Source organism: Caproiciproducens sp., from assembly GCF_053840905.1.
Genome location: NZ_JBNLXQ010000008.1, coordinates 57672 through 115342 on the forward strand (window position 1 = coordinate 57672; position 57671 = coordinate 115342).

Annotated in this window: 53 protein-coding genes and 1 tRNA gene (2 of these 54 cut by a window edge); 27 read left to right on the forward strand and 27 right to left on the reverse strand. The window is 50.1% G+C overall.

The window, feature by feature from the left end; genetic code table 11:
• The 11 genes from ACQGQ5_RS09860 to ACQGQ5_RS09910 all read left to right on the forward strand — a co-directional run.
• Positions 1-1348: the 3' portion of an ABC transporter permease gene (locus tag ACQGQ5_RS09860; RefSeq protein ID WP_455736343.1), read on the forward strand. The gene continues 971 nt to the left of window position 1, outside the view; 1348 of the gene's 2319 nt are visible here — the last part of the coding sequence; its start codon lies beyond the left edge, outside the window; it ends in the stop codon at positions 1346-1348.
• A gap of 25 nt (positions 1349-1373) precedes the next feature.
• Positions 1374-2525, forward strand: coding sequence for an HlyD family secretion protein (locus ACQGQ5_RS09865; RefSeq protein ID WP_455736344.1), 1152 nt, complete (start codon positions 1374-1376; stop codon positions 2523-2525).
• Positions 2526-2599: 74 nt separating this feature from the next.
• The gene (locus tag ACQGQ5_RS09870; protein WP_444642351.1) at positions 2600-3766 is read left to right on the forward strand and encodes a hypothetical protein; all 1167 of its coding nucleotides are present in this window, start codon (positions 2600-2602) and stop codon (positions 3764-3766) included.
• A 136-nt stretch (positions 3767-3902) separates the two neighbouring features.
• Positions 3903-5783 carry a heavy metal translocating P-type ATPase gene (locus tag ACQGQ5_RS09875; protein WP_326975365.1) on the forward strand — a complete coding sequence of 627 codons (1881 nt, stop codon included), beginning with the start codon at positions 3903-3905 and terminating at the stop codon, positions 5781-5783.
• A gap of 126 nt (positions 5784-5909) precedes the next feature.
• A complete protein-coding gene (locus tag ACQGQ5_RS09880; RefSeq protein WP_195464749.1) occupies positions 5910-6125 on the forward strand; it encodes a heavy-metal-associated domain-containing protein in 216 nt (71 codons plus the stop codon).
• A 25-nt stretch (positions 6126-6150) separates the two neighbouring features.
• Complete coding sequence (locus tag ACQGQ5_RS09885) at positions 6151-6447, forward strand: hypothetical protein (RefSeq protein WP_195464747.1); 297 nt, start codon at positions 6151-6153, stop codon at positions 6445-6447.
• Positions 6448-6486: 39 nt separating this feature from the next.
• On the forward strand, positions 6487-7146 hold the full coding sequence (locus tag ACQGQ5_RS09890) for a Crp/Fnr family transcriptional regulator (protein WP_195464745.1): 660 nt from the start codon (positions 6487-6489) through the stop codon (positions 7144-7146).
• A 180-nt stretch (positions 7147-7326) separates the two neighbouring features.
• Positions 7327-7641, forward strand: a complete 315-nt coding sequence (locus ACQGQ5_RS09895; RefSeq protein WP_266161638.1) for a hypothetical protein — start codon at positions 7327-7329, stop codon at positions 7639-7641.
• Between the two features lie 699 nt (positions 7642-8340).
• Complete coding sequence (locus ACQGQ5_RS09900; RefSeq protein WP_195464742.1) at positions 8341-8766, forward strand: sigma-70 family RNA polymerase sigma factor; 426 nt, start codon at positions 8341-8343, stop codon at positions 8764-8766.
• Positions 8767-9295: 529 nt separating this feature from the next.
• Positions 9296-9493, forward strand: a complete 198-nt coding sequence (locus tag ACQGQ5_RS09905; protein ID WP_326975363.1) for a hypothetical protein — start codon at positions 9296-9298, stop codon at positions 9491-9493.
• A gap of 97 nt (positions 9494-9590) precedes the next feature.
• Positions 9591-11300 (forward strand): recombinase family protein, encoded by a 1710-nt coding sequence (locus ACQGQ5_RS09910; protein WP_326975362.1) that lies wholly within the window; start codon positions 9591-9593, stop codon positions 11298-11300.
• 58 nt (positions 11301-11358) lie between these two features.
• On the opposite strand, the gene ACQGQ5_RS09915 is transcribed toward ACQGQ5_RS09910, so the two are convergent.
• From ACQGQ5_RS09915 to ACQGQ5_RS09940, 6 genes are all read right to left on the reverse strand, one after another.
• Positions 11359-11435: transfer RNA gene (locus ACQGQ5_RS09915), tRNA-Met, on the reverse strand.
• Between the two features lie 527 nt (positions 11436-11962).
• Entirely contained in the window at positions 11963-13693 is a 1731-nt protein-coding gene (locus tag ACQGQ5_RS09920) for a methyl-accepting chemotaxis protein (protein ID WP_455736420.1), read from the reverse strand.
• A gap of 121 nt (positions 13694-13814) precedes the next feature.
• The gene (locus ACQGQ5_RS09925; RefSeq protein ID WP_455736345.1) at positions 13815-14843 is read right to left on the reverse strand and encodes a sugar ABC transporter substrate-binding protein; all 1029 of its coding nucleotides are present in this window, start codon (positions 14841-14843) and stop codon (positions 13815-13817) included.
• Between the two features lie 53 nt (positions 14844-14896).
• Complete coding sequence (locus ACQGQ5_RS09930; protein ID WP_455736421.1) at positions 14897-15838, reverse strand: ABC transporter permease; 942 nt, start codon at positions 15836-15838, stop codon at positions 14897-14899.
• A gap of 56 nt (positions 15839-15894) precedes the next feature.
• On the reverse strand, positions 15895-17397 hold the full coding sequence (locus ACQGQ5_RS09935; protein ID WP_455736346.1) for a sugar ABC transporter ATP-binding protein: 1503 nt from the start codon (positions 17395-17397) through the stop codon (positions 15895-15897).
• A gap of 59 nt (positions 17398-17456) precedes the next feature.
• The gene (locus ACQGQ5_RS09940; RefSeq protein WP_455736347.1) at positions 17457-18563 is read right to left on the reverse strand and encodes a M24 family metallopeptidase; all 1107 of its coding nucleotides are present in this window, start codon (positions 18561-18563) and stop codon (positions 17457-17459) included.
• 370 nt (positions 18564-18933) lie between these two features.
• Between ACQGQ5_RS09940 and ACQGQ5_RS09945 the strand changes: the two genes are divergently transcribed.
• From ACQGQ5_RS09945 to ACQGQ5_RS09975, 7 genes are all read left to right on the forward strand, one after another.
• On the forward strand, positions 18934-19557 hold the full coding sequence (locus ACQGQ5_RS09945; protein WP_275713505.1) for a KpsF/GutQ family sugar-phosphate isomerase: 624 nt from the start codon (positions 18934-18936) through the stop codon (positions 19555-19557).
• 22 nt (positions 19558-19579) lie between these two features.
• Positions 19580-20635 (forward strand): alcohol dehydrogenase catalytic domain-containing protein, encoded by a 1056-nt coding sequence (locus tag ACQGQ5_RS09950; RefSeq protein WP_455736348.1) that lies wholly within the window; start codon positions 19580-19582, stop codon positions 20633-20635.
• Positions 20636-20668: 33 nt separating this feature from the next.
• Positions 20669-21967 carry an NAD(P)H-dependent oxidoreductase gene (locus ACQGQ5_RS09955; RefSeq protein ID WP_275713501.1) on the forward strand — a complete coding sequence of 433 codons (1299 nt, stop codon included), beginning with the start codon at positions 20669-20671 and terminating at the stop codon, positions 21965-21967.
• 36 nt (positions 21968-22003) lie between these two features.
• On the forward strand, positions 22004-23419 hold the full coding sequence (locus ACQGQ5_RS09960; RefSeq protein WP_455736349.1) for an L-fucose/L-arabinose isomerase family protein: 1416 nt from the start codon (positions 22004-22006) through the stop codon (positions 23417-23419).
• 52 nt (positions 23420-23471) lie between these two features.
• The gene (locus ACQGQ5_RS09965; RefSeq protein ID WP_455736350.1) at positions 23472-24983 is read left to right on the forward strand and encodes an FGGY-family carbohydrate kinase; all 1512 of its coding nucleotides are present in this window, start codon (positions 23472-23474) and stop codon (positions 24981-24983) included.
• Between the two features lie 4 nt (positions 24984-24987).
• Positions 24988-25872, forward strand: a complete 885-nt coding sequence (locus ACQGQ5_RS09970; protein ID WP_455736351.1) for a MurR/RpiR family transcriptional regulator — start codon at positions 24988-24990, stop codon at positions 25870-25872.
• 427 nt (positions 25873-26299) lie between these two features.
• A complete protein-coding gene (locus ACQGQ5_RS09975) occupies positions 26300-28279 on the forward strand; it encodes a sensor histidine kinase (protein ID WP_455736352.1) in 1980 nt (659 codons plus the stop codon).
• Here ACQGQ5_RS09975 and ACQGQ5_RS09980 read toward each other — a convergent pair.
• From ACQGQ5_RS09980 to ACQGQ5_RS10000, 5 genes are all read right to left on the reverse strand, one after another.
• Positions 28260-28946, reverse strand: a complete 687-nt coding sequence (locus tag ACQGQ5_RS09980; protein ID WP_455736353.1) for a response regulator transcription factor — start codon at positions 28944-28946, stop codon at positions 28260-28262. The two genes, ACQGQ5_RS09975 and ACQGQ5_RS09980, sit on opposite strands and share 20 nt — an antisense overlap.
• Positions 28947-29220: 274 nt before the next feature.
• Positions 29221-30510 carry an acetyl-CoA hydrolase/transferase family protein gene (locus tag ACQGQ5_RS09985; protein ID WP_455736354.1) on the reverse strand — a complete coding sequence of 430 codons (1290 nt, stop codon included), beginning with the start codon at positions 30508-30510 and terminating at the stop codon, positions 29221-29223.
• Between the two features lie 17 nt (positions 30511-30527).
• Positions 30528-30797, reverse strand: a complete 270-nt coding sequence (locus ACQGQ5_RS09990; protein ID WP_455736355.1) for a hypothetical protein — start codon at positions 30795-30797, stop codon at positions 30528-30530.
• Positions 30794-31099 (reverse strand): NifU family protein, encoded by a 306-nt coding sequence (locus ACQGQ5_RS09995; protein ID WP_455736356.1) that lies wholly within the window; start codon positions 31097-31099, stop codon positions 30794-30796. Before ACQGQ5_RS09995 ends, ACQGQ5_RS09990 begins: the two co-directional genes overlap by 4 nt.
• Positions 31100-31128: 29 nt before the next feature.
• A complete protein-coding gene (locus ACQGQ5_RS10000) occupies positions 31129-32580 on the reverse strand; it encodes a 4-hydroxyphenylacetate 3-hydroxylase family protein (RefSeq protein ID WP_455736357.1) in 1452 nt (483 codons plus the stop codon).
• 143 nt (positions 32581-32723) lie between these two features.
• Between ACQGQ5_RS10000 and ACQGQ5_RS10005 the strand changes: the two genes are divergently transcribed.
• Positions 32724-33068, forward strand: coding sequence for a hypothetical protein (locus ACQGQ5_RS10005; protein ID WP_455736358.1), 345 nt, complete (start codon positions 32724-32726; stop codon positions 33066-33068).
• A 106-nt stretch (positions 33069-33174) separates the two neighbouring features.
• Here the strand turns inward: ACQGQ5_RS10005 and ACQGQ5_RS10010 are convergent, their stop codons facing one another.
• The 6 genes from ACQGQ5_RS10010 to ACQGQ5_RS10035 form a co-directional block, all read right to left on the reverse strand.
• On the reverse strand, positions 33175-34593 hold the full coding sequence (locus ACQGQ5_RS10010; protein WP_455736359.1) for an FAD-binding oxidoreductase: 1419 nt from the start codon (positions 34591-34593) through the stop codon (positions 33175-33177).
• A gap of 21 nt (positions 34594-34614) precedes the next feature.
• Positions 34615-34980: a DUF1667 domain-containing protein gene (locus ACQGQ5_RS10015; RefSeq protein WP_455736360.1), complete on the reverse strand. Its 366-nt coding sequence runs from the start codon at positions 34978-34980 to the stop codon at positions 34615-34617.
• A complete protein-coding gene (locus ACQGQ5_RS10020) occupies positions 34973-36238 on the reverse strand; it encodes an NAD(P)/FAD-dependent oxidoreductase (protein WP_455736361.1) in 1266 nt (421 codons plus the stop codon). The genes ACQGQ5_RS10015 and ACQGQ5_RS10020 overlap by 8 nt, the downstream gene beginning before the upstream one ends.
• On the reverse strand, positions 36226-37971 hold the full coding sequence (locus ACQGQ5_RS10025; protein WP_455736362.1) for an FAD-dependent oxidoreductase: 1746 nt from the start codon (positions 37969-37971) through the stop codon (positions 36226-36228). Before ACQGQ5_RS10025 ends, ACQGQ5_RS10020 begins: the two co-directional genes overlap by 13 nt.
• A gap of 56 nt (positions 37972-38027) precedes the next feature.
• Positions 38028-39266, reverse strand: coding sequence for an MFS transporter (locus ACQGQ5_RS10030; protein ID WP_455736363.1), 1239 nt, complete (start codon positions 39264-39266; stop codon positions 38028-38030).
• 72 nt (positions 39267-39338) lie between these two features.
• The gene (locus tag ACQGQ5_RS10035; protein ID WP_455736364.1) at positions 39339-40829 is read right to left on the reverse strand and encodes an FGGY family carbohydrate kinase; all 1491 of its coding nucleotides are present in this window, start codon (positions 40827-40829) and stop codon (positions 39339-39341) included.
• Between the two features lie 663 nt (positions 40830-41492).
• Here ACQGQ5_RS10035 and yhfZ point away from each other — a divergent pair.
• The gene (gene yhfZ / locus ACQGQ5_RS10040; RefSeq protein WP_455736365.1) at positions 41493-42416 is read left to right on the forward strand and encodes a GntR family transcriptional regulator YhfZ; all 924 of its coding nucleotides are present in this window, start codon (positions 41493-41495) and stop codon (positions 42414-42416) included.
• Between the two features lie 221 nt (positions 42417-42637).
• Here the strand turns inward: yhfZ and ACQGQ5_RS10045 are convergent, their stop codons facing one another.
• From ACQGQ5_RS10045 to ACQGQ5_RS10080, 8 genes are all read right to left on the reverse strand, one after another.
• Positions 42638-43525, reverse strand: a complete 888-nt coding sequence (locus tag ACQGQ5_RS10045) for a YitT family protein (RefSeq protein WP_455736366.1) — start codon at positions 43523-43525, stop codon at positions 42638-42640.
• A gap of 133 nt (positions 43526-43658) precedes the next feature.
• Positions 43659-43919 (reverse strand): HPr family phosphocarrier protein, encoded by a 261-nt coding sequence (locus tag ACQGQ5_RS10050; protein ID WP_455736367.1) that lies wholly within the window; start codon positions 43917-43919, stop codon positions 43659-43661.
• A gap of 67 nt (positions 43920-43986) precedes the next feature.
• Entirely contained in the window at positions 43987-44619 is a 633-nt protein-coding gene (locus ACQGQ5_RS10055) for a hypothetical protein (protein ID WP_455736368.1), read from the reverse strand.
• Between the two features lie 15 nt (positions 44620-44634).
• Complete coding sequence (locus ACQGQ5_RS10060; RefSeq protein WP_455736369.1) at positions 44635-45441, reverse strand: BtpA/SgcQ family protein; 807 nt, start codon at positions 45439-45441, stop codon at positions 44635-44637.
• A gap of 17 nt (positions 45442-45458) precedes the next feature.
• Positions 45459-45905, reverse strand: a complete 447-nt coding sequence (locus ACQGQ5_RS10065) for a PTS sugar transporter subunit IIA (RefSeq protein WP_455736370.1) — start codon at positions 45903-45905, stop codon at positions 45459-45461.
• Positions 45906-45951: 46 nt separating this feature from the next.
• A complete protein-coding gene (locus ACQGQ5_RS10070) occupies positions 45952-46395 on the reverse strand; it encodes a hypothetical protein (RefSeq protein ID WP_455736371.1) in 444 nt (147 codons plus the stop codon).
• A 32-nt stretch (positions 46396-46427) separates the two neighbouring features.
• Complete coding sequence (locus ACQGQ5_RS10075; protein WP_455736372.1) at positions 46428-47717, reverse strand: PTS transporter subunit IIC; 1290 nt, start codon at positions 47715-47717, stop codon at positions 46428-46430.
• 45 nt (positions 47718-47762) lie between these two features.
• Positions 47763-48059, reverse strand: a complete 297-nt coding sequence (locus ACQGQ5_RS10080; protein ID WP_455736373.1) for a PTS sugar transporter subunit IIB — start codon at positions 48057-48059, stop codon at positions 47763-47765.
• A gap of 197 nt (positions 48060-48256) precedes the next feature.
• Here ACQGQ5_RS10080 and ACQGQ5_RS10085 point away from each other — a divergent pair, with 197 nt between their 5' ends.
• Positions 48257-50248: a BglG family transcription antiterminator gene (locus tag ACQGQ5_RS10085; RefSeq protein ID WP_455736374.1), complete on the forward strand. Its 1992-nt coding sequence runs from the start codon at positions 48257-48259 to the stop codon at positions 50246-50248.
• Position 50249: 1 nt separating this feature from the next.
• Here ACQGQ5_RS10085 and ACQGQ5_RS10090 read toward each other — a convergent pair whose 3' ends face one another.
• Complete coding sequence (locus ACQGQ5_RS10090; protein ID WP_455736375.1) at positions 50250-50402, reverse strand: hypothetical protein; 153 nt, start codon at positions 50400-50402, stop codon at positions 50250-50252.
• Between the two features lie 281 nt (positions 50403-50683).
• Here ACQGQ5_RS10090 and ACQGQ5_RS10095 point away from each other — a divergent pair, with 281 nt between their 5' ends.
• From ACQGQ5_RS10095 to ACQGQ5_RS10120, 6 genes are all read left to right on the forward strand, one after another.
• On the forward strand, positions 50684-51496 hold the full coding sequence (locus ACQGQ5_RS10095) for a 6-phosphogluconolactonase (RefSeq protein WP_455736376.1): 813 nt from the start codon (positions 50684-50686) through the stop codon (positions 51494-51496).
• Positions 51497-51588: 92 nt separating this feature from the next.
• Positions 51589-54315 carry a sigma 54-interacting transcriptional regulator gene (locus tag ACQGQ5_RS10100; protein ID WP_455736377.1) on the forward strand — a complete coding sequence of 909 codons (2727 nt, stop codon included), beginning with the start codon at positions 51589-51591 and terminating at the stop codon, positions 54313-54315.
• A gap of 16 nt (positions 54316-54331) precedes the next feature.
• Complete coding sequence (locus tag ACQGQ5_RS10105; RefSeq protein WP_455736378.1) at positions 54332-54808, forward strand: PTS system mannose/fructose/N-acetylgalactosamine-transporter subunit IIB; 477 nt, start codon at positions 54332-54334, stop codon at positions 54806-54808.
• Between the two features lie 14 nt (positions 54809-54822).
• Entirely contained in the window at positions 54823-55569 is a 747-nt protein-coding gene (locus ACQGQ5_RS10110) for a PTS mannose/fructose/sorbose/N-acetylgalactosamine transporter subunit IIC (RefSeq protein ID WP_455736379.1), read from the forward strand.
• Positions 55562-56416 (forward strand): PTS system mannose/fructose/sorbose family transporter subunit IID, encoded by an 855-nt coding sequence (locus ACQGQ5_RS10115; protein ID WP_455736380.1) that lies wholly within the window; start codon positions 55562-55564, stop codon positions 56414-56416. Before ACQGQ5_RS10110 ends, ACQGQ5_RS10115 begins: the two co-directional genes overlap by 8 nt.
• Before the next feature lie 204 nt (positions 56417-56620).
• Positions 56621-57016 carry a PTS sugar transporter subunit IIA gene (locus ACQGQ5_RS10120; RefSeq protein ID WP_455736381.1) on the forward strand — a complete coding sequence of 132 codons (396 nt, stop codon included), beginning with the start codon at positions 56621-56623 and terminating at the stop codon, positions 57014-57016.
• Between the two features lie 166 nt (positions 57017-57182).
• Here the strand turns inward: ACQGQ5_RS10120 and ACQGQ5_RS10125 are convergent, their stop codons facing one another.
• A protein-coding gene (locus ACQGQ5_RS10125) for a creatininase family protein (protein ID WP_455736382.1) crosses the window boundary here: on the reverse strand, positions 57183-57671 show its 3' portion. The gene runs 243 nt beyond the window's last position; 489 of the gene's 732 nt are visible here — the last part of the coding sequence; its start codon lies beyond the right edge, outside the window; it ends in the stop codon at positions 57183-57185.

The window sequence follows — 57671 nt, forward strand, 5'->3', positions numbered from 1 at the left end:
AGTCCTGTTTGGTCCAAACGTGATTGGAAGGTTGTTGCTTTCCAAATTGGAACACCTTATGACTTTCCCAATTGAAGACATGGTTGTCAACATTCCTAAGTTTCTGATCGGCGCTTCCATTATTCTGCTCTTTACCGGAGGTATCTCCTGCTACTCGTGCCTGAAGCTCCAGAATGAAACACCGTCTGAATTGCTCCGGACCAAAGCACCAAAGAGAGGTAGCCATATCTTACTGGAGCATCTGCCCTACATCTGGAACCGCCTGAAATTCAGCCAGAAACTGATTATGCGAAATGCAATGCGCAATAAATTCAGAATCATCGTAAGCATTCTCGGCGTATCGGGCTGCGCGGGGTTGATTATAGGCGCCTTGGCCCTGTTTGATCTTGTATCTGGAATTCCAAAAACACTTTATGATCAAACATACTCCTATGACCAGAAAATCATTCTCACCAGCGGTACTACAGACAAAGTTTTAAAGAATTTGCATCTTGATGGGACTGTACAGAATTTAGAGGAAACTTCCGTTCAACTTACCACTCAGAGCGGACTGCGAAAAATGTCCGTCATCTCTGTTTTTTCAAAGGAAAGTCCGCTGATCCATCTAAAGGATTTGCACGGCAATAGTGTTACCCTGCCAGATACCGGAATCGCAATGACAAGGAAACTGGCCGAACTCATGCACGTGAAAGCCGGCGATACGGTGAACTTGAAGCGAAGCGGCAATTCGTACTATCCCGTTAAAATCATTAAGATTGTTTATATGCCAAGTTCACAAGGCATTTACATGACAGACAGTTATTGGCAGGAAATCGGCGAAAAATATAGTCCCACGTCAGTGCTTGTAAAATGGACGCATAAGGATAACGATTTTTTAAACAGCGATTATGTTGCCAGCTATACAGACAGGAAAACCCAGAAATCAGATTTTGAGAGTAATCTCAGCGCTATCTTCGGGACCTCTTTCCTCCTGATTTTATCGGGTGCGATTCTGGCTTTTGTAGTACTTTATAACATGGGGATGTTGAATTTTGCCGAACGGGTAAGAGACCTCGCCACATTGGAAGTCCTTGGTTTCCATCAAAAAGAAATTCGGCCGCTTGTTCTTATGGAAAATTTATTTTCTACAATAATTGGTATCTTTTTAGGAATTCCGATCGGAAAAATTCTTGCTAATACAATAGCTGGAGGGTTTGGCGATGACTTTGATTTAATCAGCCATGTGACGGTAGACAGAATATTGATTGCAGCACTGATAACGTTGATCTTCGCAGCCATTGTAAACCATGTCGTCCGCAAAAAAATTAAATCCATTGATATGCTTCAGGCGCTGAAAAGCGTTGAATGATTGATAAAGGAAGGTTCTGCCACATATGAAAAAGTATTATGCAATTTTGCTAACCGCATTGCTTTTGCTGCTCACAGGCTGCCAAAAGACTGATAATATACCACAAACAAGCGTGTCTTCTGGGAGTTCGGCAACTAATACGGATATTGTTGCTTGGGGGGAAGTCTTATACAGCAGCGAGTCCCAAATCAGCATTGATTTTCCCGCGCAAGTGGAAAACATCAACGTGAGTGTAGGTGATAATGTAAAACAAGGAACCAAGCTGATCACACTTTCTACCGATACATATGAAAACAATATAAAAGAGTTACAAGCAAAAGTTGACTCGGCAAAAGCTTCCGCCGACAACGTTGATCAAGCCTCTCTGCAAGAGCAGATTTCAGTTCTGAAGAATCAAATTGCTTACAAGATAAAAGAGCTCAATAACGGGAGTAGTCCGGATTTGCAATTATACAAAAATGCCCTAAATCTTGCCCAAAAGGAAGAACAACAGGCGCGTGAAGATTTGGATAAATACAAAACGTTGCTTAAAAGTGGGGCAATATCTCAATCTGATTTTAATACATATTCCGATGCGCTGAATCAAAAGAGTAAAGCTGTTAATGATGCGAAAGCTAACATTGCAAAGACAAAGCGCGCTTTGCAAGAGGCGATCGATTCGTTAAACATCTCATTGAAAACTGCGCAGGTTCAGCTAAATCAACAGAAAGCTAATGTTACAGCGGCACAGGCAAATCTTGACATAATGAGTTCAAAAGCTGACGAGCCCTACATTTCCGGGGCAAATATTGTTTCTAACCTGGCATCCGGCATTGTGAAAGAAATCAATGTAAAAAGGGGAACCATCATCAGTGGCCAAACAGCCCAAAATGTAATCAGCCTAATTGATGCGAACAGCATCTATGTCAGCGCGGAAGTACCGGAGGAATTCATTGGAGAAATCTCAGCAACCAGCAAGGTCTATATTGTGCCAACGTCTAACAAAAACTTAAAGATCACAGGACACATTACCAAAATTCCAAGTTTGGCGGTGGATCACGACGGTGACCGTGTTGTTAAAGTACAAGTGAAGCCGGATGAAAACAGCGAATATATAAAACCCGGTTTGACATCGGACGTCCATTTTTCTATTAAAAACAATGTGTCGGGAATGAAAAATAAAAGCAGCAATGATTAACAACGGAATTTACCTATCGGAAGTGAATTTTGCTATGCAAATTACTTAATAGGATATAAGGAGGAGTAAATCTCATGAAAGTGAGAAAACAAGCCGTTTTATTTACAATGGTGGTACTGTTTGCCCTGAATACGACGGTACCCGCGTTTGCAGAGGATACTGCTGAAAAAAAGACGCCCTATACAATTGAATATTCAAAGGTGGAACAAACTGTTTTGGGAAATAATTTGCAGGTAAACAGTAACATGCTAAGCCTTGACAGCCTTGATAATAAAAATGAGCTGAAGAAAAAATATGAAAATATTCTGGATACGGTTTCAAAAACCTCTCAAAGTCTTACAGCAATTCTAAATGATCCGGATGCTTCGGAAGAATTGAAAACTGTTGCAAAGGGTACCAGCGTAACGCTTTCTACCTTGTCTAAAATATTAGATATGCAGGAAGATACTTCGGAGGATGATTTTGAATTGACGGATTTACAAACTGATTTGGCAAATTATCAGATTGTGAGAACCGCTCAAAGTTTGTTTTCTACTCACTATCAGCTCCAATACAATATAGAGGACCTGACAGATTCCCGCGCACTGCTAGAAAACACTCTTTCGACTGCCCAAACGAAATACAACCTGAAGCAGGGTACCAGCCTTGATGTCGCGCAAGCCCAAGATGCCTTAAACACTTTGGATTGCAGCATAACCAATCTACAAAATCAGTCGAAAGCTATCGACACTGAAATGAATATTTTACTTGGACATTCTTATAACGATACGATTGTATTTGGAAATGTTCCAAATCCGGACACCGATTATACAAATAAAATTGATCTGGACAGTGATCTCACTGCAGCACAGGATGCAAGCTATAATATAAAAATTAAACGCAAGCAGCGCGCAGTTCTAAGTGACGAGACATATAAAGAAAAAGATAAAAAAAATGCTCTCAATGATGACATGGAACTTGAGTTACAGAACATAGGCTCATCGCTGGATAAGCAGTATAAAACCATACAAGAAAAAAAGGTTGTACTGACTGCTAAACAGCAAAAACTAGCAACCGCGGAATTTAGTCAAGAACAGGCTTTGAAAAAACATGAAGCAGGAATTCTCTCCACCATGGATTACGCTAAAATTAGATATAATACGCTTTCACAACAATATTCTGTAAAAGCTGCGATGTTGGGACTTTCCCAAGAGATAGAAAGTTATAAATGGATTATGCGTGGGCTTCCTGCATCAAATTAAATGCGTAACAGTATACAATTAAAAACTTTTTCTCTGATTTAATCAATATTTTAGCGTGTCATTAGATTTTTGACACACGTCAATTACTTCCCTGACAGGATCTGCTACGATTCAGACAGTTAGGAGGTAGATACACATGAGTAAATGGAATCGAAAACTGAATCAATTCCTTAAAAAGTATACGACACCTTTTACATTTGCAGCAGGCATACTGACAGTCTTAGGGTATCTGGCAGAACGAGTGACAAATATGAGAACAGCCACAATCATTTGTTATCTCGTTGCCACAGTGCTAGCAGGATTGCCAATCTTCTTCCGGGCAATCACAGGACTGAGGATGAAAGCCATTGGCATTGAAGTTTTAGTGAGCATTGCAGTATTTGGCGCACTGTTTATCGGAGAGTACAGCGAAGCAGCTATCGTGACATTTCTTTTCCAATTCGGAACATACCTGGAACAGCGTACGTTGCAGAAGACCCGCAGTGCCATCCGGATGCTTACAGAGATGGTACCCGCCACTGCATGGAGATTAGAGAGCCAGACAGCTGAACCAGAGGAGATTGATGCAGATGAGGTGAAAGAGGATACCCTGCTGCTGGTCAAGACTGGTGGAAAGGTAGCCGTTGATGGTATCATCGAATTCGGAGAAGGGTATCTGAATGAGGCAAGCATCAACGGCGAATCCGTTCCAATTCATAAGGTGGTTGGAGATCAGGTCTATGCCGGAACCATCCTTGACAGTGGAATCTTACAGATGCGTGCAACCCGTGTGGGAGAGGATACCACCTTTTCCAAGATTATTGCACTGGTGGAGGAGGCACAGGATGCGAAATCTCCGGTGGAACGATTTATTGACAGGTTTGCCAAATGGTATACACCCGCAGTCGTTGTAATTGCAGCACTTGTTCTGCTCATTACCCGTAACCTGGATACGGCGATCACCGTTCTTGTCCTTGCATGTCCGGGAGCCCTGGTCATTGGGGCACCGGTAGCCAACGTGGCTGGTATCGGCCGCGGTGCGAAAGACAGTGTGTTGTTAAAAGGCGGTGACAGCGTGACAACCTTCGCCAAGGTGGATACCTTCCTGTTTGATAAGACAGGAACACTTACTACAGGTCATCCTGATGTGACAAATGTTTACAGCTACACAGAAGATATTCCAGGTGCTATGAAGTTGGCGGCAGCCTTAGAAAGTACAAGCGATCATCCGCTGGCAAAGGCAATTGTGAATTATGTAAAGAAGCGGGATGTTACAGTGGAAAAAGCGGTTGCCAGTGAGACATTGAAAGGATTTGGAGTTCGTGCTGACATAGATGGAAATGTCGTAATAGCAGGCAGCAAACGGATGATGACGGAACAGGGAATCACCCTGACAAAGGAACAGCAGCGAGATTTACAAGAGGCACAAAGGAATGGCGCATCCACAGTTCTGATTTCTGAGAATGAAAAGATTTTATTATTGTTTGCTATTTCTGACAAGATTAAGGATGGCGCAGCAGAAACGATTGCAAATCTAAAGCGTCTGGGCATCAAAAAGACAGTGATGCTCACGGGAGATAATCGTAAGACAGCAGAAGCAGTTGCAGCAGAGATTGGAATAGATGAAGTGCAGGCAGAACTTCTGCCGGAGAACAAGCTTTCCGTAATACAGAAGATGCAAAGAGAAGGCAGAATCGTTGCATTCGTAGGGGATGGCGTTAATGACAGCCCGGCACTTGCTGCAGCAGACACAGGAATTGCCATGGGAGGCGGAACAGATGTGGCTGTGGAAACCTCGGATGTGGTTCTGATGCGCTCCAACCTTGAGAGCATCCCGGTGGCGATAAAGCTGGCAAAAAGAACAGTCAGTGTCCTGCAACAGAATATCGTGATTGCCGTCAGTACGGTGCTGTTGCTTTTAGCGGGACTTTTTGCCGGATATATCCGCATGGCAAGCGGCATGTTCATACATGAAGCAAGTATCCTGGTGGTCATCCTGAATGCTATGCGGCTTCTTCATAGAACAAAGAAATCATGAAGGGTTATGAGTCCATGGAAAAAGCGCAGTTTAAATTATAGATTGTAAAAAGTTGATCTGCATCAAGTATTTGATAAGCAACCCATGTTAAAATCATGATATCAATGAAAAAGGAGCGAATTTAATATGAAAAAATGTACCATGCAGTTGGGCGAACTGGTCTGTCCTATGTGTGCACAGAAAATCGAGACCGTACTGAAGAATGCTCCGGGAGTGGATTCCGTGTCCATCTTGTTCAACTCCAGTAAAGCCAAGGTGCAGTACGATGAACAGACAACGGAACCTGAAAAGCTCGCCGAGGTTGTCAGAAGTATCGGCTATGAAGTATTGAAACTTTCATAAGAATAAAAGAGAAGAGAGAGTTAACATGACATATCAGGAAATTGTAAATAGCAGCGATGTAAAGGAATTAAACAAGATCTTACCAGTCGTACAGCGCGTTCACGGCGGAAACCATCCGGAACTTTCCAGAGTGGGAGAAATTTATTCAGACATTCTTAAAGGCGCAAAATCCGGTAAAAGCAGTGAAGAAATGGCTAAGCTGTTAGATGAACTGAAATCCATAACTGGAAGTTTTATGGTTCCTGCAGATGCATGTGCTACTTTTTGTAGAACCTATGAGCTTTTGGCAAAGCTTACAGAAAATATAAGCAAAGCTGCTTAAAAGGACCTCGCCAAAACGCTTTCGGAATGGAGGGAAAAAATGTCCGGACACGTATGTGCAGAGAATGTGCCGATTTTCAATCACTTAAGTCACGAAAACCTGGAGAAAATCAGCGGAATCATGCAACACCGCTGTTATGCAAAAGGAGAAATTATCTATTCTCCCAATAAATCATGTGGATTATTTATCCTTGCAAAAGGCAGGATCAAAGTTTATCAGCTTTCGGGTTTTGGAAAGGAACAGTTGCTTCGTGTACTGGAGTCTGGAAGTGTTATAGGAGAAGACACCTTATTTGGTTCCATCAATCCGAACAGTTTTGGGGAAGCACTGACAGATATTGAGGCGTGTGTCATAGGGCGTGAGGAATTCATGGAGCTGCTCATACAATATCCTGCTATCAGTGTCAAGCTGCTGGAAGAATACAGCCGCAAGCTGGCAGAGGCGGACCAGTTGACTACCCGCACAGCGACGGAAAGTGTCGCGTTAAGACTAGCTTCCTACCTAATTGACCTGTCAAAGGTCGCTGGGGCGGATACATTTGTACTTCCACTGTCTATGAAGGAGTTAGCAGCATTTTTAGCTACCACACCCGAGACCCTTTCAAGACGAATGCGACAGTTTGAAGATGATGGATTTCTGGGACGGTCGGGGAAAAACATACGCCTCTTACAGAAAGATGCATTGGAAAACGTCTTATAATAGGCGGATTATACCTATCTGGCAAACAGGAGCAACAGGGTTTCGAGGCAGAAGCCACGAATGTTTATGGCTTCTGCCTCTTCTTTTAAAAATTACAAAAATTAAATAAACTTGATATAAATCAAGGTAAGCGGAGAAAGTCTCCAGTATAATGAGAAAAAATGAAAAGAAGGACAATAGATGTTCGGAAGATCAAATCATTTAAAGAACTGCTCGAAATCTGTACAGAAATCGTTTAAGACACTGAATATATTTCTGCCGAAAGTGCTGAAAATACATGGAGCGAAACATCCGGAGTTGATGGAAGTTAAACAGGTAACAGACGAACTGCAGGCCGTATTTGAAGATGGTATGGATACTGGCAGAGCAACGGCCTTATTGGAAAAACTCAGAAGCCTCACAAGAAACTATGCAATTCCATCAGATGCTTGCCCAGCATATAAGAACGTCTATAAGGCTCTGTCGCAGATTGATGCAATATTGTCAGCGGTGTAATGGCCTAAAGCCTTTGCTATTACGATTTTATAAAGTTAAAAAGCAACATCAAATGTACACAATGTCGGTAATATATAAAAATCTCATTAACGTAATCAAAATATAAGTGCTTTTGGTCTTGACAAGCTTTCGGAAATGTTACCTATGGTCTTTTTAGATCTTACCTGACTATGGAAATTTACACCACATTTTAGATATAACCGATATCAGATTTACCATCGTGTAATATTGCAAAAATGTACTCTTATGGCAGCATTTTTCTGTTTAGTAAGATTCTGTCACACAAAAAGCGCGAGTTTGGTGGGTGTATCATCATGTCTGAATAGCAATATCGATTCCCCTTCAGACTTGCAGGTTGGAGGGCTTTCCATGTGCATTCGATATGTTCTAAACATTAGGCGACCGCTGCACAGCAGCGGCCGGGCGTGATGAAGCGGACATCTATTCGCTATACGTTGCTCTAATAGGTAGTCTGTTAAAAAAAGCCTGTGCTGTTCAACGGGTAACTGTGGCCACGAACAGGAACCTATAGGATTCAAAAACTGGATATATAAGTTCATTTTTTTGCAAAAGGCTCATTTGGGTTATGCCCAAGTGGGTCTTTTTGGCCTTGCAAAGGGACATTCAGCCCGCTGTCGCTCCCCACCTACCTCTGTTTCGATTTGCCACAACTCAAAAATCGGAATGGAGGAAAATTTAATGACACAGATTAATTTGCGGGAATATTATCCCGATTTCTATACCACCGACTGCACTATCGAAGTGCCGAATGAAGTCGCGGCGCTCATGGTTTCCTATGAACGGGCCGACGCTGCCTACTACTTACGAAGATACCGGCACAAGGCGTATTACTCTCTGGATTGTGACGACGGCATCGAGAATGACATCCTGTTTGTCTCTTTGTCCCCCTGTGAAATATATGAGCGTAAAGTAACGGTCGCACAGCTCCACGCAGCGATTGCCTCTTTGCCGGACAAGCAGGCCAAACGCGTTTATGCCCATTACATACTCGGTATCAGTCAAGCCGATATTGCACGGGTAGAAGGTGTGGATGCCCGAAATGTACGCAAGTCAATCAGGAAGGGGCTTCGAAACATGGAAATCTTTCTAAAAAATGACCATTAGGTGTATCCTAACAGGCCCCAAAAATGAAAGGGTTTATGAGGGAGATATTATTCCCCTGTTGTAGCTTGAAAATTTAATAAAGGACAAGCCGGATACATACCGCAAGCAACGGCATACAGGAAGCCGGACGGCGGGTGCGCCATGATCTTTCCTTACGCGGGAGAGGGTGATCGGATTTTAGCGTAACGGAAAAGGAGCGAAAAACACCAGCACCGTAAGCAGAGCAGCATCCAATAGATGCAAGGCGGCTCTGCGGCAATCATCTGTATGTAATGAAACTTCCGTTCAGTCACAGTCCGAGCGTGATAAAACCGTCGCAGGCAATGAGAACGGCCCGCCATCATCATGGAGGGAGGTGCAATTCCTATGGTAACAGGTACGCCGCCTGTTCGTCCGGAATGTCTGTAAACATAAAAACAAATCGAGACAAGGGACAGCCGTGCCGTAATTGTTTCGCATTGCCCATGAGGGCAGTGCAAATATGGAAATAGACGGCGCGGCTGTTTTTATTTATACGGAGGCTATAACGATGAAAAACATGAAGTCTGCTGCCTGCAACAGCAATATACCGCCCGGCGTTTCCGGGCGCAATCGTTTAGATAAAACATCTACCTATGAGGTGGACGGCAAGACTTTCGTTGTCGAGCCTGTTTTTCAAACAGAAGGGCATGACACGCTGGGAACTATTTTAATACGACTAATGAGGGCCGACGCAGATCGGCTTTGATGATAAGTGCCAATGCGGCAAGCGTGACAATCGGCGGTCAATATGGTATACCTTACCCTGTAAATACTGCTTATTTGACTGCCGGAAAGGGGGATTTATGAAACGGTCAAATAGGAGAAAAAACCGGGAAGACACAGCCTTTCTTTATGAGCGGCTGTCACGCGATGACAATCTTGAGGGTGAAAGCTATAGCATAAGCAATCAGAAAAAACTTTTAATCAAGGTTGCCAAAGAAAAAGGATATACCAACCTTGTCCACTTCTCGGACGATGGCATTTCCGGTGTCACAATGGAGCGGCCCGGTTTTGTTGCGATGATTCAAGAGCTTGAGGAAGGCCACGCGGCGGCTGTTTTCGTAAAGGATATGTCGCGCTTGGGTAGAAACTACATAGAGGTTGGAAAACTCACGGAGGAATTCCTCCCCGATCACGACATCAGGCTTGTCGCGGTTTCCGACAATGTGGATACCGCCGAGGGAGAAAATGAGCTAACACCGATCCGCAATCTGTTCAACGAGTGGTATGCCCGTGATATCAGCAAAAAACGACGTATCAGCAATAAGATCAAAGGAAATGCCGGGGAACCGATGGGACAGCCTCCTTACGGTTACATCAAGGACCCGGACAATTCAAAACGCTGGATTGTGGATGAGGAAGCCGCTATCGTTGTTCGCCGGATTTATCAGATGACGCTGGACGGCTCTGGGCCGGAGCAGATCGCCGCCGCACTGGAAAAGGATAGCATCCTGACTCCAATATCTTATTGGCAAACACGAGGTGTCAACCGCCCTGGCAAGCATAAAGACGCACCGCCCACGAAATGGAACAGTTCAACTATCACGAAGATTCTTTCCTTACAGGAGTATTGCGGGGACGTTCTCAATTTCAAGACGTACAGCAAATCCTACAAGAATAAGAAGCGAATTGAGAACGACCGTGACAATTGGGTTATCTTTAAGGATGTGCATGATCCGGTCATTGACCGCGCTTCATGGGAAAAAGTACAGCAGAAGCGCGGCAAAATCCGTAAGCGGAAAACCAATGAGGGAGAAACCAATATGTTTTCCGGCTTGCTTGTCTGTGCCGACTGCGGTCACAATCTGCATTACCACTTCAATCAGGGCAACCCGGACATCAAGTATTTCAACTGTTCCAATTACAAAGGTAATCGGGGTACTTGTGCTTCTACCCATTATATCCGTGTCGACTTTCTGGAACAGGTCGTACTGGGAGAAATCCACAGGCTCACAAAATTTGCGAGCAAGTATGAAGATGAATTTGTCAAAGCGGTTATGGGACATTCTCAGCAAACGGTGGAACTTGAGCGGCAGAAAAAGCAAAAAGGATACAATGCTCTGTTGGCCCGCGATAAAGAGATTGACCGACTGTTTGATCGAATGTATGAGGACAATGTGGCCGGGAAAATTTCCGACGAGCGGTTTTCAAAAATGACCAAGCAGTATGAAGATGAGCAGAGCGGATTAGCAGGGCGGATAAAAACGCTGAGGGCCGAGCTTGATAAAGAAAGCCGTCAATCTGTGGGCACGGATATGTTCATTGCCACTGTGCGTAAATATACCAGAGCCAGAAAGCTCACACCGCGTATGCTGAACGAACTGATCGATCACATTGAAGTCCATCAGGCTGAGAAGGTAAACGGCGTATACGTCCAGAAGCTGACTATTCATTATAATTGTATCGGCTCCATTGAAATACCGGATGTTTCATCTCTACAGGAACCGGATGTTCTGATACAGACAAGAAAAGGAGTAGCCGTAAGCTACTCCCAAGCGCAAATGGCAGGATAAGCATATAAAAAGCCGAGTGTTCTTACAGCACTTTCAAATACTATAAGAACACTCGGCATGGTTGCGGAGGCAGGATTTGAACCTACGACCTTCGGGTTATGAGCCCGACGAGCTACCGGACTGCTCCACTCCGCGATATTTATTTGTGCATCTTCTATAAACTCAGCAGTAAGGCCTCGTTTAGAGTGCTTAAATATAATAGCACAGGCACACCTATATGTCAAGGCTTTTTTATAAAAGATTGCGATTCATAGGATAACGGTTCCTCTTTGTTGCTGAATAGTGTAACTCAATCGGCACATGGTCACATAGAAGGAGCTATTCTTTGTTTTCTCCCATGTGCCTGAATTACGCTACGCTTTTTATAGGCCAACAAAACATTCCTATCAAGTATATGTCATTTTCATTTAAATATGAACGGATAAAAGGAAAAGTTCTTCCGGTCCCTCCGAGCCGATGACAAACATTCCCAGGAAAAAGGATTCGGCTGTGATGGGTTCTATCAGTCGGTCCACGCGGCCGGCATGACCGCGTGGACCGATTGTAATCGGTGCCCCACTGGTATTTTCGGGCTATGCAGCGCTTTTTTAGTTAGCGATGATAGTCGCCCGAATCTCTTGTGGGTAATTGCACAAATAGGATCATTTTGTCGGGAACGGTTTCTATAATGTGGCTTCCGTTTCCGCTGTTAATTCTTCATCTAATGGTTTAAGCTTAAATCGGTCAACAAGTTCTTTCAGATTTTGGGACTGCAGAAAAAGTTCCCGGCTGGCCGCGGCGCTCTCCGCAGCTGTTGAAGAATTTGTCTGAACCACACCCGTGATTTGATCCAATCCCATCCGAACCTGATTGATGGCCTCCGACTGGTGGTCCGACGCTTTGGAAATTCGACCGACCGCATCCAAAACGCTCTGCGTGCTGGTGACAACCTTCCGAAGGGCACCGGCAGTTTCATCAGCGATTTTCGCACCGTTTCTCACCTGTTCCAGAGAATTCTCGATGAGCTTGCTTGTATCTTTCGCCGCCTGGGCGCTCTTTCCGGCCAGATTTCTCACTTCATCCGCCACAACGGCGAAGCCTTTTCCGGCCGATCCCGCCCGCGCCGCTTCGACGGCTGCGTTGAGTGCCAAAATGTTGGTCTGAAACGCAATCTCATCGATCGTTTTATTGATCTTCCCAATCTCCAGTGAGGAACCGTTGATCTGGGACATCGCGGCGACCATTTCACCCATGCTTTTGTCGCTCAGCTCCAAATCCGACTGAACGCTCCTGACTTTACTGCCGGCCTCCGCCGCATAGGACGCATTATCTTCCGCGTGTTCCGAGATATCCGAAACGGCGGCTGAAAGTTCTTCAATGGAGCTCGCCTGCTGAGCGGCCCCCTGCGAAAGGATCTGCGAACCGCGCGAGACGCGGCCGGCTCCGGTTGAAACCTGCTCCGAAGCCCGGTTGATCCGGCTCAGAGCGTCGTTCAGCGAAAACACGATGCCCTCATAGGCATTTTTCAGTTCTGCGTAATCTCCGATATATTCCAGACTGGAATCCGCACATAAATTTCCGTCTTTCACCTCATCAAGAAGGTTGGTTATATCCGCTATGTATGCGCGAATCGACTCCGCAGACTGATTGATGGAATCGCCGAGCTGTTTGATTTCCTTGATTGAACTTCCGTTTACCCGGACATCCAGGCTTCCCTTCGCCATCTTCAAAGAAGCACCTGACATTTCATTGACCGGTCTGCTGATCTTTCGGGAAGTGCTGCGGGCAATCAGAAGGGAAAAGACAAGAGAACCCAGGATGATCAGGATCATCAGCAGACTCGTCCTGAACCCTTCTTCCTCAAGCTCCTGCGAAATCTGTTTTCCCGCCGTGCTTTTTTCCGTTAAAAGGGCGGCCGTTGACGCCTGGATCTTCTCCGCGACGGGACCCAACTGATCCGTAAGCAGTTTCTCCGCGCCTGTTTTATCCTTTTTATCGGCAAGGGAAACAATCTGGTCTTTAATCTGATTGAAGCTGTCCAGATTCCCCTTGATATCATTATAATAATAAAGCTCTTCGCTGGTGACCATGCTGCCTTTTACGGCCGCAAAATACATATTGGTTTTGGCAATAGACGTTGCCATCTGATTCAGGGACATCTTTCTCCTGTTTTCATCGCCTGCGTTGATGACATCCCTGATAACGGTCTGACTGTTGTTGAACTCAGTATTGAAAATCCCCACATCACCCTGGGAAAAGCCGTACATCGTCAGCGCTTCGCCATAGCTTTTGTCCATTCTGTTCATTTCAATGAGACCGGATATCCCGGATATCGCGGAGATCAGTACCGCTGCGGTGAAGGTCAGGATTAATCTCTTTCCTATTTTCATATTTTTTAACATGGATCTCTGCATCTCCAAACGTTAAACGCCATTATTTGAACTTTATATCTTGAAAAAGAAAAAATATTGAAAACTGGCACCGTTTTTCGGTGCCAGTTTTGCAGGTGAATTCTTGGGATGCCGCGCAAGGAAATTATTGGAACACATAGCCTTTCGCGTTGTCGGGCGTAACGAGCTCTGTGCCGATGGAAATGGTCGGAGGAGCATCGTTCGCCTTACCCTCAGCGGCTTTTACCGCCCAGTCAACAGCGGTGGTGCCCAGGCTCTTGAATTTCTGTGCGACAGTGGCAGTAATTTTGCCCTCAACTATTTTCTGTACGCATTCGGTAGAGCCGTCGTATCCAATGATCTTAACGTCTTTTCTATTGGCGCCTTCCAGAGCCTGCAGAGCGCCCAGGGCCATCGTATCGTTTTCTGCGTAGACGAGATCGATTTTTGGCTGCGCCTGAATTACGTTCTGCATAACGGAGAACCCGGTCTGGGTGTCAAACTGACCGTTCACCTGCGCAACGACTGCATTTTCAAGCGGACTGCCCTTGATGCCCTGTATAAAGCCTTCATACCTCTGCTTGTCTGCGTCAACACCCGAGGTGCCCCTGAGGATAACGATCTTAGGATCTTTGACATCCTTGAGCAGTTCCACCGCATATTTGCCCGCGTCAACAGCGCCGGTAACATTGTCGGTAACATCCTGGGTCACAAATTTGCACTGGTCCTTCGTGTCGATGACACGGTTGAACCCGACAATCGGGATATTGGCGTCGTTCGCCACCTTGACGGTGTTTATGGCAGAATTGGCGTCATTCGGCAGCAGGCAGATCGCCGCAACCTTTTTGGAAACTAAGTTCTGCACATTCTGGAGTTCGGTGTCAGAGTTGTCCTGGCTGTTAAGGACAGTGGTGGTGTAGCCAAGTTCTTTTGCCTTAGCTTCCATAGCCTCTTTCATCGTAACGAAAACCGGATTGTTCAGGTCGGTAAACACGATGCCGATTTCTTTGGATTCCGATGCCGCGGGAGCCGTACTTGCCGGCGCAGCGCCGGAATTTTCCGCCGGGCTGCTTGCGGAGGGGGATGTGCCGCATCCCGCCGCAACCATCATGAACGCCATTGCGCAGGACAATACGGCGGCCCATCTTTTCTTCATTGTCGATCTTCTCATCATTTTCAATTAACTCCTTCTTATCTTTAATTTTGAATAATGCGCTGAATCAGTGATTATTTTGCCGTTTTGCGCTTGCTGAGCACATCGGCTACAACTGCGAGAAGGATGATAACGCCTTTTACAACCTGTGTCCAGTAAACATCTATATTGAGCAGCACAAGTCCGTTGTTGAGCACGCCGATGATAAACGCGCCGATGAGCGCACCCATAATTTTTCCTTTTCCACCGGTAAGGCTGACTCCGCCGATTACCGCTGCCGCTATGGCGTCCATTTCCGACCCGTTGCCGGCGGTCGGCGTTGCGGAATTGACACGGGAGGCAAGAATCATGCCGGCAATGCTGGCTGTAGCCGCGCAGATCATATAGATCCCCATAATAATTTTAGTGGTGTTGATACCGCTCAGCCGGGCGGCCTCCTTGTTGCCGCCGACCGCATAGACATACCGGCCGAAGCAGGTGTGCTCCAGAACATAATAGGCGATTGCGTAAAACGAAATCATAATGATGACGTTGATCGGGATCGGCCCAAGATATTTCACGCCGATAAAGCTGAAGGTTTCCCCCAACTGCGAAACAGGGTTTCCCTGCGAAACCACCATCGTCATCCCTCGGAAAATAGTCATCATAGCCAGTGTAACAATGAAAGGCTGCAATTCAATTTTGCTGATAAAGAAGCCGGAAACCGCCCCGACCAGGACGCCGATGCCGATGCCTGCGGCAAGCGCGACCACAATATTGCTGCCGAACGGATTGCCGCTGACGAGCAGCATCGCCGTAATCAGCGAAGTAAATGCCGCCACCGAACCCACGGAAATATCGATTCCGCCCGTAAGCAGAATAAAAGTCATTCCAATCACAACGATTCCGTTCACGGAAATCTGCGAAAGGACATTAATCACATTGCTGACCGTCAGAAAAGTTGTCGGGCGCGCGATTCCCAACGCCACACACAGAAGCAGGAAAATAATCAGCGTTCTTGACAGATCGTTGTTCATAAATTTCTTGAATACATTTTCGCGCTTTTCAACAGTTGAAGTGTTTTCCATTATACTCATCCCTTCTCATTTCCGAATGCACACAAGCCGACGGCTTCTTCACTAAGCTCTTCATGGCTGAACTGACCCGTGATGGCGCCATTGTACATTACCAGCACCCTGTCGCTGACTCCCACCACTTCGGGAAGATCGGAAGAGATCATGATAATGGACACCCCTTCTTCCTTCAGCTTGTTCAGAATCTGATAGATACTGACCTTTGCGCCGACATCGACGCCGCGCGTCGGCTCGTCGATGATGAGCACCTTCGGCTTCGTGAGAATATATCTTGCCAGCAGGACCTTCTGCTGATTTCCGCCGCTGAGTTCCCGCACAATTTTCCGTGGTGATTCCGTCTTAATGGAAAGCTCGCGTATGATATTGACAATCCGGCTATTTTCGGTCTTTCTGTCAATTCCCCTGAATTTATTCAGGCATTTTTTCAACACGGAAATACTGGTATTAAACCCAACGTGCATGTCGAGCATCAGTCCGAACTCCTTGCGGCTCTCCGTAATGTAAGCCACGCCGTGCCGGATGGCATCCGTCGGGTTTTTCATCTGGACGCGCTCGCCGTCAACCTCAACTGTGCCGGAGCTTTTGTGGTCGGCCCCCATCACACAGCGTGCAAGCTCGGTTCTTCCCGCCCCTACAAGGCCGTACAGGCCTAATATTTCTCCTTTATGGGCCTCAAAGGAAATATTTTTTAAGAAACTGCCCTGACAGACATTTTCAACCTTCAGCGCAACATCGCCGGGGACGGATTTGGCATACGGATACTGTTCCGTAAGTTTGCGCGCCACCATCATCTGCACAATCTCTTCCTTGGAACGCTCCCCAATGCCGCCGGTATAGATCAGCTGCCCGTCACGGAAAATAGAAATCATGTCGCAGATATATTTCAGCTCGTCAAGCCTGTGCGATATGTAAATAATGGTCTTTCCTTCCTCTTTAAGGCGGTGAATCAGTTTGAAAAGCTGCTCGGTTTCTTTGCCCGTCAGAACCGCGGTCGGCTCATCCATGACAATCAGCTTGGAATCCATCGAAATGACTTTTATAATTTCAACCATCTGCTGCTCGGCAACACTCAGCGTGTTGATTCTTGCCTTTTCATCAAAAGAGATATCAAACGAGCGCAGCAGTTCTTTCGCTTTCCTGTTCGTTTCGTTCCAGTCGATTTTTCCGGCCTTGCCGGTTATCTCTCTGCCCAGAAAGATATTCTCGGCCACCGTCATCTCCGGAATCAGGTTCAGTTCCTGATGAACGACGCCGATTCCGATTTTCTGTGCTTCATGAGGGGTAAGCTGCGTAACTTTTTTGCCTTCAAACTCAAAATATCCCGAAGTCGCAGGACACGCGCCGCTGATGATGTTGACCAGCGTGGATTTGCCTGCTCCGTTTTCACCAATCAGCGCATGAACGGAAGCTTTTTGAATGCCGAGACTGATGTCCTGGAGTGCTACATTTCCCGGAAATACTTTGCAAATATCATAAGTTTGAAGTATGTACTCCACACCCATTCAGGGCTCACCTCTTTCATTTTTATTAATATCAGGAAGAAAAGGGCCGCCGTACCCCGCTAACGCAGAAGCATATCGGGCAACTCAATCACCTCTCCATTTATCTCATATTTTCTGACGGGCCAGTTTCCGGCGGCGGAAAGCACTTCGTGCCTGCCGTCCGAATAAAGGCTCAGCTCCTCCACTTTTGCGCCGGTGACGGTGATAAACCAGTCATATGCTTCTCTGTCGGCAATGCATTTTTTCGGGTCCAGCGAAAAATCCGCCTCGCACACCGGGTATCCGGTGCGTCCGCCGGGGAAATGTCCGCGCCATTCTTCTTCATAACCCCTTTCGGCAAGCATGGATTTCTGCATTTCCAAAATATCGCTCCAGCGTCTGCCGGCCACACAGGAAGCAATGCAGGCCGCTTCAATATCCATTACCGCGCGGTAGGGCTTTTCAATTTCTTCGGGAAGCGTGTCTCCAAAATAAACGCTGCGCGTCACATTTGCATGAAGCCCCTCAAACCGGGCCGCCGGATGCAGCAGCACATACTTTCCGAGCCTGGCGCCCACCGGGCTGGGATGGCGGTATTTCGCGATCCGCTCGTCGGTGCCGACCAGCAGAACGTCACACTGGATGTTTTGGGAGGCAAACTGCCCCAGCAGCATCGCTTCGACTTCGTAGTCGACCATCCCCGGCTGAATCCGATAGGCGGTACGGGTTAAAATTTCATCCACCGTTCTGCCCAGCCACCGCAGCTTGCTGATTTCGTTTTCCGTGAGCGGATAATGCAGCGCATATAGATCGGAAAGGACCTCCCTCGCTCCGTCCGCCGGAACATCCGCCGCCGGCGCACTGCCCGCAAGCGCAAGCGCTTTTTGCATGATGGGACCTTCATACCAGCGAAGCGGCACATATTCCAGCTCAATTCCGGCAAGCTCTTCGTCCAGCAGTCTTTGGCCGTCCATGACCTGGGCAACCAGATAAAGGCGGTCCATCGTAACCACCAAAGCGCCTACGCCCTCCTGTACAGGTACCACAACGCGGTTGTTTCCGCCGCATGAAAGCCAGCTGAAATTGTCCTTGCGGGCAAGCACTACCCCCGTGAGTCCCGAACGCTTCATATATGTACGGACTCTGGATAGTTTCAGCTCCACTTCAGCCCGATCTGGTTGATTCATAATATCACCTATATTTCGTTTTATTTATTTCTTTTTGAAAAATAATGAAAAATCGATCCGGTAATGATATAAATGAAATAATTAATTACATTTTTATTCTAAATTACAATTGATTATTTGTGTGTTTTTCTATAACACCTGTATTATACATCACAAATTTTCATAATTCAATTGATAAATATGAAAAAATGAAAATTATTATTTTGTATATTTTTCACGATAATATGTTTAAACTGTAAAGAGTAGTTGCAATTTTAAAATAAAATGCTATAATCTTAGTAAAAAGTGGTTGTATTTCAATGACCTATTATATGCAGCTGTTTTTGTTTTTCAAATTAAATAGTGAAAATTGAAAAGTGAAGGTGAAAAAATGGACGATAAGCAAATTATCTCCGAAATCAACCGCACCCTTGAGATGGAAGCGGCATCCGTTCTGAAACTGAAAGAAACGCTTAACTGCGGCGCAATGCTCGCGGCGCTCAAAGCGATCGCGGAATGCAAGGGGAAAATTGTAATTTCCGGCTGCGGGACCTCGGCTATGGCCGCAAAAAAAGCGGTGCATTCACTGAACTGTATTGAGTGCCCGGCGCTGTTTCTCACCCCGTCCGACGCCGTGCACGGCGGGCTTGGAGTGCTGCAGAAGGAAGATATCCTTATATTGGTGAGCAAGGGCGGCAACACGGACGAGCTCGTCAGCCTGATTCGCGCCTGCCGCACCAAAGGCGCAATGCTGATTGGCGTAACCGAAAACCCGGAATCCAAAATCGGCCGGGCCGCCGATCTTCTCTTAATGGTAAAGGTTGACCGGGAACCGTGCCGGTTCAACATGCTTGCCACGGCAAGCACCCTTGCGGTGATCGCCGTTTTCGATTCAATCTGCATTGCGCTGATGCAGTACAAAGGATATACGCGCGAACAGTTTGCAGTCATCCATCCGGGAGGGGCCGTGGGCGACCGGCTGCTTGGCAAAACGGACGACCCTATTCAAGAATGACATAGAGAAAGGAACCGGTATTATGGAAGGAAAGATGAAGGCGGCAGTTTTTAAGGACATAGAAAACATCGTTGTTGAAGAACGCGACATCCCCGAATGTCCCCGGGATGGGATGCTTGTCAAAGTCGTGGCCTGCGGAATTTGCGGAGGCGACGTCAGAAATTACCACAACGGGCTCAAAGACGGCATCAAAAACCAGATTATGGGGCATGAAATCGCGGGCGTCGTCGTGGAGACGGACAGCACGGTCACACGGTTCAAACCGGGCGACCGGGTGGCGCTTGCCCCCGACGTAAGCTGCGGCCAGTGCTGGTACTGCAAACGCGGGCTCGTCAACCTGTGCCTTTCGCACCGGATGCTCGGCACGCATTTCCCCGGCGGTTACGCGCAGTATATCGCATTGCCCTCTGATGTAATGCACCGCGGTTTCATTGAAAAAATACCGGACGGGATGAGCTTTGACCACGCGGCTTTCGCCGAAACGGCTTCCGCAGTCATCGCCTGCCAGAAATACAACGATGTTTCGCTGGGGGATACGGTAGTCATCATCGGGGACGGCCCTGTGGGATGCCTTCACATTGAGGTCGCGCGGGCAAGGGGTGCCAAAAAAGTAATTATGGTGGGTATGGATAAGCTGGAACTCGCCGAAAGCTTCGGAGCCGATTATCTTTTTAAGAACACCGACCAGGAGAAAGTGAAAGCTTCCGTACTGGAGCTTACTGACGGAATCGGGGCGGATATTGTAATTTGTGCCGTTCCCTCGGTGGCGGTTCAGGAGCAGGCGCTCGAAATGGTGCGAAAGCGCGGACGGGTTGTCATCTACGGCGGCGTTGCCAAAACGAAACAGACCACGCAGCTGAACTCCAACCTGATTCACTACAACGAAATTATGGTGCTGGGCGCCTTCTCATATCCGGCTACCGGGCTGGCCGACGCGCTGAGCGCCATCCATTCCGGAAAAATACACGCGGAAAAGTACATCAGCGCGCATGTGCCGCTTGAAGGGGTTGTCGGAGGCATGGAACTTGTTTCTTCGGGAAAAGCGCTGAAGGTGATTATTGATCCCTGGTTAAAATAACATTTTGATTATCAATAAAGGTGGTATATAATTATGTATGAAATTGATTCCAAACTGGCAAAACTTCACGAAGAGGGCAGGCCGATCCACGTAGGTCTGATCGGTGCAGGGCAGATGGGCAAGGATATTGTCGCCCAGATCGCAAAAATGAAGGGCATGGAATGCGACGTTGTTGTGGATCTTACCCCCGAAATTGCCAAAGACGCTTATCTTCAATCGGGATACGAGGGCGACATCGTGGAGGTTTCCACGGCCGCGGAAGCTCAGAAGGCGATTGCCGATGGGAAGAAGGTAGTTTCTACAAACTACAGGGTCGCAGTCGAAACCAGCCAGATCCAGAGCGTTATTGACGCAACCGGGTCCCCGGAGATGGGCGCTCACATTACAATGGACTGCATTTTCTTCAAAAAACACATTGTCATGATGAATGTGGAATGCGATATCACAATCGGTCCCATTCTCCGCAAGCTCTGCGAACAGGCCGGCATTGTTTATTCCCTTACCGCCGGCGACGAGCCCGGCTCCATCGTAGAGGTTTACCGCTTCGCAAAGGCGCTCGGCTTTAAAGTCGTCGCGGCCGGAAAAGGAAAGAACAATCCGCTCGACATCTACGCAAACCCCGGCATGAAAGAGTGGCAGGACAAAGCCGCGGCGCGCAACATGAACGCGCGTATGCTGCTTGAGTTCGTGGACGGTTCCAAAACCATGATCGAGATGACCGCCGTTTCCAACGCCACCGGGCTTGTCCCCGACTGCCGCGGAATGCACGGCCCGCACTGCAACGTGGAGGACCTCAAGACCGTGTTCAGCCTGAAATCCCAGGGAGGCATCCTTGACAGGGAGGGCGTGGTCGATTTCGGTATCGGCAACATCAACCCGGGCGTATTTGTCGTAGTCACCACCGACCAGAAGAGGATCGTCGACGGCCTTGTACAGCGCGACATGGGCGAAGGCCCCAACTACCTGCTTTACCGTCCCTATCATCTCTGCTCCATTGAAACGCCCATCACCGCGGCGCAGGCCGTACTTTACGGAGAATCCACCGCGCATCCGATGGACCATCTGGTTTCGGAATGCATCACCATCGCGAAAAAGGATCTCAAAAAGGGCGAAAAGCTCGACGCAATCGGCGAATACTGCTACCGCGGCAGCATCGAGCTTGCGGATGTCGCCCGCAAGGGCAACATGCTCCCGGTCGGTCTGGCCAAAGGCGCGGTGATGAAATGCGACCTGAAGCGCGATGAAGTCATTACCTATGATATGGTTGAGCTGAACAACAATTCCGTGCTTCTGCAGCTCCGCCGCATGCAGGATCAGTTAATGGGGAAATAAAAATTTAATTTATAATACGTCAGGAGGATTTGTATCATGGATCACAAAGTTGTCATCGGATATGCTCCCACGCGCAGAAGAATTTTCAGTGTAGAGGACGCCTTAAAGTACAAAAAGATCATCAGAGACAAACTCAGCGAGCTTGAGATCGAATTCGTGGACATTGAAGACATCAACGAAGAAGGATTGCTCCGCTGCGCCGAAGATGTCGAGCCTGTCATTGAAAAATTCAGGGCGGCTAAAGTTGACGCGCTGTTCATCCCGCACTGCAATTTCGGTTCCGAGCACAGCTGCGGTAAAGTGGCGCGCGCCCTGAACGTCCCCGTCCTTCTCTGGGGTCCCAGGGACGAAGCGCCGCTGGAGGACGGAAGCCGGCTTCGCGACACCCAGTGCGGCCTTTTCGCAACCGGAAAAGTCCTGCGCCGGATGCAGGTTCCTTTCACCTATATTCCCAACTGCAACGTTGACGATCCTCAGTTTGAGGAAGGCGTCAGGAATTTTGTCGCTGCCGCCAATGTGGTAAAGGAATTCCGCAGAGCGCGCATTCTCCAGATTGCAACGCGTCCGACGGATTTCTGGACGATGATTTGCAACGAGGGCGAGCTTCTTGAAAAATTCGGGATTCAGCTTTTCCCGATCACGATGGTGGAATTCACCGAAAGAGTGAAGGAACTCGCGGCGTCAAAGAATGAAGAAGTGGACAAGACGGTTTCCCTGATTCACGAAAAAATGAAGGTCTGCATTCCCGAGGAAGACGTCCGCAAAGTTGCCGCGCTCAAGACGGCCATGAAGCTGTTTGCAGTTGAAAACGGCTGCAACGCGATTGCGATTCAGTGCTGGGATGCCCTGCAGCAGGCCCTGCATATGATGCCCTGCTGCGCGAATGCCCTTCTTACCGAAGAAGGGATTCCCGTAGCCTGCGAAACCGATATTCACGGCGCCGTAACCTCCATCATGACGATGGCCGCCGGCATGGGAAAAACTCCGTCCTTCTTCGTCGACTGGTCCGTCCGCCATCCCAGCAACCCGAACGGCGAACTGCTGCAGCACTGCGGGCCCTGGCCGCTTTCGCTGGCAAAATCCACACCGGTGCTTGGCAGGCCCTTTGCTTTCCCAGAGCACTGCCCGGGCTCCGTATCCGCAGAAATCAAAGGCGGACCGATCTCCCTCTTCCGCTTCGACGGCGACAACGGCGAGTACGGAATGCTCATGGGGAATGCCAAAGGCATCGAGGGGCCGTATACGAACGGAACCTACCTGTGGGTGGAAGTTCCCAACTGGCCGAAAGTGGAATCCATGATCGTCAAAGGCCCGTATGTTCATCACGCCGTGGGCATTCACGGCAATCTGCTGCCGGTCATGCTTGAGGCGCTGACCTACATAAAGGGGGTCCGTCCCGATTTCTACGACGAGGAGCAGGAACGCAAAACAAGAAACTTTTATTTTGAGTAATACCATTCGGAAATATCTCTTTTAAAATATGCCGTCGTCTGGAGGATAAAAAATGAAACTAATGGGTGTTGACGTTGGCACGACCGGCGTGAAAGCCGCAGTATTTGATCTGCAGGGCGATATGCTTGGCTATGGTTTCCATGAATACGACGTGATCTGCAAAAAGAACGGCCTGGCGGAACAGGATGCCGAGCTCGTCTGGAAGTATACGAAAGAAGTCATGGCGGCTGCAGCCAGGCAGTCCGGAGATGATATTGCAGCCATCAGCATTTCAACGCAGGGGGACGCCGTGATTCCGATGGACCGGCAGCGAAACGCACTGGGACATGCGCATCTGGGGATGGACTACCGCGGAACCCGTGAAGCGGCGGACATTTCAGCCCTTCTGGGCGACCGGCATATTTTTGATATCACGGGCATGCGGCCGCATCCCATGAATTCCATGGTAAAAATCATGTGGATTGTGCGCCATCAGAAGGAGCTGTGTGAAAAAGTCTGGAAATTCGTCACCTATTCCGATTTTCTGCTTGCTAAAATGGGAAGTGACGAACCGGTAATGGATCTTACAATGGCCTCCCGCAGCATGGGGTTGGAGCTGAAAACGGAACAATGGTGCCCGGAAATCCTGAACGCAGCCGGAATCGACATTTCATGGCTGAGCCGTCCCGTCGAATCGGGGACCGTGGTCGGAGAGCTGTCCCCCGCGCTTTGCAGCGAGCTCGGCATACGAAAAGGCGCGAAGCTGACGGCCGGAGGCCACGACCAATGCTGCGCGGCGCTGGGAGCCGGAATCGCCGGGGAAAACATGGCGCTTGATTCCCACGGCACCGCGGAAGTCGTATCGACCGCTTTTGGAAAAGAGCAGCTCAGCGACATTATGTACGAAAGCTATTTCCCATGTTACCGGTACGCGGCAAAAGGAATGTATTTCACCTTTGGGCTCAATCACACGGCGGGTATTTTGATGAAATGGTATCGGGATAATCTGGGGCTTCCGGAAGTAGCTCAGGCCGAACAGCTGGGAGAGCGCCCGTTTGAGCAGATAGCCAAAACCGCCACGCCCGGGCCGTCCCCCCTGCTGGCGCTTCCCCACTTTAACGGCAGCGGAACGCCGACCTGTGACACGCAGTCAAAGGGCGCGATTCTGGGGCTGACGATGGCATCCACGCGCTTCGACATCGCAAAGAGCCTGATGGAGGCCACCGCTTTTGAGCTCAGGGGCAACCTCGAGAGGATGGAAAAAACCGGAGTCGGGATCAAGAACCTTCTTTGCGTAGGCGGCGGAGCCCGCTCGGCGATTGATCTGCAGCTGAAAGCGGATATCCTGGGAATTCCGGTCTCAACCCTGAAAATCCGGGAGGCGGCCTGTCTGGGAGCCTCTTTCCTGGCGGGAATGGGGGTCGGGGCGTACGACGGTCCTACAGACGCCGTCAGCCGTGTCCAATCGGATAAAACATACGATCCCGACAAAAAGAACCACGCAAGGTATCATGACAAGTATCAAATTTATACCGGACTTTACAAATTATTAAAAGATTTAAATCATAAACAGGAATGCTGGTGATAAAATGTTAGATCTCGTGCCTTACATTAATGACCCGAATTCGCTCATCTCGCATAAATGCCTTGTGAAAATCAACGCGGTTTACAAATCCCTCAAATCGGCGGAAATAAAAGCTGTTGACTTCATGCTTACCCATCCTCTGGAGTTTGCCAACAACACCATCGTCGATCTGGCCGCACAGGCGGGGTGCAGCGAGGCTACGATTGTCCGGGTTGCCCGTAAACTCGGATTCAGCGGATATGTGGAGCTGAAGGGATCGCTGCTGCGAACAAAAAATGACAGCGACGTGCTCTATGAAGCGATTTCTTCAGAAGACAATGAAATGGATGTCGTCCGCAAAGTATTTCAGACCTCCATTCAGGCTGTTTCCGATACATTGAACATCATTGACATTTCCCACTACGAACAGGCCGTCGGAGCCCTGCAAAAAGCCGGCAAGGTTCTCTTTATCGGAGCGGGAGACGCGTCGACGGTCGCGATGACGGGTTACTATAAATTCAGCAGGATGGGCATCAACGCCATATTCTCACAGGACTACGATATTCAGCTGATTTCCGCTTCCCAGCTCAATAAAGGGGACGTCGTAATAGCAATCTCGCATTCCGGGCAGACAAAAACGGTGATCAATGTTGTCCGCGCAGCGAAAGGAGAAGGCGCAACCATCATCAGCATTACTAATTTCCCGATGTCGACACTGGCAAAGCTGTCCAACATTTCTCTGATCACCGCAGCCTATGTCAAAAACGTTATCGGAGAAATCATGACAAAACGTATTCCCGCGCTCTGCATTATCGAAAGTCTTTATATCAGTCTGGCCCGTAAAATGGATATGGCCATTGCGGTTGCGATGGAAAAATCCAACGAAATTCTCACCACCAATAAAATTTAATTTTATTCATGGATTTTTAGGAACGGGCTCCCAGCCTCTGCCTTGATATGGCGATTGTTGCAATAATCCAGATAGTCCACGGGTTCGGATCTGAGTGGCTGAACTCCGGATTGAAGGAGTCCGTGGAAGTGCCAATAAAAACAAAAGTCCGCACCCTCACTGCGGCATAAGGGTACAGACCTTGATACGGATCCGAAAAACGTGCTAAAAAGGCATTCACAAGTCATCATTAGGATATGCTCCTTTTATGACGCAAGGCGATTTCTCTGTTTACTGACAGTTTTTCGCCTGTGGATGCTTTTTTGTTATCCACGGGGAGAATGATATATATGGCAGAAGATTTGACAGCCCGCACTGCAGATTGGTTCCAACTTCCCATAAACTATGGTATACTCTTCTTACAATTACCTGGAAAGAGGAAACCGCTATGCCGGAGAAAATAAAATTGCCGTCTATCCTGTTGGCGGCCATCCTCACCGTACTTGCGATGATGGCGCTGGTTCGCCCGCCGGAAACTCCCGAAGCTGTCACAATTGCGGAACAAAACGGTGTATACGGCCTATCCGGCATTGCGGACCTGGATAAGACTCCGGTTCTCCTTGCGTCGGAAAACTATTACCCCAATACCTATTTGTCACCGGAAAACGCCGACGCGGGCGTTCCCGAAAGGATCAGCCGCTACCAGGAAATCGAGGCGGATTATCTGTCCCAGCGCTTCGTCCTATTGCTGCCGGATAACGGCAATACCTATACGCTCACCTTCAAGCTGTCCGGCCGCCACGCGATGCGCGTCTACGTCAACGGCAGGCTGTCCGGACAGACCGGCGCCCTCGGAACCACAAAACAGGATACGGAGGTCTGGGAAAACAATATCACCGTTCACGCTTCCGCCGTGAACGGCAGAATGGATATCATCCTTCACAGCGCCCAGTTTTATCACGCCCGCGGCGGCGCGGGTCTGGCGGCGCTCACCGTACAAAGCAGCAGCCTTGACAAACCGCGCTTTACCGATTCCGAAGCCGGATTTTTCGTGGGAGGGGCACTGGTGTGCGCGGCGATACTGCTGCTGAGCGTATACTTGTTTCTCTCACGCACAAAGGCGACCCTTTACTTCGCCGCCGCATGTCTGGTCATGGCTCTGCGGGAGTTCATCCAGAGCCAGGCATGGATCTATTTCCCCGTAAACGGCAACCTTGTCTTTATGCTCGAATATATGAGCGTGGTGCTGCTGACTGTCTTTCTGTGTCTCTATCTGCGGCAATACGCATCCACCCGCCCACTGCGGGCGATGTGTTACGCGGCGGTCGCCGGTTCGCTGGCATACGGCCTGCTGCTCCTGCTGGCCGATTCCGTCGTCTACACGCGCCTGCTGATTATCTACCAGCTTCTGCTCATCGCCGTGATCGTTCCCGGCATCGCCGGCCTGTTCCGAACGATGCGAAAGCCGGACAGGGAGCAGTCCGCCATGCTATACGGCACCGCCGTGTTTTATCTTGCGGCGCTGGCCGATATCCTCATGTCAAGCCACCTGTTTGGCAGCGGGCACGGCAGGGTCACCGTTTCGGAACCGGCTATGCTGGTTTTTGTGGTGGCGCAGACGGTATCCCTGTTTCTGATGAACAACCGGGTGCTGGCGGAGTCCAAAGAATCGGAGCGGAAGCTGGCCGCGGAAAAGACCGCGCTGGAGAGCCTTGACCGGATGAAAACGGAGTTTTTGGGCAATGTTTCCCACGAGCTGAAAACGCCTCTGACCGTCATGTCCGGCTATGCGCAGACCTCTAAACAGCTGACGGAGCAGATGTCCGTACCCCAGGCGGACGAGGTATCCCGCCGGATGACCCTGATCTCCTCCGAAGCGGAGCGGCTCTCGCTGATGGTGGGCCAGATCCTGGACGTGACCCGCATGGAGGAAGGGCGTATGGTGATGGAGCCGGTGCGCTGTCATCTGGATGAGATCATTCATGCCGCAGTGAAAACCCATTATCCCATGCTCAACAAAAATCAAAACCGTCTGAAAATCCGGATTGAACCGGGACTTCCCGGCATTTGCGCCGATCCCGCGCGAATTTCACAGGTGATCGTCAACCTGATCTCCAACGCGGTCCGCTTTACCGCCGGGGGGGAAATCACCATCTCTGCCGAGCGCCGGGAAGAACAGATTCTTGTCTGTGTTTCGGACACCGGTACCGGCATCGCTCCGGAGCGGCTTCCCCACCTGTTTGAGCGCTACGGGGGAAAACAAAAATCCGGCGGCGGTCAGGACACCGGCACCGGACTTGGATTATATATCTGCAGGCATATTGTGGAGCAGCACGGCGGAACCATTTGGCTGGAAAGCGAAGAAGGCAAAGGCACCTCCGTTTTCTTCACCCTGCCGTATTGTAAAGCTAATACCGCACCTTGCTGAAAATGTACTCGCTTTTCCCTGTGCTGACCAGCTCAAACCAGCCGTTTTCGTCCAGCTTCAGCTTTTTTCTGAGATTCGCCACATGGGTCTTGATGGTTCCGGCGGCGCCGAGCGACATCTCCCCCCATGCCCGGCGGTAAATCTCGTCAAAGCTCAGCCGCTGCCCGGCGAAAATGGCAAAGCAGCCCAGAAGCTGCAGTTCCTTCAGCGTAAGGGGAATACGCTCCCCATCCAGCACGGCCTCCCCCGCAAGAAAATCGACCGTCAGAGGCGGCAGCTCAATTTTACCAGCCGACAGCACGCCGTTTCTGCGAAGCTGCGCCGCCACATGGGCGCTCAGCACATTTAAATCATAAGGCTTAGTGACGTAATCGTCCCCGCCCTGTAAAAGTCCCTTTACCACGCTCTCATTTTCGTTCCTGCACGTCAGGAAGATGATGGGGGCGTTTGTTTTTTGCCGCAGCTCCGCGCAGAAGTCGAAGCCGGAGCCGTCCGGCATCATCACATCCAGCAAAATCAGGTCGGGGGCGTGCTCCTCCAGAAAAAAGCGCGCCTTGGCGAGCGTGGGGGCGCAGACGATCTCATAGCCCTTCCCCTCAAAATATTCCCGGTTGATTTCCAGCACGTCGGCTTCGTCCTCTATCAGTAAAAGCTTTGCTTTTTTCATCGTTTCACCCCCGCGGTTAACATGAGTCTACCATATTTTATGTAAAAAAGAAATACCGCAGACTTTTTTTCACAAAACAGATAAGATTTCTTCATCTTTCACACAAGGGGGGATTTTTCCGCTGCGCTTAAAACGCCGGAAGAGAAGATAAAGCCGACGGAAACGAGGTTAAGGTCTCCATTTAAAACCGCCGCATCAAAAAGGATCAGTACAGTTTATCTCCCCGGTACGCAGACAGCGTGCCGGGGAGATTTGGTTTCCATTCCGACGGTCCTTAACGAAAGCGGGTTTCAAACTCCTGAAGCAGCCGGGGGCGGAAATCCGGATGGGCAATTCCGATCAGGGCCTTTGCCCGGTCACGCAGGGTTTTCCACCTCAGCTGGGCGATCCCGTATTCGGTTACAACATAATCGACATCATTTCGGGACGTGGTCACCGCAGCTCCCTTGTCAAGGAAAGGAATGATTTTTGAAAATTTTCCATGAGCCGCCGTCGACGGCATCGCCATAATCGTCCGTCCGCCCCGGCTCATGTTCGCGCCGCGTACAAAATCCACCTGGCCGCCGACGCCGCTGATTTGCTTCAACCCCACCGAGCTGGATACAACCTGTCCCATCAAATCCACCTGCACGCAGGAATTGATGGAAACCAGATTGTCGTTCCGGCAGATCACGCGCGGATCGTTGACATAATCCACCGGATACATGGCCACCGCCGGATTGTTGTCCACATAATCGTATAAACGTCTTGTGCCCATCAGGAACGCGGCAACACTTTTTCCGGGATTCACATTTTTGCGTCGGTTCGTGATCACGCCAGCTTCTACCAAGTCGACGACGCCGTCCGAAAACATTTCCGAATGAATCCCAAGATCCTTTTTATCCTTCAGACACATCAGTACCGCGTCCGGGATCGCGCCGATCCCCAACTGCAGGGTGTCGCCGTCGCGGACAAGAGACGCGCAGTTCCTGCCGATCGCCATCTCCACCTCCGTCAGCTTCGGCGGCGCCAGCTCAATAAGGGGCGCGTCCGCTTCGACAATATAGTCGATATCCTCAACAGAAATAAAGCTGTCCCCCAACGTACGCGGCATCTGCGGGTTAACCTGGGCAATCACCGTTTTGGCGCATTCCGCCGCCGGTTTGGTATAATCGACGGAGATGCCGAAGCTGCAATAGCCGTGCTCATCGGGCGGAGATACATGGATCAGCGCAACATCCGGCCACAATTCCGTTCTGAGCCACTGCGGAATCTCCGAAAAGAAAACGGGGGTGAACTCCGCGCGTCCTTCCGCAACGGCCTGCCTTGTGCTGTTCCCTACAAACAGACTGTTATGGTGGAAATTTTTCGAAAATTCGGGTTTGCAGTATTCTGCCGCGCCCATCGCCACCATATGGATCATTTCTACGTTTTCATACTGCGAGGCGTTTTTTACCATTTCGTCGATCAGCACGGTCGGTTCCCCTGTGGCATGGGCAACGACAACCCGGTCCCCTGATTTGATTTGCCGGACGGCCTGATCGGCGGCCGTCAGCTTTTGTTGATATAACTCCTGCCAATACATTCTGAACCACTCTCCGATTATTTCGTAAGTATTTGGATCAAGAAGGAACGAAGCTTTTCGTAGTCCTGCTCCCGCGTCAGGATCACCTTTCCGTATCGCCCCCGAAGGGCGGCGTGCCCGGCACATTGAGAGGAACAGCCGCAAATAACCACAACCAGGTCCACTTCCCCTTCTTCATCGGCGTTGACGATAGGAAGGCCATAGAATTCCTTCCGCATTCTGGAAACGATTTGCGCCCTGTCATAGTGCGGATTGCATCCGCCGCAATACTTGATTCCTATTTTCATGACTTTTCAGATCGATTTCCCTGTTTCATCATCCGAAAAGCTGTTTTCATCAATTCGTCGCTGACATCCGTCGCAAGGATCACACGGCGGATCTCGGGGAAAGCGGCCCTGAGCTCCTGCTCAATCAAATCCTGATTGGTGAGGACCGCGCCGGGGCAATTGCTGCATTGCCCCAGCATACGGACCTTCAAAATTCCGTCCTGATAATCCGTAACCTCCACTCCTCCGCCGTGCTTCAGCAGAATCGGCCGGATGCGGCTGTTCAGAAAATCCTCTATCAGATCAATGGTAACCTTTTGCAACGGCGGTTCCTTCTTTCAAAACAAATAAGTCATTCCTTAATGTGGGCAAGCTTCTTCGCAAGCTCTTTCTTCATGGCGAGGTTCCCCTGGCGCGCGATCATAATGCGCTGCGCCTGCGGAGATCCCGCGCCGTGCATGGATTCCGTGCGGTACCCTACCGCCGCCGTTCCCAGCACAAGGTTTTCGATTAAGCGCAGAATCCGCAAACGGTTTTCCGTTGAGACGCCTTCTACCCCTTTAAAATATTTCTCGACATACGGCCCTATCTTCGGATCGCGCAGATCTTTTTCAGACGGCGCTGTCACCATCAGACCGCCGGCGATATCTTCCGCCAGGCGGGTGATCTCATACGGGAAACGGGTAATATTCTGCTTACAGACATTCGCCAGAAGCATATTGATCAGGTAGTTTCCGGCTTCTGTCGGGGCGCCTTCGGCGGAGCAGGCAATTCCGCAGCAATACAAGGTCTCATTCAGATGAGTCATTTCAATCAGCTTATCTTTGATATGAGAAGCCTTCTGAACGCCGTTGTAGTCCGCCGCAACAGCCGCGGCCCCAATGAGAACGTCGCCTACGCCGACCTTGCAGCCGCCGTAGCTCTGGCGGTGATACCCGGCGAAACGCTCGACCAATACGCCCGCAAATTCCGTTTCACCGTTTAAGAAGATGCGGTCGTTCGGCACGAACACGTCGTCAAAGACGACCAATGCTTCCACACCGCCAAATTCTGCGTTGCCAACATCCATCTCGGAGTTCTCCATCTTGCGGGTGTCGCAGCTCTGGCGCCCGATGACCATAAACAGCCCCTTCGCGTCCAAAGGAACGGCAAAGGAAACCGCGTAATCCTTATCTTCCGGCCCCATGGAAATGGTCGGCATGACGATCACTTCATGCGAATTGAGGATCCCCGTCTGGTGCGCTTTTGCGCCTCGCACCACAATCCCGTCGGGCCGGCGTTCCACCACGCGGAGAAACATATCCGGGTCGGCCTGCAGATGAGGGGGCAGGGAGCGGTCCCCTTTGGGGTCGGTCATAGCGCCGTCAACGGTCAGGTCGTGATCCTGCACATAAAACATGAATTTTTTAAAATTTTCAAAATAACGGGTACCATATTTTTGATCGGTTTCGTAAGACGTGCTGTATACGGCGTTAAAGGCGTCCATCCCGACACAGCGCTGAAAGCAGGATGCGGTTTTTTGTCCGCACAGGCGCTGCATTTTTACTTTTTTGACAAGGTCGTCCGTGCTTCTGTGTATGTGGGTAAAGCGGTTGATGCGGCGGCCGGTTTCCGGGGAAACAGCCGTCATAAGGTCTTCATATTCCGGCATCTGTGCCAGATCGTAAGTCATCCGTACGGAATTGAGGGACGGCCTCAGGATCGGATCGTTGATACGATCTTCAATTTTTTTCCCGAACATGTACACACACATGTCAATTTTCCGGATACTTTCAATATATTGCTCTCCTGTCATAAGCGCCATTAAAAATCTTCCTTTCCTATTTCTAAATGATAGACAAACCGCCGCTTGTCCGGGCCGGCCCGGCCGGCGAAAAAGCTTGTTTTCCTTCATGCTTCGTGCTATAGTTGATTCATTAAAGCAAGTGTTTAAAGGAGGAAAATCGAATGCCCTATATTTCCATAAGTACGACGCTGTCGTTAAATCAAACGATGCGGGAATCGGTAAAGGCCGGGCTTGGGGAAATCATCAGCATTTTACCCAACAAAACGGAAAAACTTCTCATGGTGGACTTCTCCGAGGGACATACCATGTTTCTCGCGGGGGAGGAGAAGAAAAGCTGCGCCTTTATGGACGTAAAGATTTACGGATCTGCGAGCTATGCCGCCAAAGCCGAATTTACGGCCGCCGCCTTCCTCATCCTGGAGGAAAAGCTGGGATTAAAAGAAAGCGAAATTTATATCGCCATTGCGGAATATCCCACCTGGGGAACCGGCGGAAAAATGAAATAAAAACTTCGGACGGGACAGGGCTGAATGAGCCTCGTCCCGTCTTTTGTTTATGCTGTTTTCCGCCTTGGTCCGGATCCCCTGTGGGCCGGTCTGTTTTTCGGCGCCGTCAATCCTCTTTCGGAAGGAAAGTGCCGATGTTCATGATGCCGTTCGGATCAAAGGCTTTTTTAAGAGTACGCATCATGCAGTAGGAGGTGCCGTGTTCCTGCGCCATCCAGGGAGTGCGGTACTTTCCGACGCCGTGATGGTGACAGATACTGCCGCCCGCACGGAGAGTCTCCTCCATGATGATGCGGATCGCGGTGTCATACTGCGCACGCGACTTGGCGAGATCTTTGTCGCCCAGGAACGAGAATACAAAATACAGGTTGGTGCCGGTAAGATAGCTGTGGGAAGAATGAGCGCTGATCTGGGCCAGATTTTCTATTTCCTCAGGGAAGCGGCGAAGAACGTTTTTGTAGATTTGCCGTATGTCGGACCAGTTGCCCGAAATCTCGCAGGTATCGCGCAACAGTCCTCTTTTACTTGCGCCATAGAGATCATCGCAGGTGGCGTTGCGCTCTTTGTACCATTGATCCACCGGAGCTTCTCCCAAAGGACGTCCTCCATGCTTCTTTACAATTTCATCAATGGCGGCTCCGGTTGCCTCACAGATCGGACGGGGACCCTCTGAAACAAAAAGAAGAATGTTTTCCCCTTCCTTGATATAGTTCTGATAGCTCATCTCGGCTTCCGTTTCATCATGGAGACGGACCACGGCGGGCTTCCAGCCATCCTGCATAATTTCCTTGATCGCGGCGAGTCCTTCCTCGAAGGAAGCAATGCCGTACGACCCTTTCCAGCGATAGGGATAGCTGCGGAAGATCTTAATGGTGACCTCTGTCACAAAACCGATGTTCCCTTCGGAACCCATGAAAAGCTGCCGCAGGTCGGGACCTGCAGAACGGCGCGGTACATTTTTGATGCGGACTACCGTTCCGTCCGCCAGAACCGCTTCCAGACCCACCAGAAGGTCCTCTATGCCGCCGTAAAGCGTCGAAAGCTGGCCGATGCTGCGCGTGGACACCAGGCCGCCGATCTGGGCAAGAGGAAGCGACTGGGGAAAATGGCCGGTTGTGTAACCGCGCGCCTCACAATAGCGCTCGATATATTCCAACGGTGTGCCGCAGAGAGCGGTCAGCATAAAGTTTTCCTCGTCAAAGGAAATAATTTTATTCATTCCGCTTCCGTCCACTACCAGGGACCCTTTCGAAGTTTCCGTGCCGGAGCAGACGCAGGAGCGTCCGCACTGCGGGACTACGACAACATGATTTTCATTGCAGAATTTCAGCGCTTTCGACACGTCTTCCGTGGATTTCGCCATAACGGCCCCCATGGGGAGATCCGCCTGATAGCTTCCGTTGAAGCGTTCCCAGCGGCGGTAGCCGATGAGGTCCGAGCTGCGTTCTTTGAGGCTGTCCGGATCTGTGACAAAGCTGCTTCCGAAGACTTCCTTTAACTGCGTTTTGATTTCCATTTCATTCATGACAAAATTGACTCCCTTACTTTAATTTTCACGACCGATAGAACGGGCCGCCACTAAATCCACCCCGGTGCCGCACAGATTCCGGACCAGCACGTCGCCGGCCTGTACGGGAGCCTCCGTGCGGACCCGATAAACCTCCTGCAGGCACTCGTTCAATCTGCTCTTGGGAACCTCGGCTGTGGTGATGACGGGAAGCCGACGGATCTTTGCCCCGTGTATGACCACGGAGCTGGTGAGCATACGCATGGGATTTGTGATTTCACTTTTTGCGAATTCCAAACCGCGTTTACAGCTATTGCCCGTAATTTCCAAGCCGTCCGCGGTCTTTCGCACCGTAATATGACAGCTTCGCGGGCAAATGATACAGGTAAGCTGTTTTTCATCCATGAATTTCCGCCCCCTTCAGCTCTACCGCGAGATTTCCGGAAATTTCCGCTCCCGCCTTCACGCGGGCTACCACCATTTCAGGAGGAGCCGTAAACGCTTCCCGCTGGGAAGCAATCAGGCCCTTTTCGCCCAACACATTCAACACCTGATTTTTACCCGGCTGTTTGACACGCAGGTAAAAATCGAGTCCGTCGCCCGCAATGCCCGGTCTGACTTTCTGGGGTACCACAAAATTGACGTTTTCCCCAGCCTGCACATCCAGCGGCGCGCCCTTGTTGTTTTCTCCCCTGAGGTAACGCGCCGCACCCCGGGCAGCCCGTTCACCCGTTTCCGATACATAGTCCACCAGATCGAAAACAGCCACTACATTTCCGGCCGCAAACACGCCGGGAACGGAAGTCATGAAATCCTGGTCCACAATGGGGCCCCGGGTCTTGGAATCCAGTTTGATGTTCGCCCCGAGACTGAGTTCATTTTCCGGGATCAGGCCCACGGCCAGAACCAGTAAATCACATTCTATGTCCCGCTCCGTGCCGGGGATCGGCTTGCGGTTTTCATCCACCTTCGCCACGGTCACCTTCTCCAGGCGTTCGTTTCCGGTAATATGGGTAACCGTCGTAGAAAGGTACATGGGAATCCCAAAGTCGTCGAGACACTGGACGATATTGCGGGTAAGCCCGCCCGGCGACGGCATGACTTCGTAGACGCCCTCGACCGACATCCCTTCCAAAGTCATCCGTCTTGCCATAATCAGGCCGATGTCCCCGGATCCCAGAATAACGGCGCGTTTTCCCGGAAGGTAGCCCTCCATATTGATGTACCGCTGTACGGTGCCCGCTGTGAGCACTCCGCTTGGCCGGGTTCCGTAAATGAAAACCTGGTTGCGGGTCCGTTCGCGGCAGCCCATTGCCAAAATAACCGCCCCGCACTCAAAGCGCTGCATACCGTCCTTTTCGTTTACGGCGTAGAGTACTTTTTCCTGCGTGAGCTCTAAGACGGTGGTGTTTGACCGGATGACAATATCCGTGGCCAGCAGTTCGCGTATGAACTCCTCGGCATACTGTCCGCCGGACATTCTTTTATGAAACCGCTGGAGGCCGAAACCATCGTGAATACATTGTTGGAGAATTCCGCCCAAGTCGGAATCACGCTCGATCAGTACAATCTTTTCCACGCCCTGGCGCTTGGCCTCCAAAGCCGCGGCCAAACCGGCGGGTCCGCCGCCAATGACGGCTAAATCAAATTTCAAGGTTTGCATATCGCTTTGTCCCCCTCCCGGTTGTCTTGGGCCAGGATATAGCCGTTCCGGCCTTTGAGATTGACGTCAGTCCAGGACTTTCCCAATTCCCGCGCAAGAATTTCCACCACTCTGGGCTGGCAGAAGCCGCCCTGGCACCGCCCCATGCCCGCTCTCGTGCGCCGTTTGATGGCGTCCACGGTAGTAGGAATCAGGGGGGATTGGAGGACCTCCAAAATTTCCCCTTCGGTGATCTGCTCGCAGCGGCAGATGATGTGCCCATAGCTGGGCTCTTTCTTTATCAGTTCGGCCTGCTGTTCGCGGGACAGTCTGCGGAACTGAACCGGTTCCTTACGATAAGGCTGGTAGCCCGGTTTCTGTTCCAGAACGAGACCGTCATCTTTCAAAATTCCGATTACCATTTCGGCAATGGCAGGAGCCGAGGCAAGACCCGGAGACTGAATGCCCGCCACATTGATAAACCCGCCTACCTTTCGGGAAAGGCCGATGATGAAATCCTCGGTATAATCCGCGGGCCGAATACCCACGTACATCGCAATAATATCCTGTTTTTTCAGGGAAGGATAAACCGATTTCCCACACTGGAAAGCATATTCAAAATCTTCTGCTTCCATACTCTTGGCGTCTTTGTCCCAAACCTCGACGGCGGAAGGGCCTATCAGAATATTCTTTTCGGGAGTAGCGGAAAAGCCGCCGCCCTTGGAGTCTTTGTTTTTTTCTTTCGGCATGGACGATACCGTCCCCCGAAACGGAGAAGAAACCTGTCTGTCAAACAGAAGAATACCGCCCCGGCGGGGATGAATGGTAAAAAATCGGTCTCCCGCCATCTCGGCCACATCATCGGCGTGCACGCCGGCGCAGTTAATGATGTATTTGGCGCGGATGATCCCGCGCTCCGTAACGGCGGCGGCCACATGCCCTTCCTGACGGTCAATCGCCAGCAATTCCGTGGAAAGAAGGAATTTTACCCCGTTTTGGACGGCGTTTTCTGCAAGAGCGACACAGACCCGAAAGGGTTCTACCACAGCCATCGTCGGGGCGTTCAGTCCGCCGGCCACGGGCTCTGCGGCCAGACCGGGTTCCTTTTCGATCACTTCTTCGCGGGTCAAAAGCCGAAGACCGGGGACCTGATTCTGAAGACCGTCTTCGTACGTCTGCCGAAGCTTTTTCATATCCTCTTCGCAATAGGCGACGCTGGTCTGCCCACAACGAACCATCTCAAACCCTAATTCTTCCTGCCACTTGGTATAGAGGAAATTTCCGCGGGCGTTGAGTTTTGCCTTGAGAGTCCCCGGTTTGACTTTATGTCCGGGGTGAATGTCGCCGTTGTTCGCTTTTGTAGCTTCTTCCGAGACATCGGAATCCTTCTCCACCACCGCCACGCGAAGATCGTATTTGGAAAGTTCCCGGGCGATCCCGCAGCCGCTGATTCCTCCCCCTACGATGAGGACGTCGGTTTCCCCGATAACGCCGATCTCCCTTGCTTCCGCGATACGGCGGCGATTGTCCGGCCTGTACGGATGGATGTTTGCTACGGTCAGATCGTTTACAACATTGACAACTCCGGGTACTGAAGCCGTCAAATGTCCCAGATTCACTACGTTTTCCCAAGTGTCAGCGGTTCCCGTCAAAGTGAGAATACTGTCGGCTGAGAGTGTGACTTTCACCGAACAGGCGGTAAAGCGTCCGTCGGATTGAATCATTTTTAAGATTTGTTCTATTTGTTTTTCCATTTGGAACCTCCGTTCACCGGGACGAGCTTATGCTCGCCCCGGCAATCTATGAAATGTTATGCGTTCTTTTTTCTTTCCGTCGCTTTGCGTCCGGTTTCAGGAAGGAAGAGAGTCATAACGCCAAAGACAAGGGGTGACAGGCAGCAGATCTTGAGCGCAGTCGCAAGGCCCAGGGACTGTCCCAGATAGCCCGACAGCATTCCGCCCAGGGCGCCGCCCAGTCCGTTGGTGGTAAGAATCATGGCGATACCAATGCTGACCGCCCGGGGGCTGATCCCGTCCAGCTTGTAAATAGAGGTAAAAGCCAACGGTACAAAAGCATATGCGCCGTAACCGGCCAGGAAAGACAGCACACAAAGCAAGGCGATGTTCGGGGTGAGCATCATGCCATAATAGAAGAGGGGCAGAAGAAATCCCCAGGAGCAAATCATCGGCTTATCATACCCTAACTTATCCGCGATCTTCGGGGAAGTAAGAGAGCCCACCATAGAACCGATCGGGAGCAGTCCCAGCACCAGGCCAGCCTGTGTGAGGGTAAGGCCGAGCGTATCCTGAGCGTAAGTAGGCCAGAAAGTATAGGTGGCGTTCCAGATCAGGCCGGTGCCCCACCAGCTGAGAGCCAGAAGCCAGACGGACTTATATTTGGCAGCCTCTTTCAGAGGATCGAAGAACGGAATTTTTTCTACTGTTCCCGTGGAGCTGGCCGCCGGAAGACCGTCTTCTTTTTTGCAGAAAATCGACCAGAGAACGGTGACGATAATGGAGATCACGCCCATGAACAGCAGCGTGTTGCGCCATCCGCTGAAAGAAGCAATCAGTAAAGGAGCCAAAGCGGTACCCATCATTTGTCCGGCAGGGCCGGTGAAATTTTCAATGCCGTTAACCCAGCTCATTTTTTCTTTCGGGATCAGGCCGATCTTCACAACGGCCAGCGGCGCCAAAATTGCGGCGGCAACGCCGAAAACCAGGGCGCGTCCGATAAACAGCATGGCGTAGTTGACGGAAAGTCCCTGAAGGATGAGCCCGACACTCACCAGAGTGAAGACCATCCGTATAACGGACTTTGCGTTGAACTTAGAAAGCAGCAGGGAAATCGGGATTGAAAAAAGTGCTTTCAGAATCCAGGAGCTCGCGCTGAGCCATCCGGACATTTCCAGAGTAAGCTGAAGTTCCTTTTTGATGTCCGGCATCATGATCCCAATAGAGAAATTCGCCAGGTTTACCACTATGTAACCAATCCAGACAATACCAACGATTAACCACGTGCGCCCGCTGATGCGGTTTTGCTTTTCCATAATAGTCCTCCTCAAATTCAATTTTGTCAATAGAAACAGTTAAGGGGAGAGAAAGCGAAGGCAAACTTCAAATCACATCGTCCAATTGGTGGTCCGAAGAATCGCCTGTTCCCAATTCCGGTAGTTTTTACAATACAATTCCGTGTTTTGATCCGGAGTGAAAACCTTTTCAATATGCAGAAGGTCCGGAATGTCTTTGAGCGAATACGCCCCGGTGTAGATACCGGCGAATTCCGCCGCCCCGATGGCGCTGGCTTCCAAGGAAGTCGGCTGTTCCACCTTGGTTCCCGTAATATCCGCTATCATCTGGCCAAGCGTAGATTCCCGTGCAACGCCGCCGGAAATCTTGATGCTGTCCAGTGAACGGATCCCGAAATTACTGCAGACATCTTTAATGATCTGGGCGTTGGCATAGCCGATGGATTCAACCACCGCCCGGACACATTGTTCCCGCGTGGTCCCGCCTGAAATACCAAGGAACGCCGCCCGGGCCGAAGCATCGTTCAGCGGAGCACGAAGGCCATTCAGCGCAGGTGAAAAATAGACTCCGCCAGAATCCGGTGTACGGGCCATGATTTCGTTGATCTCGTCAAAGCTTTGAATAAGATGCATCCGGTTCATAAGCCACTCCAGCGCGGCGCCTGCGGTAGGGAGGAATCCCTCCGCCATAAACCGTACCTGATCGGGTAATTTCCATGCGACAATGCTGGCATAGGGGCCCTTTCCCTTTACGCATGCGTCACCCAGATTGAATGTAACGAAGCTCCCCGTGCCGTTCGTGCTTTTAACCGACCAGGGCGTGAGACACGCCTGTGCGAAAAGGGCGCTCTGCTGATCGGCAACCACACCGGTAATCGGGATTTCCACACCCAGAATATCTTTCGTCAGGCGGCCGTAATCATCCGCTTCGTTTTTCACTTCCGGAAACATTTTTTCGGAAATGCCGAGGAACTTCAGCAGAGGGGCGTTCCAGGTCAGCGTAGCATTATCCAGCAGACGGGTGGTTCCGGCATTGGACGCGTTGGAGGCGAATATCTTCCCGCCGGTGAGTTTGTATACGACCCAAGTGTCGACAGTACCGAAACAAATGGACTCGTCCTCCATGGCTGAACGGAACTTGGGATCCTTCTCTAACTGCCAGCTTATGCTGCATGCGTTCTGCTGAGGCTGAAGAGCGTGAAAGACCTCCGGAAACCGGGTTTCAAATTCCTTATTCTGTTTCAGCTCCTCAAATTTCGAAATGCCGCGGCGATCCATCCATGTAATCATCGGGTGCAGAGGTTCGCCGGTATCGCGTTTCCATACGGTCCAGGTTACTCTCTGAGTGGAGATTCCCACACATTCAATATCATTCGGATCAATTCCACCCTTGCTTACGGCATCTCTCATAGTAGAAACAGTCTTATCAAAGATGTCCTCCGCGGATTGTTCCACATGATTTTGTTCCGGGTAGTTAAGTTCCAGTTTAGATGATGAACTGGCAACAAGATTAAGGCTGCGGTCGAAAATCATTGTTCGAACGTTGGTGGTTCCTTCATCAAGAACAAGAATGTACCTTTTCATGCTCGTATTTACCTCCCTTAAAATATAAAATTTTGTACTTTTAGGACAATTTTACGAAGGAAACCAAAATTTTGCGCTTTTATCTTTTAATTCTCCATTTTAAATGTACATTAAAATGTACATTTACTGCAAAAAATAAACTTGCCTCCCTCCTGCAAGCTTCCTTTTTCTCTCCCACTGCTTTGACAACAAGGTAACACTTAATCTAAATAAAGTCAATACGTTAAATATAATTTTGTATTTTTTGATAACAAATGATAGCTGACTTTGTGAAATACTAACATGTCTTTTTGAGAATAAGAAAGCATAGCAGTGAAAATAAAATATTTTCGGAGACAAGTATCCGAAAAGGGAGACATCGTATGCGTTCCTCCGTACACTGTGGCGTACAAATCCTGAAACGCTCGTCCGGAGCCCTGCCCTTTCGGCAAAATTTAAAAAGCGTGGATTTCACGGCGGTTATGATCGCAAGATATGCAAAATCATATGGCAATTAAAAAAAGAGTGGAAGTGATGTCGTGAAAGTGATAAAATAAGACAGTACATACCAGAATGTGATCGGGTATACAGAACACCCGGGGCCTTTGGAAAAGCGTCAACCGCAAAGACGTATTCGGACTTTCTTTGGATGAGAGCGATCCATGTTTGGTTGGAGGGATTCAGATGGAGCTGCATGAAAAATATTTGCAAAAAAACGGTGTGGTTTTAGCGAAAATTGCCCGGGAACTGTTAACCTACCGTTTGGGGGATCGCATTCCTACCATTGCCGAATATGTAGAACGTTACCATGTGGCCCGCGGAACCGTTCAGTCGGTGATCTCGTTTCTCTGTCAAGAAGCCATCCAGCTCAGTAAACATGGGCAGATGGGTTCCTATTTGGAAAAAGTCAATTATGAACTGCTTTGGAAATACAGTGGAATTACCTCCCTGACGGGAGTCATGCCGTTGCCGCTGGTCGATTCTTTACGGGGACTGGCGACGGCGGTGCTTTCCTGCATGGAGCGGGAGCATGTTCCCTGCACGCTGGCCTTTATTCAAAGCGCCAACAACCGTATTCAGGCCTTGGACGACGGACGTTTCGATTTTGCCGTTGTTTCCCGCCTGTCAGCGGACATATGCCTGGAAGAGAATAAAAAACTGGAAGTCGCTTTGGAACTGGAAGACGGCAGCTACTGCAAATCCAATCTGTTTGCCTTTTACAATCCAGAAGACCGGGAAATAAAAGATGGCATGCGCGTGGCCTATGACCCCCAGTCGCCGGACCAAAGCTTTCTGACGCTTCGGTTCTGCAAGGATAAAAATGTAAAGCTGTTTGAGATGCCTTACCGGGCTACTTTGCGCTGCCTGGAGCATGGAGACGTGGACGCCATTGTTTACCGCGAGGAGTCCGTGCTGAGCAGCCACTATAAGCTTGGTTATACCCCTATTCCTGATGGGGATCTGGTTAGAAAGGGGCTTAGGGCCGTTCTGGTGACAAACCGGGACAATTACTGGATAGGGCCTCTTCTGCGTTATTATCTGCCCCCCAACTATCTGGCAACTATTCAGAAGCAGGTTGAAAGCGGACGTATGGTATCGTATTTTTAAGCTTTACACTATGCAGGATAAATTTGTCCCGGCAAATAATAGTCCAAAACATAAGAAAGCGCGTCCTGAATCGGCTTTGAAAGCCCAATCAAGACGCGCTTTTTGTGTGTTGTTTTCAGGAAAGGCTCTTGTGCAGCAGTTCCTTCTGCACAGGATTGTTTTCGGCGTATGGCCGGCTTAGCGCGGGAAAGGCACGAGAAAGCGTTCGTGCACTCGGCTTCCTACTGTACTTCCAGCCGCCTTTCAAAGTTGCCAAGGATCCTATTTGGCGAAACAACGAAAGCAAAAACCTTGGGATCCTCCTGAAGAAGGAACCTTTTCAGAAACTGCCATTCATATTTGTTGATAACCGTCATATGAACAAGCTGTCCCTGCTGGGTAAATTCACCCCAGCCGTTCCAGCTGGTCACTCCTCTGCCTGTGAAATCCGTCAGTTTTTTACCAAGCCACGGATTTCTGGAGATCACGAATACCGTCAGCTTGATGTTTTGATCATGTACCTGATCCATGACAATCGTGGCGACGAAGGAAAAGACAAGCGAATAAGCTGCTACCTCCAGATTGAACTTCATCGCCGCAAAGAGATAGACACAGATGTTGATAAAGAGAGAGATTTTTCCCACACTGAAGCCCGGATACTTCTTGGAGCAGATCATTCCGATGACATCCGTCCCTCCGCCGGAGCCTCCTTCTCTGAGCGATAAACCCACACCATAGCCGGAGATGGCTCCGCCAATCAGGCAGTTCAGCAAAGTGTCCGAAAACAAAAGCTTTGGCGGGGACGGAAGCACCGTCATCAGGAAGGACTGAACGCACACGGCAATGACCGTACGAATCATGAATTTGTGCCCCACGGTTTTCCATCCCATGAATATCAGCGGTATGTTCATCAGCCAAGAAATAATGCCCACAATATCAAGATTCGTGGGTACGGGAATCCCGCATGCATCGGAGAGTACCCATTTGATAATCTGCGCAGCCCCGGTGATCCCCCCGCAGTAAAGCCCGGCGGGAATCAGAAAGAACCTGTAGGCCGCAGAAAACAGAGCTACACCGATCAGGACATACAGCATATGTAACCATTCGTTGATTCCTTCTGCTTTTTTCATATCATTCATGTCAGCCTTTTCGAAGTCTTGCCTATTCCATAAAAAATCGGCGGATTTAGAGCAAATGACGTATTCCGGGCCCTGCAACGCTGGGAAACGCGAGCGGATCAGGATAAAGTTTGTGTGAAACCGTTTACAGATTTTCCTCAAAGAACCGTTTCATCAACTGGAAGTTCGTATCCTCATCTCCGCCATCCACGGTAACGGTGACGGTATCTCCATGCTTGATGCCCATGGACATGAGCGCCATAAGCCTGCTCGCGGCGACGGGCTCCGTCCCGGGCTTCCCCACGGTAACAACGCTGTTCAGCGCTTTGGCGGCCTTTGCCAGAAGGCCTGCGGGCCGCGCGTGAATGCCAATCGGATCGGTGATCATATATTCAAAATGCTTCATTGTACTATATCCTTTTATCCAAAGTATTTCTGTGAATCTTTTACCCACAGCGGCAAGACCGGTCCCCTTAACCCGCCGATCCCAGGAACTGCCTGATTGCAAGCTCTTTGTCCCGATAAACGGCGCCGCCCATCACTGCCGCGTACAGGGGAGAGTCTTTCAGATTCCGCCAGATATCATAGCTGACATTTCCATCGATCCAAGTCTTCATATGGCAGGCTTTGGCGATATGCAGCGCAGTTTCCAGCATGGTCTGCTGAAAGGCCCTCTTCGGATCGCCAATATAATTGGTGACTACCAAGGCCTGCTCGGCATAGGTCAGGAGGGATTCCCAGTCGTAGGAAAGATCCCGGTTGGAGATGGCGATTCCGAGGGGGACCCCCGCGTCATGAAATGCCTTCAATACGGCTTTCGGTTCCGACAGGTGGCCGACCTGAAGAAATACGATATCCGCGTGACAGTCCTGGACGCGCTCCAAATAGTCCAGCGGACGAAACACAGAGAGATGCAGCGAACGGTAGCTGGTCGGCCACCGGGCGCATATTTCACGGCAGGTATTCATTCCCAAAGTGATATTGGGAACCGCGACACCATCCTCAACGTCGATATGGATCTGATGAAAGTTCCGATCGGCAAAGACGGCTTCTTCCTCCAGATGAAATGGATCAGCGGATGCAACCGAAGGACTTATCAGCATCATGCAGCCTCCAAATCATTATGCCCGGCCCCTGGCGGCACGGGCTTCCTGCATGAGCCTCTTCACGCGTTCCGGGTCGACAGGATTGTAGAACTTCCCGTCTACCTTGATCCCGGTGGCGACGATTGCGCCGTCGGTAACGCTGAGGATCTCACGGATCGTCTCAATCGTAACCCCATTGGCTGCCATGACAGGGGTATCGGTCGTTTCCTTGATGGTCTTTACCTGTTCAATGTCGATCGCGGAGCCGGGATTGGTGCTGTAGACGAGCATAGTGTCCGGGTTCAGATTGAACGCGAGGGTCTTTACCACCTCTTTGAGAGGACGTTCCGCCAGCTGTCTGGTCCCTTCCGGAATGACGGCGGTCATGGTTTTGCATCCCATCAGTCCCAGAGCGGAGCGGTGGCGCTCCGCCCGTCCCGGCTGCACGTTGCTGATGCCATAGACACCGGCTGCCGCGCCATGGAGAATTTCACGGATAAAATCCGCTTCTACCGCCGCGGCAAGGTCAAAACCCATCTCGGCGTTGCTGGCGACGCACACACCCAGAGGGGCCTTGATCTCCGGCTTGAGTTCGCCGATAACCCTCGCCATCGTGGCAATAGTGACGGTCTGAACATCATCGGTATAGGGGATGCTGAACTCGTTGCAGAACAGCACACCATCGATCCCCCCGTCCTGCAGGGCGTGAAGGTCTTTTCTTGCGGCGTCCAGAACACCTTGCACACCCGTCGCCGGGTCATATTTCGGATCGGTCGGCATGGCGTGCATATGCACCAGTCCGATAACGGGTTTGTCCGTTCCGAATACGTCTTTCATCCACATAATTGGTTCCTCCTATGTTATTCCTTGTTCAAAATATTATTTTTCAACAATTTTTCAAATTCGGGTAAGGTCGCACTTTCCATTTCATCGATGACGTTCCGATTTTTGATGAATCGCATCAGGTTCATCATGATGTCAATGTGCTCACTGTCGTTCACAAGCGCAAGATTCAATACGAATTTTGCGTGCATTTCCGCTTCGTCATCGTCAATCTGGCGAAAAGCAACCGGTTCTTTCAGGCGAAGCGCACAGATCGCCTGTTTTTTTACATGATCGCTTGAGGTGTGAGGGATTGCAATGGGACAGGCGTCTGTCAGGCCGGTGGGATATTGTAATTCCCTTTCCACGCAGCAATCGTAAAAGTCGCCGCAGACGCAGCCTTCCTCCAGTAATTTTCCGGCCGTGATGGCAAGCGCCTGCTTCCAGGTTGCAGCTTCTCCTTCCAGTACAAACAGTTCAGTCATTTTCAATATGTCCTTCCGTTGAATGCATTGATGCGTTTTCCTGATTTTAATGATTGGAGATTCCCAAACGAATGATTTGTATTGTTTCCTTCTGCTTTTGAATGGCGCTGAAAATTTCCGCGGTATCCTCCGGGGAGAAAACGTTGGGAATCTTAACGGCCTTTTTCTTTGCGGGATCGGTATACACACGAATCCGAATCTCCGGACTCCACTCTATTTTGCTGATATGATCCAGCGCGACGGACGTATGCCCCAACATTCCGTCGTGAAAACAGAGTTCCTTCTCGTCGAGCGTCAGGCGGCAGGTCCGTGGGCGCAGCAAGCTCAAGGCGGCGAGCATCAGCACAAATACGTATACGAGAATATTTTCAAACATAGCGGCGTAATGCAGTGGCCTTACAATCAGAACAAGCACCGCGACGGCGGCGAAAAAGACGCCCGCAGCGTAATATAATTTTTTGACCGATTCCCTTATGCAGTATGTCTTCATGATACTCGCCATCCTTTTCTTGATAAATTTTCTTACCAGACGTGAAGCAATTTGCCCAGAATCCCGACCAGCAGGCAGTTAAACTCCGCGCTGGTGCTCCCGGATACCATAGTGGAGGTTGTGTGGATAAATCCGGCGCTGAAAGCGAGTTGTGTGACGATCGGTGCCATCCAGCTGTTTACGTATGTCTTGTAGACCAAAACTCCGGAAGAGGCGACCATCGTCTTAAATACGTCGCCTTCGGCATAAAGCGAGCAGGCGCAGGTGATGTAGATCATGGAGCCGAGCGTGGAGAGCGGGAACATATGTACCCCCGGCAGGAACGCGATAGCGATCGCAATCGGGATCATGATACCGACCAGCTGGATACCGGTCTGATCACCAAGGCACAGAGCCTCGTCCATACCAATCATGATCTCGTAATCATCTCCCAGCTTCTTTTTGAAATAAGCGCGTGCTGCCTTGGAGACCGGGAGCAAGCCTTCCATCAAAAGCGAGACGACCTTCGGCATCAGGACAATGGCGGCAGCCAGCGTGACGGAAAGCGTCAGCGTACCGGCAAGGGACTGCCGGGTCAGAAGCGACAGCAGGATACCCACGAAGAAAGTGAGGACCGAGGATTCGCCCAGCGAACCGAGCTTGTCGGAAAGCCACTGCACGTCGATCTTGATTTTATTCACGCCGGGGATCTTGTTCAGAACTTTGCAGATCAGCCAGTCAATGCCCAGCAGATAGATCATATCGTTATTGCAGCAGGTCGTTCCGGGAAGCCCGTAATGCTCCTGCCATTTCGGCGCGATGTGATCGGCGAAGACCAGAACGACGACCAGCGTGGCCAGGGCGAAAATCACTGACAGGATGTACGCCGGGGCAGTGGCCATGCCAGCCAGGGTCAGTACATAGTAGAGCATGGAACCGCCGATAATCACATGGAAGTAATTCCACACGTCGATATCCATGGTTCTGGTCACGCGGATTTTGATGAGCAGAAAGTTCAGAATCATGCCTAACGGAACGATGACAAGCGCAAAGGACGTGGACCAGGCGACCGCTGACATCCCTTCCCAGCCGATATCCACGACGGTGAAGCCGGAGCCGTGGCCGTATTGCGAGTAATAGTCAATCGCCGGTTTCAAGCCCGCAATCAGCATGTTCAGAACGACGTTGATTCCAAGAAAGCCCGCGCTGACGCGAAGGCCGTTCCGCAGGGAATCAAAAACGTTCATTTTGAACAGCAGACCCATGATGACGATGGTGAAGGGCAGGAAGACGCCTCCGCCCAGATTCATAACAAATTGAACAATCGAATTAATGATTGCCATCTATCTTCCCTCCTAAATTTTCTCTTCGCTCTCTTTCGATAAGTATTAGCCGTTGGCGAGCTCAGTCAGCACATGCTTGATTTCCTCGACGGTTTCTTCCTCTCCGATCCCGGTGATCAGCCCGCCGACCTGCACGATTCTGGTGCCGGCGTCCTGAGAGTACTTGGATGTTGTAAAGCAGACATCGTACTCCTTCGCGATAGCGGGAACATCCCTGAGCGGGGCTTTGGAAACGTTTACGGGGATCCCTGCGTTTTTCGCGATCCTGCTGATTTCCGTAGCGGCAAAGGTGGATGTGGCGATACCGCCGCCGCAAGCGACCAATACATTGACGGTTTTCATGAATTTTACTCCTTTCTGCTTTTATTTGAACCAGTTTGGTGATTTCATTATACCGTGGGGATCGCCTTTGAAAAAGGCTAAAACCTTTCCGGCCGGCGAAATGTTTTGTACTGTTTATTTTTTTTGATTGATGTTAGAATGAATCATATATCCTGAACGGACGCGCCGCATGAATTCCAGAGAAAGGAGGGCGGCAAATGAATAAGCAGACATGCGAAATGCTGAAAAAGATCGTGATGTCCCGTCATAAATCGGTGCTGCTGAAAGATCTTGCGGACGATCTTTCCGTGAGCAGCAGAACGGTCTTAAACTATTGGAAAGAGACGGAAGAATACCTGGTGCAGGAATCGTTGGAAAGTGCCGTGTCCTTCGACGGAAAACGATTCGAATGCTCCGGAAAAAGCGAGGACAGGCAGCGCGTCGCAGAAGCGATCAGTCAGATGAATTTTTACGATTACCGGCTCAACAGCGAGGAGCGCATCTGGACCATATCCGCTCATTTGTGCGCAGCGGACGCTCCCCTCAAAATCGAGCAGTTTCAGAACCTTCTGTGTACGGGCAGGACCACGATCATAAACGATATCAAAACCGTCCGGATCATTTTGGCAAAGCGCGGCATCCGTTTTTGTGAAAACAGACATATCGGGATACAGATGAACTGCGGCGAGTACCAAAGAAGGGAACTGATTTTGGAAACGGCGCAAGTTCTGGGCGTAATGGAGAGCTTTCATGCCTTGGAGTTTGCCTTTAGTCCGCTTCCGGCATTTTTCTGCAAATTATTTTCGGTCGATCAATACGAGCATGGAGCAAAGCACGCGGTCGGACAATGCGAGATACGCGAGGGGTTTCATTTTTCGGACACACAGTATTATTCGCTTGTTTTCCTTGTCTGCTTGTGTGTCGGCGCCATCGTGCAGGAAAAGAGGATACAGGCACAGAGCCCCGCACCCGACGCGGTTAATCGGCTCGCCTCGGCAATATTGAAAGATCTCCCGCTGCCGTATGATCAAAACGAAGCGGCGTATCTTGCACAAAAAATCACTGCATTCGGAATCATCGGGCAGGAAAGCACATCACAAAAGAGCGCCTCCTATATTGAATTTCTTACGGATTCCCTGTTATACGCACTGTCCTCCAATTATGAGGTGGATTTTTTGTCCGATGAGGTCCTGCGGGAATATCTGACGGCGCATATTCGGAGCTGCATCAGCCGAATCAGGAACGGTGCCGCGCCGGAAAACGCTCTGCTGCAGGATGTTTTGCAGCAATATCCTTCGGATCTGCGAATTCTTAAAGACCATATCTATATTCTGGAACACGGGTTGAACCTTTCCCTGAACGATGACGAGACGGCTTATATCCTGATGCACATTCTGACCAGTATCGAACGAAAAAATCTGGATGAATGCAAGCCGAAGCTTGTGGTAACCTGCAACGCGGGGATTGGGTCTGGAAACCTGCTGTCGGCACTGATCCGCAAGAACTTTCACGTGCAAATCGCGGCCGTTTGCGCGATTCATCAGGTTGACGAGACCGTCCGCAGCACGCAGGCCGATCTTGTCGTTTCTACCATTCCCGTCAGCGCAACCTCCGCCCCCGTGATTATTATGAACGCAATTCCTTCGGAGGAAAATTTCACGGAGCTGCGGAGGAAGCTCGCAGAAATCCGCGACGCCAAGCTGCAAAGCAGCCCGACTCGGCAGGACCGTTCGGCGTCCGCAGTCATTTCGGAAGCCGTGGAACCGGTCCCTCTTTTAGGCCTGATCGATCGGGACCGAATCGCGCTCGATGTGGAGGTTTCAGGATGGGAAGAGGCAATCCTTGCCGCGGGTGAATTCCTGCTGAGAAAAGGAAATATTTCTGTAAATTATCTGCACACCATGGTCAGTCTGGTGCATCGCTATGGGCCGTATATCGTCCTTTCAAAGGGGATCGCCCTGGCTCATGCGGCGCCGGAGGACGGGATGCTCACGCCGGGAATCTCTCTCGTGCGGCTGCGCACGCCGGTTTCCTTCGGGCATGAGTCCAACGATCCGGTTTCCGTGGTGTTTGCCTGTGCGATGGGGGATAATCCCGCTTATACGGCGTCCCTGCTGAAGCTCATGCAAAAAATACGCCTCCCTGAGTTTCTGCAGGAAATTTTGGACGCGGACGATGCGGACGGGATCCTGGAAGTGATAGGGCAATGAATCATGGCTGAAATGTTTGCTCAAAAGCTTCCGGGCTTCCATTATAACCAAATTCTAAAGCAAAGGGCCGGAGCTGCCAACCCGTCGGGGTCGGCAGCTCCGGCTTCTTTTCACGCTGTTTTGCAACCATTTCCTTTCCATGATACTCCTCCATTATGCCCGCCTGCCTGCCGCTCCCACCATCAGGCTGCTTACCGCAGTGCCTTCTCCAGTGTCGGAATGGTCCGACACTGTACAATGAAACTATTTTTCCAAAGGGAAAGTGTTGAAATTTTCAATAAATTGATGAATCTGGCCGACACTTATTCTGAAGCCTTGGCAAATATGGAATAATGGGCACATAGGAGACCGCGAAAAATATTTCGTTACAGGAAAGCAAAAATAAATCTGACGAGGTAAAAACCATTACCGAATGAAAGAAAGAGGATTGTTGAAATGAAAGTGTGTGTTACAAAAACCAGAAGAGAATTTGACGACATGATGGCGCAGATGATTTTAAAACATATGATCTCGGACGCACCGCGGGTGAACCTGTCCATCACCGCCGGCATTACGCCGATCGAGGGGTACAAAATTCTTGCGGCTCAGATAAAGGACAAGGCATGGTTCGACAACGTACACTATTACCTATTCGACGACATCTACATACGCGGGAAAAAGACAAAAAGTTTCCACGAGGTCGCGCGCGGAGAAAAGCCGGAGCTCTATCCGGTGAAAAACCCTGACGCCGGCATCGTACGGGAAAATCTGGATTGGAAATTTTTCGACCCCGCGGGGGTGAAAGCGGACCACATACACGACATTACCGAAGAAAACTATGAAACCATCGATCAGGAAATCGAACGGGCAGGCGGTTTGGATATGATCATCATGGGGCTCGGCGGGGACGGCCACATTTGCGGAAACCTGCCCGGTACCGTACCGGACTGGAGCCAGACAGCACGCAAAGTACCCATTCACACGACGACCGGTACCTTTAAAATGGTAAAAAGCTGTCTGACCGAATACAATCTGACCGATGAAAGCCTGATGCCGGAATTTTACGTATCCTTCGGCCCAAAGACGGTCCTGAATGCGCGCAATGCCATTCTGATCGCGACCGGACCGGAAAAGGCCGATATTGTGGAGAAGGTGCTGTGCGGGCCTGTAACCCGCGAAGTCCCGGCGTCCGTACTGCAACTGCACCAGCATTTGACAGTGCTGTTGGATGAAGACGCGGCGGCGAAACTGCCCGCCTCCCTCCGTTAACAGCCGAGGCCGTCGGCGCCGAAGTGACTCAAAGGCTTCTTTAATGCTATAATATTGTTGCCAAAAAGGCCATATAGCAAAGGAGAAAGATCATGAAACAATCGGTTCTGCCCACCAAAACGATCGTAGCTGACTTGCTGAAGCGTGAAACCACCGCTTTCTGCCAGACGCAGAAGCTTTTATGTGATTCCAGTTTTGTCAGCGGCACTCTGAATATCTCCCGGTCCTTAGCCTCGCAGTATCTGAACGAATTGGTGAAATCGGGCGACTGTATTAAAATCAACACCCGCCCCGTCTACTTTTTGCACCGCAATACGCTGGAAAACGCCTTTCAGATCAAACTGCAGGAGGATTCCTTTGACGACGTGAAGGAACTGACGCAGCGGGCGGAGAAAGACCTGTTGGAGCATAAAAGCTTTGCGGCCGCCATCGGTCACGAAGCCTCGCTCAGCTATTGCGTGGCTCAATGCCGCTCCGCCGTTCAGTATCCGCCATGCGGCCTCCCCATTGTGATCTGGGGGGAGCACGGGGTGGGCAAAAGCCTGTTTGCCAGCCTGCTGTACGGGTACGCAAGAGAAGAAAAATGTATTCCCGCAAAAGCGCAGCTGATCCACTATTATACCGACAAGAATCAGGAAAACACAAAGGAAGACGTCAAGAAGATTTTCGGCTACACAACCCAGGGTATGGACGGCGATAAACGTCATGCCGGCCTTTTGGATACAGCGGCCGGCGGCGTATTGGTGATTCACGACGCCGAAGACCTTTCGGTCGAGTGCTGCGTGAAATTGGTGAAATACATCAAAAATGACCCCGTCATCAAAAAGGAAGCAGGCGGCTACACCAAACTGGTATTTCTCACCTGCGAGGATCCGGCCAAAGTCATGGATTCCACTCTGCTCCAGCAAATTCCCATCCTGTGCCGCCTGCCTTCCCTGGAAGAGCGTCCCGCGGAGGAAAAGGAGGACCTGGCAATTTATTATCTGCGCAGGGAAGCCGACCGGGTGGGACGAAATATCCTGATCTCCATTCAGGCGCTCAACGCCGTAATCCATTGCCGATACGAGAGCAATGTGGCCGAGATGATCCGCTGTATTAAAAACGGGTGCGCCAACGCTTTTTTACAGGCGGACCCGAAGCCCGATGTTCTGCGCCTGCTCTGCTATCATCTGCCGGAATATGTGATGGCGGAGGTGGAGCCGCCGGACGCGGATGCTGAAGGCGAGGCATTGGTTGATATTGCATCCTTTCAGAGAGTTCAGAACACCGACCGGATTTTAGGCTATTACAACAACGTTTTGCAGCTGTTTGAACAATACATGAGGCACGACCGCTCCCCAAAAGATTTTTTGCATGAGTGCCGGGAGAGCATCAACCTCTACTACGACTACATTCTGTTCGAAAAAAAATATGCCGCCAGCAGAGTGCGCGTCATTGAAGAAAAGATTACCGGAATACTGGAGGATGTGGGAGATAAATACGAGGTGCTGATCCCGGCGAATTGCAGTTTTGTGCTGGCCCGCGTTGCGCACAAACAGACACAGGCCAAATCGCCGCTGATCGGTTGGGAAACAAATCACCAGAAGCAGGTACAGGAGCTTCAGGAATTTTTGCGGCAAAATTACGAAACGGAGTCCCTTTTGGCTGACAGGATTGCCAAAAGGGTGCGGGCACTGCTGGACATGGCGATCGGCGGGATGAACCTGGTATTTCTTACGTTAAACATTGTGCTCTATAACAGCGACGTGATGAGCAACAGGAGCGTCGGGCTGATTTTGGCACACGGCTTTTCTACGGCTACGGCGATTGCCGACACCGCGAACCGCCTGATCGGCAGCTGCGTATTCGACGCGATCGATATGCCGCTTGACATCCTTCCGCAGCAGGTTACGAAAACTTTGCGTCAGTATATTTGCAAGAATTCCCTGAACCGGGACATTATCCTCCTGGTAGACATGGGTTCTTTGGAATATATCGGCGACAAGCTGCGTGAGATTTCCAATATCAACATCGGTATTATCAATAACGTGTCCACCGGCCTTGCGCTTCACGTTGGGACGATGATCCGTCAGGGACTGTCCAACGAGACCATTTTGCAGACGGCCTGCGAAAGGAACGTATGCCGGTACCGCTTTCTCCCAAGCAGCGCCAACAAGGACGTCATTCTGTTCACCAACGAAACGGGGGATTCCGCTACCGCCAGAGTCGTACAGCTGTTCCGCAATTCCCTGCCGAAGAACATCAACATCGGTTTTGTCACCTATGACTACGGCAGACTGTCCAAAAATCTGGATGACGACGAAGTATTCCGGCAGTACAACGTGCTGTTCGTGACGGGGACGCGGACGCTGCACCTCTCCAAAGCACCCTTTGTAGCACTGGAAAACATCATTGCTTTCAGCGATATTGAGCGCATCAACAGGATCCTGTCCCCCTATTTCTCAGCTGAGGAGCTGACCCTATTTAATGAAAGTCTTCTGAAGAATTTTACATTGGAAAATGTGATGAACCATTTGACCATCTTAAACGCAGACAAGCTGTTAAGCTATATCGAAGCGGCGCTGAAACAAATGGAGAATCTTCTGGGCCGGCAATTTCCCAACCCTTCCAAGGTGGTTTTGTACATTCATATCAGCTGCCTCGTGGAAAGTATCGTAACCAAATCACAAACGGAGAACACTGCCGAGCAGCAGCCCCAGGACAGAGAGATGAAAGCGTTTGTAAAACTTTTCAACGAATGCTTTGCGGACCTGTATAAGCATTACGACGTTCGTATCCCGCTGAATGAGATTTGCTACATTAAAAGCTATATTACCTGACGAGGAGGAAATTGAAATGATTATCATGTTCCGTATCGACTACCGTCTGCTTCATTATCAGACGGCATCTATGTGGCCGCTGAAGTTAAATGTAAACGAAATCGTGGTGGCCAACGACGAAGTAACAAGAGATGCAATGCGTATCAGCCTCATGAAAATGTCGGCGCCTTACGGATGTAAATTAAAAATTATCGCCATCGATGAGGCCATCACCTATCTGAAGAGTCCCGAAAGCCAAAAGTCCCGCATTTTCCTGCTGGTTGAGACGTCGGCTGATGCTCTTCGCATCGTGGAAGAAGTTCCCGGCGTTGAGAAATTGAACGCCGGACTGATGAAGACGGGCGAAGGCCGTAAAATGGTAAGTCCCTCGCTGGCTTTTGCGCCGCAGGATTACGATAATTTTTCTAAAATTTTGGAAAAGGGGGTGAAAGTGGAATCTTTTGTAACGCCGGACGACCGGCGTGTCCCGATTGAAAAATATTTGAAAAAATAAGAGGAGGAGTAGAGATGAATAATATGACGATCGCATTATTATTGGGATTGGTTTGTTTTCTTGGATATTGCGACGGCAAATTTCTGGGCGTATCCATGCTCGATCGCCCCATCGTCATGGGGGCGCTGACCGGCCTGATGATGGGGAACTTTATCCAGGGCGTCATCATCGGCGGCACCATGGAGCTTGCGTGGATGGGTCTTTTGTACTACGCGGGCATGGTTCCTGCCGACGTGACAGTCGGGTCCATTGTGGGTACTTATTTCGCCCTTGCAACCGGCACCGGCTTCGAGGTGGCGATCACCATCGCGTTGCCGGCGGGCATTCTGGGCGCTTATGTGGGTACCGCGTTCAATACGATCGGCAGCTCCGTCATGCATGTTTGCGACAAGTGGGCGGCCAACGGTGAGATCGACCGGATCAACCGGTTTCATATCATCTACGGGATACTCAAGTGTACCTTCATGGGACTCGTGGTATTCTTCACCATTTTGCTCGGCAGCGACGCGATCCAGGCCTTGATTAAAGCCATACCCGAAAACGTACTGAACGGTATGAATATCGCGTCCAATATGCTGCCGGCCGTAGGCTTCGGCATGCTGATCAACATCATGTGGGATAAACGCTATATTCCGCTGTACTTTGTCGGTTTTGTGCTGGCCGCGTACTTAAAGCTCAACATTATGGCGATCACCATACTCATCCTGTGCATTGCCCTGTTCCGTATGTTTACTAAAAAGGAGGAAGTCACCAATGCCTGAGAATCAAACCGCTGAGCTGCAGGAAAACAATCTTAATAAAAAAGTAACCCATAAAGATTTGATCCGTGTGTTCTGGCGCAGCTTTCTGATTGAGTGCTCCTACAACAGCGAAAGGATGCATAATCTGGGGTACATATTTTCTCTGACGCCCATTCTGAAACGCATCTACAAAGACGACCGCGAGGGGATGGCGGGAGCGCTGCAGCGCCATGTGGAGTTCTACAACGCCACGCCGCAGATCGAACCCACCATCATCGGCATCGTCGGCGCGCTGGAGGAGCAGAACGCCCAGTCCGGCAACCAGATGGGCGATATGGTTTCCGCCATAAAAACCAGCCTGATGGGACCGATGTCGGTGATCGGCGACACTCTTTTTTTCACCAGCGGATTCCGCGTCTTATCTGTGAGCGTAGGCGCCGCCATGTGTGCGGCTGGAAATCCGCTCGGTCTTCTGCTGTACTTTTTGATTTTCAATGTCCCCCACTATCTGGCAAGCTATTGGGGTGTGACGCAGGGTTATAAATTAGGCAGCAATTTCATTGAGACAATAGTGGAGTCCGGATGGATGGAAAAAGTAAGGGAAGTCGCTTTCATGGTGGGCCTTACGGTCATTGGTGCGCTCACCTCCTCGTACGTGTCTCTCTCTACTCCTATCAGCTTCACATATGGGCAATCGACGATCGCTCTTCAGGACATTCTGGACCAGATCGTACTGAAAGGGCTTCCGCTGGCCGCAACTCTTCTTTGCTCCTGGCTGATGCGAAAGAAGAACGTGAAGGCACAGGTTCTGATCATTATTGTGATGGTGGTTGGTATTTTGGGCGGCATCGTGGGAATTTTTTCCTAAACCGCACAAAGCTTCCGACACAAAAGCAAATGGAAAAAACCAAACGTTGGTTATTACCGATGAAGCAGAAATCGATCGGCCGCTTTTCATGAAAAAATCATCGATGAAAATCCCCCTGCTGCGAATGCTGTAGACTCTAAACTGCAGGGGGTAATCTTTAACAAGCATCCGTCTTACGATATCAATTACAAAGGGAGTCCCGGTATGAAGAAAATATTAATAGCCACACACGGAAAATTAGCGGAAGGCATTAAGCATACGGCTGAGATGATCTTTGGGCCTCAACCCTGTTTGGAGGCCATCAGCTGCTATGTGAACAACACCGACCTTCTTTCAGAAAGCAAACAGTTTTTCCAGAAAATATCGGATGAGGATAAGGTCATTGTGGCTACAGACTTATTTTCAGGCAGCGTGAATCAGGAATTGAGTAAATATATTTCTCAGAAAAACGTATTTGTAATCACAGGCTTCAATCTACCTATGATTTTAGAATTGCTTATGCTTGATGAATCCATGATCAATGAAGAGTCGATCGAAAACATCCTGAATTTTTCAAAAGAACAAATGATATTTGTTAACAAAATATTGAAGGAAGAATAGGCAGGCCGCACCATACTTGCGCGCATAAATCATTTTCCCGAATCAAAAAACAGCCTCTAAGAAAACAGTGTTTTACTGTCTGCTTAGAGGCTGTTCGGGGATTAAGATTTTATGGGTGCTTTCAGTCACTTTTCCCGCCCGAACCGCGGCGCGGGAAAGGCGCCGCCTATTTCCCGCACGGATAAGCCTTATGGATGATCTCAACGATCCTGCGGGTAAATTCGGCGAACATGCGGTCGCCTTTTTCCTTTGTGGCCAGCGTCGGATCGCCGTACACGCCGCTTTTGCTGATTTCCCCGATCGACGAGTCGTCCATGCCGTAGAAATCCGGGCGCGGGGGATATTCCCTGCAGGCCAGCTGCATGTCGACCTTCGATTCATCCGCGGAAAGCATCAGAGAGGTTTCAAATTCGCAGGCGTGGAACATTCCCCCCCATGTGGGGGATTCCATATACTTTTCATAGACCTCGCTCAGCCCGGGATAGAACATTCCAAGGACTTTCACGGAGGTATCGTCGGATACCTCCCGGATTGCGTATTTCATCGAGGAACCGTTTGCCTCGTGGCCATTCAGAAAGATCAGGAGCTGAATCCCATAGCGTTCCATGCTTTTTACGATATCGGTCAGAACGATCTGAAAATGCTCCCGCTGCAG

Excerpts from the sequence above, each read along its gene's own strand:
- ACQGQ5_RS09900 (WP_195464742.1), top strand. The coding sequence starts at position 8,341 with ATGACACAGATTAATTTGCGGGAATATTATCCCGATTTCTATACCACC.
- ACQGQ5_RS09975 (WP_455736352.1), top strand. The coding sequence starts at position 26,300 with ATGCCGGAGAAAATAAAATTGCCGTCTATCCTGTTGGCGGCCATCCTC.
- ACQGQ5_RS10065 (WP_455736370.1), bottom strand. The coding sequence starts at position 45,905 with ATGACTGAACTGTTTGTACTGGAAGGAGAAGCTGCAACCTGGAAGCAG.
- ACQGQ5_RS09885 (WP_195464747.1), top strand. The coding sequence starts at position 6,151 with ATGACATATCAGGAAATTGTAAATAGCAGCGATGTAAAGGAATTAAAC.
- ACQGQ5_RS09890 (WP_195464745.1), top strand. The coding sequence starts at position 6,487 with ATGTCCGGACACGTATGTGCAGAGAATGTGCCGATTTTCAATCACTTA.
- ACQGQ5_RS10055 (WP_455736368.1), bottom strand. The coding sequence starts at position 44,619 with ATGATGCTGATAAGTCCTTCGGTTGCATCCGCTGATCCATTTCATCTG.
- ACQGQ5_RS10005 (WP_455736358.1), top strand. The coding sequence starts at position 32,724 with ATGCCCTATATTTCCATAAGTACGACGCTGTCGTTAAATCAAACGATG.
- ACQGQ5_RS09865 (WP_455736344.1), top strand. The coding sequence starts at position 1,374 with ATGAAAAAGTATTATGCAATTTTGCTAACCGCATTGCTTTTGCTGCTC.
- ACQGQ5_RS10120 (WP_455736381.1), top strand. The coding sequence starts at position 56,621 with ATGAAGAAAATATTAATAGCCACACACGGAAAATTAGCGGAAGGCATT.
- ACQGQ5_RS10080 (WP_455736373.1), bottom strand. The coding sequence starts at position 48,059 with ATGAAAACCGTCAATGTATTGGTCGCTTGCGGCGGCGGTATCGCCACA.
- ACQGQ5_RS09970 (WP_455736351.1), top strand. The coding sequence starts at position 24,988 with ATGTTAGATCTCGTGCCTTACATTAATGACCCGAATTCGCTCATCTCG.
- ACQGQ5_RS10035 (WP_455736364.1), bottom strand. The coding sequence starts at position 40,829 with ATGAAAAGGTACATTCTTGTTCTTGATGAAGGAACCACCAACGTTCGA.
- ACQGQ5_RS10105 (WP_455736378.1), top strand. The coding sequence starts at position 54,332 with ATGATTATCATGTTCCGTATCGACTACCGTCTGCTTCATTATCAGACG.
- ACQGQ5_RS09950 (WP_455736348.1), top strand. The coding sequence starts at position 19,580 with ATGGAAGGAAAGATGAAGGCGGCAGTTTTTAAGGACATAGAAAACATC.
- ACQGQ5_RS10045 (WP_455736366.1), bottom strand. The coding sequence starts at position 43,525 with ATGAAAAAAGCAGAAGGAATCAACGAATGGTTACATATGCTGTATGTC.
- ACQGQ5_RS10060 (WP_455736369.1), bottom strand. The coding sequence starts at position 45,441 with ATGTGGATGAAAGACGTATTCGGAACGGACAAACCCGTTATCGGACTG.
- ACQGQ5_RS09990 (WP_455736355.1), bottom strand. The coding sequence starts at position 30,797 with ATGAAAATAGGAATCAAGTATTGCGGCGGATGCAATCCGCACTATGAC.
- ACQGQ5_RS09935 (WP_455736346.1), bottom strand. The coding sequence starts at position 17,397 with ATGGGTGTGGAGTACATACTTCAAACTTATGATATTTGCAAAGTATTT.
- yhfZ (WP_455736365.1), top strand. The coding sequence starts at position 41,493 with ATGGAGCTGCATGAAAAATATTTGCAAAAAAACGGTGTGGTTTTAGCG.
- ACQGQ5_RS10100 (WP_455736377.1), top strand. The coding sequence starts at position 51,589 with ATGAAACAATCGGTTCTGCCCACCAAAACGATCGTAGCTGACTTGCTG.
- ACQGQ5_RS09925 (WP_455736345.1), bottom strand. The coding sequence starts at position 14,843 with ATGATGAGAAGATCGACAATGAAGAAAAGATGGGCCGCCGTATTGTCC.
- ACQGQ5_RS10095 (WP_455736376.1), top strand. The coding sequence starts at position 50,684 with ATGAAAGTGTGTGTTACAAAAACCAGAAGAGAATTTGACGACATGATG.
- ACQGQ5_RS10030 (WP_455736363.1), bottom strand. The coding sequence starts at position 39,266 with ATGGAAAAGCAAAACCGCATCAGCGGGCGCACGTGGTTAATCGTTGGT.
- ACQGQ5_RS09920 (WP_455736420.1), bottom strand. The coding sequence starts at position 13,693 with ATGCAGAGATCCATGTTAAAAAATATGAAAATAGGAAAGAGATTAATC.
- ACQGQ5_RS09905 (WP_326975363.1), top strand. The coding sequence starts at position 9,296 with ATGAAAAACATGAAGTCTGCTGCCTGCAACAGCAATATACCGCCCGGC.
- ACQGQ5_RS10050 (WP_455736367.1), bottom strand. The coding sequence starts at position 43,919 with ATGAAGCATTTTGAATATATGATCACCGATCCGATTGGCATTCACGCG.
- ACQGQ5_RS10025 (WP_455736362.1), bottom strand. The coding sequence starts at position 37,971 with ATGGAAAAACAAATAGAACAAATCTTAAAAATGATTCAATCCGACGGA.
- ACQGQ5_RS09960 (WP_455736349.1), top strand. The coding sequence starts at position 22,004 with ATGGATCACAAAGTTGTCATCGGATATGCTCCCACGCGCAGAAGAATT.
- ACQGQ5_RS09875 (WP_326975365.1), top strand. The coding sequence starts at position 3,903 with ATGAGTAAATGGAATCGAAAACTGAATCAATTCCTTAAAAAGTATACG.
- ACQGQ5_RS09985 (WP_455736354.1), bottom strand. The coding sequence starts at position 30,510 with ATGTATTGGCAGGAGTTATATCAACAAAAGCTGACGGCCGCCGATCAG.
- ACQGQ5_RS09910 (WP_326975362.1), top strand. The coding sequence starts at position 9,591 with ATGAAACGGTCAAATAGGAGAAAAAACCGGGAAGACACAGCCTTTCTT.
- ACQGQ5_RS09945 (WP_275713505.1), top strand. The coding sequence starts at position 18,934 with ATGGACGATAAGCAAATTATCTCCGAAATCAACCGCACCCTTGAGATG.
- ACQGQ5_RS09980 (WP_455736353.1), bottom strand. The coding sequence starts at position 28,946 with ATGAAAAAAGCAAAGCTTTTACTGATAGAGGACGAAGCCGACGTGCTG.
- ACQGQ5_RS09870 (WP_444642351.1), top strand. The coding sequence starts at position 2,600 with ATGAAAGTGAGAAAACAAGCCGTTTTATTTACAATGGTGGTACTGTTT.
- ACQGQ5_RS09940 (WP_455736347.1), bottom strand. The coding sequence starts at position 18,563 with ATGAATCAACCAGATCGGGCTGAAGTGGAGCTGAAACTATCCAGAGTC.
- ACQGQ5_RS09965 (WP_455736350.1), top strand. The coding sequence starts at position 23,472 with ATGAAACTAATGGGTGTTGACGTTGGCACGACCGGCGTGAAAGCCGCA.
- ACQGQ5_RS10070 (WP_455736371.1), bottom strand. The coding sequence starts at position 46,395 with ATGAAGACATACTGCATAAGGGAATCGGTCAAAAAATTATATTACGCT.
- ACQGQ5_RS10010 (WP_455736359.1), bottom strand. The coding sequence starts at position 34,593 with ATGAATGAAATGGAAATCAAAACGCAGTTAAAGGAAGTCTTCGGAAGC.
- ACQGQ5_RS10020 (WP_455736361.1), bottom strand. The coding sequence starts at position 36,238 with ATGCAAACCTTGAAATTTGATTTAGCCGTCATTGGCGGCGGACCCGCC.
- ACQGQ5_RS10110 (WP_455736379.1), top strand. The coding sequence starts at position 54,823 with ATGAATAATATGACGATCGCATTATTATTGGGATTGGTTTGTTTTCTT.
- ACQGQ5_RS10015 (WP_455736360.1), bottom strand. The coding sequence starts at position 34,980 with ATGGATGAAAAACAGCTTACCTGTATCATTTGCCCGCGAAGCTGTCAT.
- ACQGQ5_RS10085 (WP_455736374.1), top strand. The coding sequence starts at position 48,257 with ATGAATAAGCAGACATGCGAAATGCTGAAAAAGATCGTGATGTCCCGT.
- ACQGQ5_RS09895 (WP_266161638.1), top strand. The coding sequence starts at position 7,327 with ATGTTCGGAAGATCAAATCATTTAAAGAACTGCTCGAAATCTGTACAG.
- ACQGQ5_RS10000 (WP_455736357.1), bottom strand. The coding sequence starts at position 32,580 with ATGGCGCTTATGACAGGAGAGCAATATATTGAAAGTATCCGGAAAATT.
- ACQGQ5_RS09955 (WP_275713501.1), top strand. The coding sequence starts at position 20,669 with ATGTATGAAATTGATTCCAAACTGGCAAAACTTCACGAAGAGGGCAGG.
- ACQGQ5_RS09930 (WP_455736421.1), bottom strand. The coding sequence starts at position 15,838 with ATGAACAACGATCTGTCAAGAACGCTGATTATTTTCCTGCTTCTGTGT.
- ACQGQ5_RS09880 (WP_195464749.1), top strand. The coding sequence starts at position 5,910 with ATGAAAAAATGTACCATGCAGTTGGGCGAACTGGTCTGTCCTATGTGT.
- ACQGQ5_RS10075 (WP_455736372.1), bottom strand. The coding sequence starts at position 47,717 with ATGGCAATCATTAATTCGATTGTTCAATTTGTTATGAATCTGGGCGGA.
- ACQGQ5_RS10115 (WP_455736380.1), top strand. The coding sequence starts at position 55,562 with ATGCCTGAGAATCAAACCGCTGAGCTGCAGGAAAACAATCTTAATAAA.
- ACQGQ5_RS10090 (WP_455736375.1), bottom strand. The coding sequence starts at position 50,402 with ATGGAGGAGTATCATGGAAAGGAAATGGTTGCAAAACAGCGTGAAAAG.